This window comes from Kluyvera huaxiensis, assembly GCF_040149365.1.
GTDB lineage: Bacteria > Pseudomonadota > Gammaproteobacteria > Enterobacterales > Enterobacteriaceae > Kluyvera > Kluyvera intermedia_A.
Map to the genome: position 1 here is coordinate 1 of NZ_JBEFLV010000028.1, position 50,308 is coordinate 50,308.

Here is a 50,308-nt window from a genome sequence, read left to right on the forward strand (position 1 = left end):
TCGATGTGTTTGCGGGAAAAAAATCGGCCCAGATCCGCGAAATTTTAATCAGCGAGTCAGCTTGGGAAGAAATGACCTGCTTATTCGCACCTTCCTTAGCACCAGACCGATTTGAAGCGATAAAATATCTATCCCGTCAATGCTCCTGGACCAAGGGCAGGAAAGGAATTACAACCGACCTTAACGGTGTTTTCTTCGTACCTATCCTGAAGGTGAATGAAAATCATGTTCAAATTCGAAGCCGACCAGAGGCTGGTAAAAAAGATATAGGCCCAGTTAAGCAGGCTTGGGTAGAGGCTACAGATCTTTACCCCCTCATTAAGGGGGCAGGCGATTTTGATGAGTGCTATCTCAAAATCAATGCGCCTGATTTTGACAATAAAGACCGTCTTTTCACATTTGTTCCCAATACTGGGATATCAACTGCCGATTATGCAGAAGCAGAAGAACGCCTAAATAAGCATGAGCTTAGAAAGACTGCAGCTTGGTTTGATTCATTTGAACCAGTTCTGCAAGCACGTTCAACTTATCGCAGACAAATGAAAGGTGCACCTTTCCATGCCGTATATAACGTTGGTGATTACACATTTAAGCCATGGAAGGTCATCTGGCCTGAAATGTCTTCGTCATTCTATGCTGCTGTAGCCGGAAGTGCCAATGTACCTCTAGTAGGAACACGCCCTTACGTACCTGATCATAAGGTCTATTTTTCAGCCTTTGATGACAAAGAAACAGCCTATTATCTGTGTGGACTATTGAATTCTCAAACTGTTCAGGAGTGGATTGATGCACATAATGTTTCAATACAGGTTGCTGATGTGTTTAAGCATTTAGATTTACCTAAATTCCAAAGTGATAACAATCTACATGTTCGTCTCGCTGAACAAGTCATGTCCGCTCACCAAGAGCACAACAAAGACACACGTAAATCTATCATCAGCGAAATCAAAATGTTGGCGGAAGATATACTGACAAAATGGAGTAAACAACTTCCGGGATAATCTATAAATCAGTATCTACAGGACAGGAACTATTTAACGCAACTATGATAAGACGCATCGCGGAAGCGTCTTATCATTTTGCCCTCTTCCAACTACTCGTACGCCCTCGCATTACAGAGGCCTTCGATTATGTTTAAAAATTTGTAGACTTTCACACAAGGATGCTTTTGTTGCTAATTTAGCTAAAACAGCAGCTTTTTTTGTAGTGCCCCCAGCTCGGGTTAGCATGCAACAAAACCAGCTAACTCGAAAAAAATGGCAGAGCATCACTGTAGATAAACGTTGACGAAAATTACTTACACATGCAGTTACACGCGAAAAACCATGATGTAAGCAAAGGGAGTTTTTTAACATAACTTATTGATTTTGATGGTGCGATAATAGGAACAACACATATAGGTTATAACCTTTGTTTTTGTTGGTTTTTTATTGTTCAGTTTTTATAGATACCCCCAAAAGTACCCCCATATCTTTTTCCGCCCCTGAAATTTGATTGTTATTCATACAGCATATCAGGCGGTAACGCTCTCCCTTTAACCCACTTATTGTATGATAGTGCTATCCCACAATAAGGAATCAGCCAGCCATGAGAATGACCAGCCGTAAAAAAGAGATACTCAGTTATTTTGAGCCGGATAACCTAGAATGGGTGACAGGTGAGATTGGTGCGCCGCCGTTCGATGTGTCGGGCGTGGCCTACCTGCTTCATGGCATGGTGTCGTTCGATAAGCGCCACCAGCTCGAATCAACCCGGCGCACACTGGAAAGCATGGTTGCTGGTGGACTGCTTGAGCGGGTGACAGTGTATGAATCGCGTCAGGTACGGCGCGGCGGTGAGACTAACGCAACGGTCGTGCGCTACGGTTTACCCGGTCACTGCGCTGTTATGCGCGATACTGGCGGCGCTGATAACGCAATATCAGGCGAATACATGCGGGTCAGTTAAGAGCCTGCAATCTGTCGTTAATGTTGTTCAGGTCGTAAACCCGGCGTTCAATATCCAGCATCAGGAAATCGTGGATCTCGGCCTGTTCAGGATTATCAGACTCTCTGGCCTGTAAGAGCAATTCATTGTAACCATGCAAACCACCCGAATTTTCCGCCGGGGTAGTGCCCTTCCCGCGCAAACAGCTAACAGGCTGGATACTGGTATCATGTGTTTGCTTCTCCAGCACAACAAGGCAATCCCACCAGTCGCCAAAGTCATACGTGTAAACCAGCCTGTCCCCCTCATTCTGGAGCGCCGCCCATAGTGGCGTGATTGCCGCGTTACCCATGCTTTCATCCTCACCCCATACGCGATACTCGCTACCGGGATCACCTTTACGACCTTTCTCGAACATATACAGATGTTCGTCATTCCAGCCAAAAGCCAACTGGATCACCGCGTGAAGTTCACTAAAGGGGATTTGCTCTGGAACCAGCACACGCCGCCATATTGGTGGTTTGCTGTCTCGGATGGTTATCTTTAGCTGGTACATGCAAATCCTGAATAAATGCGAATCGGAAGGATAACGATACTGACGCACTCACAATTCTGTAAAGGTGAATAAAGGTAATTTGCTTAATACGCATAAGTTACATGCGGAATAATCCCGTATCTACCTGCGCGGCGCTGGCTTCCTCCACTGGTAGGCGGGTGATCGCATCATTTCGCGGAATTTGTCACGCCGGGCTATATCGGCATTAACTGAGCGTTCTATCTCCCGTTGATCTGCCGGGGTTAGCTGGTGGCCTTCGTGCTCCAGTTTGGCGGTGGTCAATAAAGCTATTTCGCGTGGTGTCATACGTCATACCCATCTGGAAGGATGAAACACGCCCGGATTAAATTTTATTTTTCGCGGGTATAAACATTCGATGAGGCGGGCAGTCCTTAAGGCTCAGGGTTGCAGAGATTTGGCCTCCCCCTCCCGGTGATAGTTTATTGCTTGATGTGGACGGCTTGCTATATTGGCGGCGAATGCAAATTGTCGCAGAAGTCTATCCCGTTCCTTGACGCCCCGTGCGGGCGTTTTGCTTTTACAAAGTCAGGCCAATGCCTCTGGCTGCTTTCCCCGTCTTACGCTCAATCACGCCCGTGATTCTATCTACTACCGGACTGAATGCCTGCCAGTAAGCCATCTCCATTGCTGACAACTCTGCCCGCTTCCTGTCAAACGTAGCCCAGCGCATCCCCTTTGGTTTCGGGAACATGCGAATGTCATTAAACAGATTATTGGTAAGGTCATTGTTGCCCCAAATCGCGTATCGCTGCTGGCGTATCTTCATGCGCATCCTGTCCAGTCTATCGGCGCTCTGGCTTTTGTAGTGGAGCTTCCAGCATTCCCGGCAGCCAATATCTTTTTTACCGATATACAGCTTTGCAGCCCGTTTCATACAGTGGGGACAAACGTACCATTCCCGCACGCCATATCCGGCTTGTGTGGTCGTGGTTCTGATTACCCGTGTAACGCCGTTGATTGTCATGGCGTAGCTGTCGGCTTGCCGGAAGGTATACAACGTTCCGCTTTCGGTCTGGGTATAAAGCTGCGTACCCGGTTCAGCATCCGCCAGCCTGCTACGCATGTTCGCAAGGAATGGCAACCCTATACGGGGCAGGTCGGTGGTATAGCTGCGCGTTCTGTCTCTCACTGGCTGGCCTCCTGCGAATTACTGCGCATTAGCTGCGAATTGTGCGCAAATTGAATACGAAATAATATGTGTATTTTAGTGTAAATTGCGCACCAGTTTTGCAATTTCACATCAATAAAACCAGTAACTGCGCGGGTTTCAGGATGGTTTGCGCATTGGTATCCGTTTCGTTTTGCGCAGATATTTTGTTAACTGCGCAATTCGCAATTTACTGCGCAATGCGCGGGTTTCGTATTCGGAGGATTTTCCACTTTGCGTACTGAGCACAACTGTAGAAAACTAGATATGATGCGCCTTACAGGCTGATAGGCAACTGCGAATTGGTTTCATATTGCGCAATTTTGCGCACCTGTGAATACTGGCGAGAACTCAACTTTTCTCAACCAATTCCTGCGCAATTTACTGCGCCCAAAACCTTAGCAAAACTTAGCATATCCGTGGTGCTACCAACTGCGAATGGACTAATCTGCGCCTGTAATATCAGTCCTCTCCGCTATTTTGCGAATTCGCATTTCGTTCTGCGCAATTTACGACGCATTCGCAATGCCGCCGTTAGAATTCGTCAGATGGTACGCACGCTGAATGCGCAGTTTTGCTGCGTACCTGACTGCGTACTGCGAACCAATGGCGCGAACCAGAATATTTTTGACAACCTAAATCACGTTCTGGCTTCCAGCCCACGACTGGCGCGGGTTTAGCGCTACTAGGGTTTAAAATCTGTCAAGAACAGTCCAGAATTTACAGCCGTTCTGGTGCGAACCTTACTGCGAACTGTCGCTCCCGCTGGTGGTCTGTCGTTGCTTCTTACCGCCATTTAACCGGAAGGCGTTACCGTTCGGTTGCGCTATCCCCATGCGGTGTTGTGTCTCAGTGACTGCTTTATGCAGATCGCCGTAATCATCGGTTTTCACTGGCGGGCGCTTCACGTTCGTCAGACACGTATCACGTCGCTGCTTTACCCATTCCCGATCATCGTCCTCAGCACAAAGCATCATGACTTCCTGCCAGCGCGTCGCAGCCCTGCGATACAGCCCCTTTGCTTCCAGAGCCTCTGCTTTACTATCGTTGACCATGCTTATCTCCCTCAGAATGGCGTTTCATCGTCGAATGGTGGGCGCTGGTCGTATTCATCACGGGATGGCTGCTGCGCACGTCTCAGCGCGTCCGTTGCCTGTCCCTGCTGTCCTGCCTTCCCGCCGGGGCGTACCGTTCTGGCGCTGATCACACTGTCGGCTACTACCTGATACCCCTGCTGTGTACCGCCGTCCTGCCCTGTCCACTGGTTGAGTTGCATATTGCCTGCCACGCTCACAAGGTCGCCTTTCTGGTGTTTAGCCAGCGCATCGGCCTGCTTTCCAAAAGCAATAACGCCCAGCCAGAAGGTTGACTCTCCCGCCTCTGCCGCATTGCACGGAAGCGCCACCGCCAGCCGCGCCATTGTCATACTTGTTCCGCTGTTGGTCGTTCTGGTCTGTGGGTCGGCCACCAGCCGCCCGTAGGCTGAAATTTGTGCTGTCATTCTTTAGCCTCTCTCATTTCGTTTCGATTTTTTTATATAGTAAGCGCAAATAGTGTTGGTTCAGTTGGTTCAGTTGGTTCACGGGCTTGCAAGCCGCGCCATTACTGGGTTTTGCTGAACCAACATTTGTGATTTCGTGTTGGTTCAGTCGCCTGCTTTGTTGGTTCAGTGCCAGCCAGTGAGTAATCTCGTCTTTTGTGGTGTTGGTTCAAAATGAGTATTTGTTGGTTCAGTGTTGGTTCAGATATCTGATAAAAAACCTTAAAAAACAATGATACTTACAAATTGAACCAACTGAACTAACTGAACCAACACCAAAACTACGTATGTGAATAAAATTACTCTTCTGGCTGGCAACTCTCCGGCATGTAGTGGATCACGTAGACATTGAATTGCCGCCCATTGATACGAGGGGATTTACGCTGGTAGCCTCTGCCACTGGCTGGAGGCGTCAGCATTCCGGCATTCTTTATCGTCTCGGCAAACTGTTTTGCATTAAACCCCCTGGCTATCTCACCCTCAAACGCAGCCGGGAAAGTGTAGAAAATCATTGGATCAGCATCATGATTTCCCTTTGCCCGGTATCCGGCAAGGTCTCGAATAGGCAAATCTGACTGGTCGTAAGGGAAAGGCGCGTATCTGCTCAGGCCATGCGCATTCAGAAACGCCTCGCACTGTTCAACGATCTGCTGGTGCTCTTTGTTTCCCGTGCCGAACTCGCGTACCCATGCGTTGTAGCTGTGCTGTATCGCATCACGGCAGGCCTGCACGTCCCATCCGGTCACAACGCTGCCCAATATCAATGCGGCTTCCAGAATGGCAAACCGCGCCCCTACACGGTGAACCTGTTCGCCATAGTCGGCAGGTATCAGGCTGCGCCAGCGGGCTTCACACTCCCGCACGGTATCAATGGCCTGTTGCTGGTGGTTAGCCAGCCACTTGATCCACTCCCGCCCCGCTGCGCCGTGGTGGTGCTGATATGCGTCTTTCAGTGCGTCGGCATGTTGTTTGCCGTTTTGGTGATCGTGAAAGCGCACCGCCTTACTCAGCGGGATATTCAGCAGGCGCACCAGTTGCCCGGCTTTGGTCTTGCGTCCGGCTGTGGCTATGAAGGTTTCTAAGTCCATTTCCCCGGTACTGATCGCCACGGTGCGCCAGCGCTTTAAATCACGGTTGCCGCCTTCCTTCGCCCCCTGCAATTTCCCCACGCCGTTAAACAGCGCGTAAGCAGACTGTGACACGCTTACCGGGTCTGCCCCTTGTCCGACCTCATCCAGTGGCATCAGCCCGTCATTGTGTGCTGCGGCTTCGTTCGCCAGCCCCAGCGCCGTGCCGTACCACGTCAGGCGTAGTAAGTCCGGATTGCCGTATAAGCTGCTCGCCACGTTCGCCGTGGTGGTTTTACCCGCGCTCGATTGCTCATAGAAGTGAATGCCGAATCCGTCAGCGCCAGCCAGCCCGATTAACGGTGCTGCCAGTGCGGCGGCAATGCCCGTCATCATCGCGTAGTTACCGTATGCCAGACGCGCAACACTGTTACGCCAGCTCTCTGAGGTTCCCGCCACGGTGTACCCGGCAGCGGCAGAACTGCGGCCACTGAATAAAACGGGTTGCGCAGGTGCGCCGATTATCTCCCCATCCGGCATGATGTATGCCCCGCACTGCCAGCCAGTAGCGTGAGCAACACGCCACAATTCACGGGAGCCGCTACGCTGTAGCCAGTCGGCCAGAATCGCCCGTAAGCTGCTTTTCGTGGTGACATTAACCCCGCCCGCTTTCAGGGTGCGCCAGCCTTCGCGCTCCCCGATATCAGCCAGGGGGATAGCCGCTGTTGTCGGTATGCCTGCGCCAAAGGCCAGCCAGCGCAGTATCAGATACTGATCCTTATCGTCCCGCCCGGTGCCAATAACGTCCATCGGTGAGGCCAGCCAGCTTTCATTGTTGATAATCTCGCCGCTTTCCTTGTCCACTTTAGGCGTGATCCAGTAAACGCCATCTTTGCGGCTCTCAATGCGCGGTTTTAGCGGGTCTTTCTCTGGCTGGTCAGTTTTACCGCCCTCAATGGCCTGTAGTTGTGGTTTCACGCATTCCCCCTGCGGCTGGTACATCGAATCATTAAACGCAGCCGTAGCGACTTCCAGCCCGTGTTGCTGGTGGTAGTCGTTCCAGTCAGCTTTGCTGTCAGTCGGTGGCAGCGATACCCAGCCAGCCACGGATAAAGCCGCTTTCTCTGCGGCCTCCTTCCCGATGTTGGTGGCTCCGGTTTCGGAGGCTGCTGTAGGGTGGTCGTTATCTGCGGCGATAATAATTTGCGACTGCGGGTGTTTCCGGCGCATTACTCCGGCAACGTGGATCAGGTTCCCGGCGTCAATTGCCGCCACTGTGAGCGCGTCAGGCCGCATCTGGTGAACGGACAGGGCGGTAGCCAGCCCCTCGGCAATTAAAACGCTCTGCGGCGCTTCTGGCGCGTTTACGGCGTGATATGCCCCGCGTTTCGCCGAACCTTTCAGAAGTTGCTTCTCTCCCTGTGGGGTGATGGTCTGCGCCGCCGCCACTGCGCCGGATTCGTCCACCAGATCCAGCAATAACGAACCATCCGGCATAACCGGATAGTTAAACCCGGTCAGCCCTTTTGATTGCAGGTACTCAGATTCGCCCTGCATGACGCTCTGGCGCATTCCGGCATACAGACGGGCAAACGTAGCCCTTCGCTGCTCTGCGTCCTCTGCTGCCTGTTGCTGGCGCTCCTGTTCACGCTGCTGGAGGTCAGCTTCCAGTTGTTCCCTTCTCTGGCTCGCTATTGCCGGGTCGGTTTGCGCTGCCCGGTAATCAATACCCAGCACATCAGCGGCAAGCTGTGCCGCCTCCGTAGTGTCGCAGTTGTTCACTTTCTTAATCAGGTCTAAGCCGTCGCCAGTGCCACACTGGTTGCAGATAAAGCTGCCGCGCCCGTTATCATCGAACCGGAAGCGATCCGTACCACCACATGCAGGGCAGGGGGCATGGCGGCGTGATGAATCAGGCACGTTGATAGACAGGCCAGCCAGCACATAAGGCCAGTTACCAGCGGCGGCGGTAGTCACTTCGCGGATAAGGTCGATATTACGCATTCGTGCTCCTCCCTCAGTGCGCCAGCGGCATTTCAGGCCAGCCATTTTCATCCAGATCAGCAATGAAGTGATCGTGTAGCTCTGCCAGCGTTTCACGTCCGAACGGGGTCAGCTCGCCGCGCTCCGTATCCAGCATGGCCTGATAAAACACAATGGCTTTTTCCGTACCCTGTTCGACGCCGTATCGCTCAATCATTGCGCCCTCGATGTTGCTCGCCATCGCAAGACGTTCCGCGAACGGATAAACCGGAAGTGCCGCTTTGCCATTGGAGTAAATCGCTACCTGCGATGATGTGCCGTCAGACTCAGTAACGGAGGTTGTGCCGTTCTCGCGCTTCATTTCAGCAACGAAACAGGCCGCAATCAGCCAGCGCCACATAGTGACGTTATGCTGCGCGGTAAAGTCGAACCAGCCACGCGCCCCGCCATCAGCAACGGCAAAATGGATGGCGTATCCGATATTTGGCGTATCGTCGTACTCTCCGGCATCAAGGCGGTTTACCGCGCTCTCGTAGCTGATAAGAGCAACCTGCTCAAATCCCCCGGCATCATTGCGGGTCATGATATTGACGCCGTGCGGTGTGGCTTCTGCGTGGAACAGGTCGGGATTTCCCGGTTTAATGGTCAGTATATTGCTCATGCTTTGCCCTCCCGATATTCACGCATTACATGGTCAGCCAGCTTGCTTTCAGCCTCGCTCATTGCTTCGGGTACACCGTGTAACAGCGTCAGAATGGAACCAATCAGGCGCGGTAAATCGGGATCTGTTTTATTGGTGGTGCTCTCCAGCCACATGGATAAAACAGCCTGTGCCTGTTCAATCTGGCAGGCAGCATCAATCAGTTGTAACTGGCTCATGCGCTGGCCTCCGCATCAATTCTGGCTATATCGATAATCGTCAGGACTTTACTCAACCAGCAATACACGATAGCGGCTTGTTCATCGTCGAGTTGAGTGACTAAATCGGTCATAACGTGAGCCAGTCCATCGCGGGCGCGGGTCATCCGTTCTGCTGTACGGTCTGCAAGCGTAAAATCATCCGGGTAAGCCTGCTCGCGGGATAACATCGCTTCGGCTTCAAGCTCGGACGGATGGCGGTATAAAGCGTTAATGTTCATGCGGCCACCTCCAGACGGATACGGCCTGCAAAGAAACAGACGTGATCCTGCGCCAGAGTGCGGCGGGCTTCGCGCTCAGTTTCAGCAGCAATGTGATGGATTTTGGCGGTAATTGTCGGCATATCGCGGCGAACGGCTGCGATTAACCAGATAAATTGTGGATTTTGGGTAGGGGTAGTAGCCATGATGGCAGCCTCCTTTGTGTATAAGGAGTCACCACCTGAGTTTCCACGCTCTAAAGGGGTGGTGACGTTAACGGGGGTGGAAATACCGGACACAAAGGAAACCGGCCTGCCTTTCGGCAGCCCCGCCAACGCCACCATAGATACATTGCAGGCATTGCCGCTGAATTGGTGTGCGCTATGGCACGACACAAAAAAAGACGCTATTGGCGTCTGTGTCGCCTTTATGTTCAACGGGTTTCCACGCCCGGCACCAGATTTTGCTGGTGCGCTATAACCATAAACCGGGTTGGCGATAGTCGGCAAGCCCTTTTTTATGGACTCCAGAAACTCACTTCCGTGCTTGCGCGTACTGGTGCATAAATTCCCCGCATCTCGTGGTGATGTCAGAAAAATCTTCCCGCCTCGTGTAGTGATGATGGAAAAATCTTCCTCGCGTAGTGACCCCCAATAAATCTTCGTGCGCGTACTGGTCTCGAAACTCTCCTCGTCACCACGACGAGAAAATGAGGAGCTGGCATTAGCTGGCACTGTTATGCCAGCTTTACCCTCATGCGTGTGCGCGATCCCGCGCAAGGTACACATCAGGCCAGCCAGGGGAAAGGCTTTATTCTGGACGGCGGCATTAAGCATGATTAGCCCCCAGATGTTTAGCTAACCAGCGCTGAGAGAGGCGGATTAGCTCGGCTTTACGCAGGTCATATCCCATACCCATATCAATCAGCGTAATGTTGGTACTCTCCAGGTAGGTGAGGTGTTCCAGTTGCCCGGCGTTCATGCTGTCGCGTGGTTCGCCAGTAATGCTATTCGCCTGCGCCCACTGCTTCGCCGTCATGCCACCCAAAACAATGCGGGCGATCATGTTGCTCTCGTTGCTGTAGTGGCGAGCCTGCGTCTGTTTACCCTGTTCTGCGCGGGCGCTTTCCAGTGCTACGCACATCGGTTTAAACAGGTTGGCGGCACCGATACGGGCTTTGAGCTGGCGGCGATACTGAGCGGCAATCTCTGGCACGCTGCGCTGTAGGGCTTCTTCACACTGAATAAAGTAACGGCGAACGGCGCGACCTTGTTCGTTTCGCTCAACCATTGCCAGTTCTTTAGCCATTCCCAGAGAAAGGCCATAATCTTTACTGCGACGGTCGCCGCCACGCTTTGTCACCCATCCGGGGCTACCCTGTTCAAAATTTGAACTTTGATTCCTGAAATCTGAGGAATCAAAAACCACGTAATCAGCACTCAGGCTAAAGCCATATTCATCAATGCGTAGTTTGATCCAGGTTGAAAAGTCGTTACCTACTCCAAGCGCTTTATGCAGTGCCTTAGCGCTAACAATACTGGCCTCACGCCCGCCAATTTGACCGGAAATAACGGGGACAATCGCGGCAAAGTCATTATTGCTATGTTCGCCTTGGCAAGTGTTGTATTGTGGGGCGGCCTCCGAATTGAATCGGCTTTTTTCGATAGTCATGTTTTCGGCTCCGTTATGCGGCGTTAAACGCGTTCGGGTAGAGGTTCAGAATGTCAGTAATATCCTGCTGAGATAACCCGTGATGTTCATTAATGGCGGCATTATGGTTCACAAGTTGGATCACCTTGAGAACGTCGCCACGGCAAGAAAAGCGGTAGCGCAGGTGTGCGCCGATACCATCCGGGTTTTTCTCGTCGATACGCTCTAGTTGAATATCAAGCTGGCGCTCCAACTCAGACGCATAATTACGCCCGGATGAAAGACGGCAATAGCGCAGGATGTCATTCTCTGTCCATCCCTCTACACCAGTGCGCAGCATATAGACGCGGGCGCGGTGCTTCTTTGGGATACGCTTAGGTACTTGTACAGGGCTGGTGGTCGGCGTAATATCAGACGTGCGAATATCTGAGTTAGCCGCCTGCTGTACGGGGCGGTTTTTCTTTTCCATTACGCCACCTCGCCACGTGACTCAGTGATGCGCTGATTAATCCATTCGTCAATTTCACTTTCAATAAAAGCGATAGAGCGGGAACCAATTTTAATTGCTGCGGGGAAACGTTTCTCGCTCATAAGGCGATATAACCACGCCTTACTATAGCCAGTACGCTTTTGTACTTCATGAAAACGAATTAGAGACGGTTGTGACATGTAACCCCCAGTTTAACTAATGCGCCCTTGTTAGACGCTGATAGACAACGGGTGAAGGTTACCTTTGTAGATATCACGACTTCGGAATATTCCAACACACTCCTGGAATATTCCACTTTTCATTTCTTATCGAGATCGACGCCTCGTAGCCATTTGTCGATGGTTTTTCCTGATGGAAGTTTAAGCCCGAGCGTATCAAAATCCTTATTGATTTCACTTTGACTGTTATCAAAGTGCTTTCGGGGGTTGTTTATAACATCTTCATCTTTATAACAAAGATAAAGCAATGATTTAATCAGTTTAGCCATCGACGTTAATGTTTTATTTCCAACACTTTCCGTTACGACATTTTTAATCCGGGCAGATTCATCAGCTAGGCCAAAGAGATCAATCTTCATCCCACCATTGATTAGAATATCCAACTCATCCGCCATTATAACAAAATCGTCTGATGAGAATGTCTTCGCCTCATAAAAACAAGGACCACTCACATCAAATCCTTCCGTTGAAAACCCCCACCCCTCGGTATTTTTATTCAAGTTATTTCGCGGATGTATAAGTTGAAAAATCTCAGCTTTTTTGGAGTTCTCGAACGCAGGTAATGTTAGTTCGGTATGTGGGATAGCAAACCATCCCTTAACATTATCGGCCCAGCATGGCTGATCATCCTCGGCAGTGAAGAAATAAGCATTAGAGTCCATAGATATAAGATTATATTTAGAGGAATAATGCATAGTAAAACCTTCTGGATTGTCATTTAACTCATCTAATAAATCATCAGATAGAGAGGCATAAAAATAACAAGCGCTATCTGATTTTTTGCTCTCCTCATAATGTACGCAGAGTTGTAATACGCCAATTGCTGCATAGTGCAGAAGGTCTTCAACTTCACAACCTGATTTTTTAGCGGCTTGTTGAAGGGTATAATATTCCCTCTTTGGTAATGCCATATCGCCACCTCGCGCCCCCTGATTTTGGCGGCTATGCCAGCCCGCAGAGGTGTACGGGTTTTCGGGGATCAGCCTAGACATAGCCTATTCTTTGTTCGTCTACAGAAGTCTACCCGCATTAACTATCACTGTCTATTCATCCAGTCATAAGGATTTACCAAAACGCCCGTGAACCACGTTTTCATGGTGTTCCAGCGCATCCATATAGTCGGCATACCATTGAAGCATTTCCCGGCGGCCATCGAGATATTGAGCGTGGTTGTATGTGCCTCGAATAGAGTTTTTATCGACGTGGGCGAGCTGCGTTTCAATCCATGCGGTGTTATAGCCCTGTTCGTGGAGAATGGTACTCATGGTGTGGCGGAAACCGTGGCCTGTCACTCTCCCGGCATACCCGATGCGTTTAAAAACCTGGTTAATGCTGGCTTCACTCATGGTTTTACGCGGATCATTACGCCCAGGGAATATATAGGGATAGCGGCCTGTCATTTCCCGGATACGCATGATTATGGCTTGGGCCTGTAATGACAATGGCACGATGTGTGGGCGGCGCATCTTCATTCGCTCTGCTGGGATTTCCCACACCGCAGCATCAGCATCGATTTCCTGCCACATAGCCCCACGCAGTTCGCCAGTTCTTAAACCGGTAATGATTAGCAAACGTGCTGCCAATACCACCAGCATACTGCCGGAATACCCAGAAAGAGCCTCAAAGAACGTCGGTAGCTCAGACGTATTCAGGAAAGGATAGTGCTTGGATTCATGCCCCTGCATAGCGCTAGTGAGATCTGGCGCTGGGTTGTATTCTGCCCGGCCGGTAACAATGGCATAGCGGAAGACTTCACCGCAGCGCTGCCTAACCTTCTTAGCCTTCTCCGTTGCCCCTCGCCCCTCCATTCGGCGAAGCACATTAAGCAATTCGAGCGGCTTGATTTCCGCGATTGGTTTTTTACCAATATACGGAAAAACATCTTTATTGAATGCCTCCATAATGTCTGAGGCGTACCCCTCAGACCATTTGTATAGTTTGCTGGAGTGCCATTCACAGGCAATTTCCTGAAACGTATTCCTGACATTTGCCTCTCGAGCTATCTTTTCTTCCCGTTTCGCTTCGTTGGGATCGATACCCCCAGCGATACCCCTTTTTGCCTCATCACGTTTAGCTCGCGCATCAGCAAGGGTAACGTCTGGATATACTCCCAGAGCCAGCAGCTTTTCTTTGCCTGCTACACGATACTTAAGCCGCCAGTATCGTGCGCCATTTGGGTTAACCAGAAGATAAAGCCCACCACCATCAGCAAGTTTATAGGGTTTATCTTTTGGTTTAGCGGTATCAACCTGGCGGGCGTTGAGCTTCATTGGGGGTATCTCCACAAGACCTAACAGCACATACCCCCGAATGTACCCCCAGAAGCATGTAGATTTTGGGGTATGTCAGTAGACGTAAAAATACTATCAGGAGCGACACAATACAGAGTATAAGGGGTTTGAGTGAACTTTAGTAGACGTTAGAAGATGTTTGAATGGTGCCGATAATAGGAGTCGAACCTACGACCTTCGCATTACGAATGCGCTGCTCTACCAACTGAGCTATATCGGCCCTGCAAGATGTGACCACGGACGTGAATCACGAGGCAAAAGGTTAAGACTTACCGGGCGATGCGTCAATAGTCAGGTTAATCAACTGCCTATTTTTGCATCGCCCGCTATCAATTACGCACGAATGGTATCGTCGCCGAAGCCAATCCACTTGTAGGTGGTCAGTGCTTCCAGCCCCATCGGGCCGCGCGCGTGCAATTTCTGCGTGCTGACCGCGACTTCCGCACCGAGGCCAAACTGGCCGCCGTCGGTGAAACGGGTCGACGCGTTGACGTACACCGCCGAGGAATCCACCTCGTTGATGAAACGATTGGCGTTGCTCAGGGTGCGGGTCAGGATGGCATCGGAGTGCTGAGTGCCGTGGGCGCGGATATGGTCGATAGCCGCGTCCATGTCAGCAACGATAACCACGTTAAGATCCAGCGACAGGAACTCGTTATCCAGCTCTTCAGGCTTCAGGGCCACCAGCTTCGCCGGGCCTTTCAGCTCGCGCATTACCGTTTCATCGCCGTGCAGCGTCACGCCGCTTGTCGCCATCTGCTGGCTTAATGCCGGCAGGAAACGTTCAGCAATAGCCTGATTCACCAACAGCGTTTCCACGGTATTGCAGGTGCTTGGACGCTGAGTTTTAGCATTCACGAGAATCTTCAGCGCCGGCTCAATCTCGGCCGTATCATCCACATAGATATGACAAACACCAATACCGCCGGTGATCACCGGGATCGTCGACTGTTCGCGGCACAGCTTGTGCAGACCCGCGCCGCCGCGAGGGATCAGCATGTCGATGTATTTATCCATGCGCAGCATTTCGCTGACCAGCGCACGATCCGGATTGTCGATCGCCTGCACCGCCGCTTCCGGCAGGCCGCACTCTTTTAACGCCCGTTGGATAACGCCAACCGTGGCGGCGTTGGTACGATAAGTCTCTTTACCACCGCGCAGGATCGCGGCGTTGCCAGTTTTCAGGCACAGCGCGGCTACATCAACGGTGACGTTCGGGCGCGCTTCGTAAATCACGCCAATAACGCCCAACGGCACGCGGCGACGTTCAACGCGCAGCCCGCTGTCCAGCAAACCACCGTCAATCACCTGCCCTACTGGATCGGCCAGCGTGCAGACCTGGCGTACGTCATTGGCAATCGCCGTCAGACGCGCCGGAGTCAGCGCCAGGCGGTCAAGCATCGCTTCACTCAGGCCACCTTCACGTGCCTGAGTCAGATCGTCTGCGTTAGCCCGCAGAATCTCATCGCTGTGTGATTCCAGATAATCAGCAATAGTTTCCAGAACCCGGTTTTTTTCACGGCTGGATAACAGCGCCAATTTGTAAGAGGCTTGCTTCGCTGCAATGCCCATTTGTTCCAGCATGTTGAACTCCTTAACGGGTGATCATGTCGTCACGATGAACGGCAACCGGGCCGTACTCATAGCCGAGGATGGCATCAATCTCTTGCGAATGGTGCCCGGCAATCAACCGCAGCGCGTCGCTGTTATAGCGGCTGACGCCATGCGCGATGTCCCGACCTTCAAGGTTACGAATACGGATCACTTCACCACGGGAGAAGTTACCTGTCACGTTTTTAATGCCTTTTGGAAGTAATGAACTACCACGTTCCAGAATCGCGCCCGTCGCACCGGCATCGACAATCAGTTCACCTGCTGGAGGTGCGCCGAAGATCCAGCGTTTGCGGTTCTCCAGCGGCGTGTCCTGGGCATGGAAACGGGTACCGACGGAGATATTCGCCATCACGTCACCAATCACGCCAGGCAGACTGCCCGCGGCAATAATGGTGTCGATACCAGCACGACAGGCAACGTCGGCGGCCTGTAGTTTGGTGCCCATGCCGCCGGTACCCAGACCGGAGACGCTGTCGCCGGCGACGGCGCGCAGTTTGTCATCGATACCGTAGACATCTTTAATCAGTTCCGCATCCGGATTGCTGCGCGGATCGGCCGTAAACAGACCCTGCTGATCGGTGAGCAGCAGCAGCTTATCCGCGCCTGCCAGAATGGCTGCCAGCGCAGAGAGGTTGTCGTTGTCGCCCACTTTGATTTCAGCGGTCGCCACCGCATCGTTCTCATTAATCACCGGAACAATGTTGTTATCGAGCAGCGCACGCATGGTGTCACGCGCGTTGAGGAAACGCTCGCGGTCTTCCATATCAGCGCGCGTCAGCAGCATTTGGCCGACGTGAATACCGTAAATGGAGAAGAGCTGTTCCCAGAGCTGAATTAAGCGGCTTTGGCCAACGGCAGCCAACAGCTGTTTAGAAGCGATAGTCGCGGGCAGTTCAGGGTAGCCCAGATGCTCTCGCCCGGCGGCGATGGCGCCTGAGGTAACGATAACAATACGATGCCCAGCCGCATGGAGCTGAGCACACTGGCGAACCAGTTCCACAATGTGCGCGCGGTTCAGGCGGCGCGATCCGCCCGTTAAAACACTGGTGCCCAGTTTGACGACCAGCGTCTGACTATCACTCATGATTCTCTGCCGTTAAATAGGAAAAAATGATACCAAACTCACGTTGTAGCAGGAGTCTGGCCGCTTGCCAACTGCCAGCATTGAAAGCGAGGGTTTTGTTGCGCGGGATCAGGCAGCCTAGAGGCGATTGTTGACATTTTTATGACAGAAAAAATTAATCATACTTTTTTATATTTAATCGGACATTGTCATAAATTTTTAACACGCGGGGGATAAAAACGTTCCTGTTTTTTCACAGTGGTCTTTCACAGCAATTTTAGAACATAAAAAACCGGGATTAAGAAATGCAAAAAACTACGCTGGCATTAACGATGATGGGTATTATTGCGTCCTCTTCAGCGATGGCTGCTGAAGTATATAACAAAGACGGTAATAAACTGGACGTTTACGGCAAAGTCAAAGCCATGCATTACATGAGCGACGATTCAAGCTCCGATGGCGATAAAACATACGTTCGTTTTGGTTTCAAAGGTGAAACCCAAATTAACGATCAGCTGACCGGTTATGGTCGCTGGGAATCTGAATTCTCCGGTAATAACGACGAAAGCACCTCTACGCAAAAAACGCGTCTGGCTTTCGCCGGTCTGAAAGTTAAACAGTTCGGTTCTTTTGATTACGGTCGTAACCTCGGCGCGCTGTACGATGTTGAAGCCTGGACCGATATGTTCCCGGAATTCGGCGGTGACTCCACCGGTAAAACCGATAACTTCATGACCAAGCGCTCAAGCGGCCTGGCAACCTACCGTAACTCTGACTTCTTCGGCGTTGTCGATGGTCTGGATTTAACCCTGCAATATCAGGGTAAAAACGACCGTAGCACTTACGCTACCGCTAACGGCGACGGCTTCGGTTCTGCGCTGTCCTATGATTTCGGTGGCAGCGATTTCGCGATTAGCGCGGCGTACACCAACTCTGACCGTACCAACGTTCAGCAGGCTAAATCCCTGGCTAAAGGCGGGAAAAATGCCGAGTCCTGGGGTACTGGTGTGAAATATGACGCCAACAATGTTTACCTGGCGATGATTTATACCGAAACCCGCAATATGACCCCAATTAAAGGTCTGGTCTCTGCGGATCAAGGTTTTGCTAATAAAGCACAGAACTTCGAAGCCGTTGCCCAATATCAGTTTGATTTCGGCCTGCGTCCATCCCTGGGTTACGTGCAGATGAAAGGCAAAGATCTGGATAACGGAATTGGCGATCAGGATCTGATGAAATATGTGGATGTCGGTGCGACCTACTATTTCAACAAAAATATGTCAGCGTTTGTTGATTATAAGATCAACCTGATTGATGAAGATGCCGTGACCAAACGTCTGGCTATTATGACCGATGACGTTGTTGCGGTTGGTATGACCTACCAGTTCTAAGTGATTTATAAAAAAGCCTTCCAGATGGAAGGTTTTTTTTATGGCCAAATAAAAAGACCAGCGCACAGGCTGGTCTCTTTATTTAGTTTATGCCGTACGCTTAACCGCTTCGTTGGCAAAACCTTCTGCCGGCTCCAGCGTCAGATCCAGCGTCTTGAGCAACTCTTTTGCCCGGTCATGGAAACCACGCAACGTTAACTGCAGACGTTCAACCACCTCGGGATCTTTGATCGCCACCGCCTGCCATACCCCATCTTTATCAAACAGGCCGAACTGGTAGCTGTAAGTGAAGCGATTTTCTTGCGCTTCCATTTCCATCCACCAGCCCCAGAACTCACGCTTCTCAGGCGCAGGCTTTACGTTAACGCAAACGGCCAGACAGTCGAAAAAAAAGCGGTTGTCTTCGCACTGTTCTTCGCGAATATAGGGGCCAAGCGCAGCGAATTTCTTAATCAATCTACTCTTCGGGTGTCCACTCGGTAACGTCATTGCGATCTCCTTTAGTGATGCACCTGTTTTACCAAATCAATAGAATTTATCAATCTATTAACAAAATCTATTGTTGATCCACCCGGCAATTTCTTTCAGCGCCTTGTCAAAGTTGCGATACACCGGGTTAAACGGGATCGACATCAGTTTCCCCTGCGCAGATGACGAAACAATTAAACGCGACTCTTCTTCCGGGCTAAATGGATCATTATTCCAGAATCCTGAAAGCATTGGCGTTGGGCAGCGGCGTCCCAGCAGCCCCTGAGTTTTCAGGGAGTAGCGATTAAGTTCAACGCGCAGCGCTTCGTCAGACGCATCGTGCATGCCCAGTCGCGAGGCCAGCACATCGAGATACATCTCCGGCACGCGCCCCTGTTGCAGTGGATCATTCAAAAGACAATGCACCACCGGCCCCAGACAGGCGACAGCTTTTAGATTCTGCGCTTCCAGATACGCCAGGCGCACAGCGATGTTGGCCCCGAAGCGGAAACCAAAAGCGGCAACGCGGGTATGGTCAACCCACGGGATATTCGGCAGCGCACGGATCACATGCTGATGCAGCATGCTGGAGTCCTGAGTCAGCTTCCATTTTGAGGAGAAGCCGATAGAGGGCATATCCACCGTCAGCATCGCAATCCCCAGCGGCGCAAAATAGTGTTCGTATAGGCTGTAATAATCGGTTTGCAGACCATCAAGGCCGCCGCACATCAGCACCGTCGGGAACGGGCCCTCGCCTTTCGGCATATGCAGGAAACCGGTAATCGGCGCCCCACCAGGAATGGCAAACTCTAGCTCGCGCATCTCGCCTGGCAAACGCTTCGCCGCTTCTTCATAAGCACGGTTAGCCAGCGCCTGCGCCTGCTCGGCGAGGTCGTCCCCCTTCAGATGGGGGTAGGCGGCAATGCTATAGAGGTTAGAGGCGTGCAGCCAGTGGCGTCCGCTGAGGGTTTCATCAGGCTCCTGAGTGGCTTTCTGCTGCCAAAGCATGGCCTGTGATGACCACTCATAAATCCAGTTACCGCCCCGGTAGCCGACAACGGTGTCAAACAGCTCATCGTCGGTACGCTCGGCCTTGCTCATCACGATGCGTGACTGGACGTCGAGAATTTCCTGCGGCGTTACGCCACGCCAAATCCACATCAGACGGTTAATCATGCGGTACCAGTGCGGGATATTACTTCCGCTCAGCGCCGACTGCATACTGTCGGTCTTACCGTTGGAGAAGCGGCGCACCAGCGTTGATGTTTCTGGGTGTTTAAAGCGCGGTTTGAATAGCGTTTCGCTGAGATTGGCTTCTGGCATCACAAAACCTCCATAGGTACGATCCTGAGCTTATTGTAACGCGTGGAACGTTAAAAAAAACAACGCCCGGCATAACCGGGCGTTGGAAGCGCATTTATTGATGAATTAACGGCCAGAAATAGGCGGTACGAATACCACGCCCATGTCCCAAGGCTGTTCAATCCAGGTATCCTGCGGGATATCAACAACATAATCGTTAACCAGTGGGCGACCCGCTGGTTTAGCGAAGATGGTGACGAAATGCGCTTTCGGGTACATTTCACGAATAGCTACCGCGGTGCCGCCGGTATCTACCAGATCGTCAATAACGATAAAGCCTTCGCCATCGCCTTCAGCGCGTTTGAGAACTTTCAGTTCACGCTGGTTGTCGTGGTCATAGCTGGAGATGCATACGGTGTCGACATGACGAATGCCCAGTTCACGTGCCAGCAGTGCGGCTGGTACCAGACCGCCACGGCTAACGGCAATAATGCCTTTCCATTGTTCTGAAGGCATCAGGCGTGCAGCCAGTTTGCGCGCATGAATCTGCAACATGTCCCAGGTGACGACGTATTTTTCGCTCATGTGAAGTGTCCCAGCCTGTGTTATACGGCTTAAAAAGTGTTCAAGGGGGAAATGGGTTGCGCGAGATTATAGAGATCTGACGCACTAAAAACCAGTGTTTAGCGGAATTGCAGGCTCTTTTTACGTGGTTTCTTCTACCGGGAGGGAGAGAAAGTGGTATTCTCAACCGCATCGCGCAAGCCAGTCTTGTGGTATATGTATGTGCTAACCCTTTACCTGCAAGCGACTTTTGCAGAACGCCGTAAGGAGACTCATCGTGTCTGAACTGTCTCAATTATCCCCGCAGCCGCTGTGGGATATTTTTGCCAAAATCTGTTCTATTCCGCACCCTTCTCATCATGAAGAGCAGCTCGCTGCCCATATCGTGGGCTGGGCGAAAGAAAAAGGTCTGCACGCAGAACGCGACCAGGTCGGCAACATTCTGATTCGTAAAGCCGCGACGCCGGGCATGGAAAACCGCAAAGCGGTTGTTCTGCAGGCTCACCTTGATATGGTGCCGCAGAAAAACAATGACACCGTGCACGACTTCGCCAAAGACCCAATTCAGCCGTACATCGACGGCGAGTGGGTAAAAGCACGTGGTACAACGCTGGGGGCTGATAACGGTATTGGCATGGCGTCCGCGCTGGCAGTACTTTCCGACGATTCCGTTGAGCATGGCCCGCTGGAAGTGCTGCTGACCATGACCGAAGAGACCGGGATGGACGGCGCATTTGGTCTGCAGCCTAACTGGCTGCAGGGCGAAATCCTGATCAACACCGACTCTGAAGAAGAGGGTGAAATCTACATGGGCTGTGCGGGTGGTATCGACTTTACCAGCAACCTGCCGCTGACCCGTGAAGCAATTCCGGCTGGCTTCCAGACCTTCAAGCTGACGCTGAAAGGGCTGAAAGGCGGCCACTCCGGCGGTGATATTCACCTCGGTCTGGGTAATGCCAACAAGCTGCTGGCCCGTTTCCTGGTCGCTCACGCAGCGGAACTGGATCTGCGTCTGGTTGACTTCACCGGCGGTACTCTACGTAACGCAATCCCACGTGAAGCGTTTGCCACTCTGGCGATTCCAGCAGATAAAGTTAGCGGCCTGAAAGATCTGGTAGAAACCTATCTGCACATCCTGCAAAACGAACTGTCGGCAAAAGAGAAAAACCTGAACCTGGTGCTGGAAGCTCAGACCGTTGAAGGTAAAGCGCTGACCAACGCTTCCCGCGATGCCTTTATTCAGTTGCTGAACGCGACGCCAAACGGCGTTATCCGCAACTCTGATGTTGCCAAAGGCGTGGTAGAAACCTCTCTGAACGTGGGCGTCGTCTCCTTTACTGAAGACACCGCAACCATTCACTGCCTGATTCGTTCCCTGCTCGATAGCGGCAAAGATTACGTTGTTAGCATGCTGGAATCACTGGGCGCGCTGGCTGGGGCAAAAACCCAGCCGAAAGGCGGCTACCCAGGCTGGCAGCCGGATGCAAGCTCTCCGGTAATGCAGCTGGTTCGTGAAACCTATCAGCGCCTGTTCAACAAGGTGCCAAACATTCAGATTATCCACGCGGGTCTGGAATGTGGTCTGTTCAAAAAACCGTATCCAAACATGGACATGGTCTCTATTGGGCCAACCATTACCGGTCCTCACTCTCCGGATGAGCAGGTTCATATCGAAAGCGTTGGCCAGTACTGGCAGCTGCTGACGGAACTGCTGAAAGCGATTCCGGCGAAGTAAGTTATGCCCTTCCCGGCGGGGTAACACTCGCCGGGAATCTCTGCCCACTACCTGGCTTTTTCCATCCGATAATTCATAAACCGCTCCCCGCGCGCTTCAACTTCTTGTTCCGCTATTACCCGAAAACCCAGCCGCTCAAAACACACTTTCGCCGTCAAGCTTGCTTCTACCGTGATCGTCCCCGCTGGAGTCTGGGTAAACAGTTCCTGCAACAAAGCGCTGGCAATGCCCTGCCGCGAATGTCCAGGATCCACAAAAAGCAGATCGATATACGTGCCTATCGCGGTAACGAAACCGACTGGGCACTGGTCTACAGTAGCCACCAGCACACGTGAGCTAGCCAGTTTTTGCCGCCAGCGCGCTTCATCAACCTGAGCCCAGGCCTCAATCTGCGATGCCGAGTAATGCTGACTCGCGGTTTCCCGTACTGCACACAGGAAAATCTGGCACAACGCAGAGAGATCACTTTCACGATACGGACGAATAACCATGGTTAAATCCCTAACAGAAGCTGCCGTTCCAGCTGTGGATCCAGCAGCGTAACATGCAGGCCAACAAGCCGTACTCCGCGCCCTGCGCGCCGCTCATGCCAGGATTTTTGCGCCGTGGCGATGAGATCGTCTTTGTTTAGCTTCGGCCAGACATGTTCCTGGGTGGTGAGCTGAAAGTCATTAAATTTCAGTTTCACGCCCTGACGCGCGATCAGCAGGTCCGGTTTGACCTTCGCCAGCCGACGTTCCAGTTCAGGGTAGAGCCGTTCGATAATGGCCTCGCAATCGGACCACTCATGAATGTCTTCTTCCAGCGTCCGTTCTACGCCTATCGATTTACGCTGCCTGTCGTTGTGGATCTCCCGCTCATCGATCCCCTGACTGCGCTCCCAGAGGATCCGGCCAAACTTGCCAAAACGCTTTAACAGCATCGCTAAATCGCTATTCTGCACATCTTCACAGGTACGCAGCCCCATGCTTTCGAGCTTCGCCGCCGACACCTTGCCCACGCCGGGGATTTTGCTCAGCGGCAGGTTTTTGAGAAATGCCGGGACTTCAGCCGGAGTCAGGACAAACTGGCCGTCGGGTTTGTTGAGATCGGAGGCAATTTTGGCGAGAAACTTCACCGGCGCCACGCCCGCCGAAGCGGTGAGGGCCAGCTCTTTAAATATGGTCTGACGGATTTCCTGGGCCATTAACGTCGCCGAACCGTGGCAGTGCGGGCTGTCGCTCACGTCAAGATAGGCTTCATCCAGCGACAGCGGTTCAATCAGCGAAGTGTAGCGGGAGAAAATTTCACGGATGTGATGAGAGGCTTCGCGATAGGCTTCAAAGCGTCCCGGCAGTAACGTGAGGTGCGGACAGAGCTTCAGCGCCATTCCGGTAGGCATGGCGCTACGCACGCCAAATTTGCGCGCCGGATAGTTCGCCGTGCTGATAACCCCGCGCTGTACCCGACTGCCGCCGATGGCGATAGGAATATCGCGCAGCGCCGGATTGTCACGCATTTCAACCGCCGCGAAGAAGCAGTCCATATCAATATGGATTATTTTGCGCATCGTTAGCCCTCACTTACCACTGGATAAGTATACAGCATGACTTTAGCAAATGAGAAGAGTGCAGAATCGCCCGGCGGCACCGGGCGATAGAGAAAACTACAGGATGCGGTTTTGTTGCCGCTGTGCCTCACGCGCCATACGTTTCTTACGCGCATCGCAGGGTTCAGGGCAGTCGCAGACTTTTTCCAGCCCCAGCGACGAGATGCCACCGCAGCTACCCTGCAGCGTTTTTCGCTTCACCAGATAGCCCAGCGACATTCCAAACACCACCAGGATAAAAATGGCGAATGTCGCCAGAAACACCGTTAGCATCATCAGCCTCCAAAGTCGTCGAGCATGATGTTTTCATCCTCGACGCCCAGGTCTTTGAGCATTTTAATCACCGCGGCGTTCATCATCGGCGGCCCACACATGTAGAACTCGCAGTCTTCCGGTGCCGGGTGGTCACGCAGATAGTTCTCGTACAGAACGTTATGAATAAAGCCCGTGTAGCCCGTCCAGTTATCTTCCGGCAGCGCATCGGAGAGCGCAATATTGAAGCTAAAGTTCGGATTTTCCCGCGCGAGTTGCTCAAATTCTTCAGCATAGAACATTTCACGCAGCGAGCGCGCACCGTACCAGAAGCTGATTTTACGCGTGCTGTGCAGACGCTTAAGCTGGTCGAAAATATGCGAACGCATCGGCGCCATCCCGGCCCCACCGCCGATAAAGACCATTTCCGCCTCGGTTTCTTTGGCAAAGAACTCCCCAAATGGCCCCGAGATCGTCACCTTATCACCCGCTTTCAGCGACCAGATGTAGGAAGACATAATCCCCGGAGGTGCCTCAGGTGCGGACGGCGGCGGCGTGGCGATACGCACGTTGAGCATAATAATACCCTTCTCTTCTGGGTAGTTCGCCATCGAGTAAGCGCGAAGCGTAGGCTCTTTGACGTCGGAGACGTAGCGGAAGAGATTAAATTTATCCCAGTCACCACGATACTCATCCGGCACGTCGAAGTCGGCGTAGGCCACTTTATGCGGCGGGCATTCAATCTGAATATAGCCACCGGCGCGGAACGGCACATTTTCACCGGCAGGGATCGCCAGCTTAAGCTCTTTAATGAAGGTGGCTTTGTTATCGTTAGAGATAACTTCGCATTCCCATTTTTTAACGCCAAACACTTCGTCCGGCAGTTCGATTTTCATGTCCTGGCGCACGGCAACCTGACAGGCCAGGCGACAGCCCTCTTTCGCCTCGCGTTTGGTGATATGTGAAAGCTCGGTCGGCAGAATATCGCCGCCGCCCTCTTTCACCGTCACCCGGCACTGACCGCAGGAACCACCGCCACCGCAGGCAGAGGAGATAAAAATGCCGTTGCTGGACAGCGTATTCAGCAGCTTGTCACCCGCCGGGGTTTTGATCTGCTTGTCCGCTTCATTGTTGATTTCAATAACCACGTCACCGGCATTGACCAGCTTTGATTTGGCGAACAAAATCAGCAGCGACAGCACCAGTACGATCAGCGTAAACATCACTACGCCCAGTAAAATTTCCATCATTAGCGGCCCTTATAGCTGCACACCGGAGAATGACATAAAGCCTAATGCCATTAATCCCGTGGTGATAAAGGTGATCCCTAAGCCACGCAGTCCCGCGGGCACATTTGAGTACTTCATTTTTTCGCGGATCCCGGCCATGGCGACAATCGCCAGCATCCAGCCGATCCCGGAACCAAAGCCGTAAACGATAGATTCACTGAAGTTGTAGTCGCGCTGCACCATGAACGAAACGCCGCCGAAGATGGCACAGTTCACGGCAATCAACGGCAGGAAGATACCCAGCGCGGTATACAGCGACGGGAAGTACTTATCGAGGATCATTTCGAGGATTTGCACCAGCGCCGCAATCACCCCAATAAAGGTGATGAAGTTGAGGAAGCTGAGGTCAACGCCTTCCGCCAGTGCGCCATCGCGCAGCACCAGGTTATAGACCAGGTTGTTAATGGGTACAGCCAGCCCCAGCACGACGGTTACCGCCACGCCAAGGCCAAAAGCGGTCGAGACTTTCTTCGATACCGCGAGGAAAGTACACATCCCCAGGAAGAACGCCAGCGCCATATTTTCAACAAACACCGCGCGAACAAACAGGCTAATGTAATGAGCCATAATCGGTTACTCCTTTTCCTGCTGTTCCGGCTTCCAGCTACGCAGCGCCCAGATCAGCAAACCGATAATGAAAAATGCGCTTGGCGCGAGCAGGAACAGGCCGTTTGGCTGATACCAGCCGCCGTTCTTGACGGTCTCCAGCACTGTAATACCAAACAGTTTTCCGCTGCCGATAAGTTCACGCAGGAAGCCGACAATCAGCAGAATGGCGCCATAGCCCAGGCCGTTGCCGATACCGTCCATAAAGCTCGCCAGCGGCGGTGACTTCATGGCATACGCTTCCGCGCGCCCCATCACGATACAGTTGGTGATGATAAGCCCAACGAACACCGACAGCTGTTTAGAGGTTTCATAGGCGAACGCCCGCAGCAGCTGATCCACCACGATAACCAGCGAGGCGATGATTGCCATTTGCACGATAATACGCACGCTGTTCGGAATGTGGTGGCGTATCATCGAGATAAACATGCTGGAAAACGCTGTCACCAGCGTAACCGCGATAGTCATCACGAAGGCCGTTTCAAGCTTGGTGGTGACCGCCAGCGCCGAACAGACGCCGAGCACCTGTAGCGCAATCGGGTTGTTGGCGATTAGCGGGCCAACCAGCACGCGCTTCATCTCTTTCATATCGCCTTGCTCAGCCATGATTCAGCCCTTCTTCACGCACCTGCTTCAGGAACGGGCCAAAGCCCATTTCACCCATCCAGAAATTGAAACTGTGCTGCACGCCGTTGGCGGTCAGCGTCGCGCCGGATAAACCATCCACTGCGTACAGATCGCCCTGCGGTGCCGCGCCTTTCATCACTCTCAGCGCCGGTTGACCATTGTCATCCACCACCCGTTTACCGATAAACTGCGCGCGCCAGTTCGGATTTTCGATTTCGCCGCCCAGCCCTGGGGTTTCCCCCTGGTCGTAATAAGTAATGCCTTTGATGGTACGGCCGTCAGTATCCAGCGCCACAAAGGCGTACATCATCGACCACAGGCCGTTGCCGTATACCGGCAGAACGATTTCCTGAGTTTTCTGCTGCTCGTCTTTGATCAGGTAGATTTCCACCACGTTGCTGCGGCGTTTGATACCCGCAGGATCCTGATTGGCTTCAAGCGCCACGCTCTGTTGAGGATCTTTTAACGCCAGGCTCTGATTAAATTTCGCCGGGTCGCTGTCCAGCATCGCGCCGCTTTTTAAATCCACCAGACGTGGCGTCACGCGTGCGGCATAAATTTCCGCAACCTCTTCGGCAGACATGTTGTCTTGCATCAAACCGGCAACGGCGAGAATGTTGCGCTGTTTATCCAGCGCGCGCTGTTCCTGCTGGAGGGGTTTGAGCCCAACGGCGGAGCCCGCCACCACGATGGAGCAGACCAGGCAAAGCACCAGCACCACCAGCAGCGTTTTGCCGATGCTATCGTTACTTTTGATTTCAGCCACGCGACTTCCTCCGCTTAATATTGGCCTGCACCACCAGGTAATCAAACAGCGGCGCAAACAGGTTGGCGAACAGAATCGCCAACATCATCCCTTCTGGATAGGCTGGGTTTACCACGCGAATCAGCACGCACATCACGCCAATCAACGCGCCGTAGCACCACTTCCCTTTATCCGTAAACGAGGCGGAAACCGGGTCGGTGGCCATAAACATCATGCCGAAAGCAAAACCACCCAGCACCAGATGCCAGTACCACGGCATAGCGAACATCGGGTTGGTATCAGAGCCAATCAGATTGAAGAGCGTCGCGCAGACCATCATGCCTGCCATCACTCCCGCCACAATGCGCCAGGAAGCGACGCGGCCAAAGATAATCAACGCCCCGCCAAGCAGAATCATCAAGGTAGAGACTTCGCCAATTGAACCGGGAATATTGCCGATAAAAGCGTCCATCCAGCTTATTGGCTGGCCAGAGACCACGTTCACCAGCGACTCGCCGCCATGACTTGACCATTGAGAAAGCGGCGTCGCGCCGGAGAATCCGTCGGCTGCCGTCCAGACCAGATCGCCGGAGATTTGCGCCGGGTAGGCGAAGAACAGGAACGCACGCCCCGCCAGTGCTGGGTTAAGGAAGTTGCGCCCGGTTCCGCCGAAGATCTCTTTTGCAATCACCACGCCGAAGGAGATGCCCAACGCCGCCTGCCACAGCGGCATCGTCGGAGGGACAATCAGCGCGAAAAGAATCGAAGTGACAAAGAAGCCTTCGTTTATCTCGTGTTTGCGTACGATGGAAAACAGGACTTCCCAGAAGCCACCGACCAGGAATACGGTCGCGTAGATAGGGACGAAGAACACCGCGCCCAGCATCATCATGCTGATCCAACCGGCGTCAGGAGCAAAACTCACGCCCAGCGCCTGCGCCAAACTATAGTGCCAGTTGCCTGTAATCACCTGCTGGAGCTGTTCCGCGCCGTACAGTTTGTGCAGCGCAGGAATGGTTTGCAGCCCTACGTTATACATGCCCCAGAACATCGCCGGGAACACGGCGAACCAGACGAGGATCATCATGCGTTTAAGGTCGATAGCGTCACGGACGTGCGCCGCACCTTTCGTCACATGGCCCGGCGTGTAGAGCAACGTCGCCGTCGCTTCAAACAGCGGGTAGTATTTTTCCAGCTTGCCGCCCTGCGTAAAGTGCGGCTCAACTTTTTCCAGTAGCTGTTTTAAGCCCATCACTTAGCCTTCCTGCTCAATTTGCGTTAATACGCGGCGTAACACCGGACCGTATTCGTATTTTCCTGGACAGACGTAGGTGCACAGCGCCAAATCTTCTTCGTCCAGCTCCAGGCAGCCCAACGCCTGAGCGCTGTCGGTGTCGCCTGCCAGCAGGTCGCGCAGCAGTACGGTAGGCAGAATATCCAGCGGCATCACCCGCTCGTAGCTGCCAATCGGCACCATCGCACGTTCGCCACCGTGGGTATCCGTCGAGAAGTTGAAAAGTTTGTTCTTCAGGAAATGGCCCAGCGTGGTGCGCGTAATAGAGAACTTATCCCGGCCCGGTGCAACCCAGCCGAGCAGCTCTTTTTCGCGCCCTTCTTTAAGCACGCTGACCTGCAGATGGAAGCGCCCCAGGAACGCATGCGGTCCAATGGCGTGAGTGCCGTTCAGAACGGAGCCGGAGAGTACGCGATTTTCACCCTCATGCAGTTCGTCCACCAGCAGCGCGTTAAGATCTGCGCCCAGACAGATTCGCACCAGGCGCGGGTGTTTCACCTGTGGGCCACCGAGCGCAATCACCCGTTCAGTCCATAACACACCGTCGAGGAACAGTTTGCCGATGGCGATAACATCCTGGTAGTTGAGGTGCCAGACCTGTTTATTCAGACTGACCGGTTCCAGAAAGTGAATATGCGTGCCGACTAATCCAGCCGGGTGCGGGCCGGTGAATTGGTTAAACGTCACCTGCCCCTGCGGATGACCGCCCAGCTTGCCACCGCTGCTCTGGCAGACGTGGACTTTACCGTCGGTCAGGCGCGTCAACAGGGTTAAACCGGCATTAAAGGCTTCACGCTGAGCAAGGATAATCGGCTGCGGATCGGCTGCCAGCGGATTGGTGTCCATTGCGGTGACGAAAATCGCCGCAGGCTCCGTACCCGGTGTCGGTGTTTTGCTGAAAGGACGCGTACGCATCGCCGTCCACAGGCCAGACTCAATCAGCTGCGAGGCCACCACATCACGCGGCAGGGTCGCCAGCGCATCGGCAGCATAGTGTGCAAACGCCACGGATTCATCGCCGTCGATATCAATCACTACCGATTGCAGCACCCGCCGCTCACCGCGATGTATTGCACTCACCGTGCCACAGGCCGGGGAGGTAAAGCGCACGCCGGGAATTTTTTTATCTTCAAAAAGCAGTTGCCCTTTAATGACCCGGTCGCCCTCTTTTACCGCCATGGAAGGGCGTAGCCCCACATATTCTTCACCCATGACCGCCACTCGGCTCACCATGACATCATCAATACGTTGTTGATCGGGCAGGCCGGCAATAGGCAAATCAAGGCCTTTCGTTATTTTAATCATACTGTTCGCAGGTATCCGTTAACGACGACGTCAACAAAGCGTTGAGGCCAGCGTTTTGGTTAACGAGACAAAAGAAAGGAATTACACCGGAAACCCAATGGCATCCCAGGATTGGGTAAAACGAGGGATTGAAGCATCCTTTCTTACACTGTATTGAGAGTTACTCCGTGAATCATCCGAACATTCCATTATCTGGCCGAATGATTACGTAACTAAAGTTTACCATTTTCTCCTCCCGCGATGCAGTAGTTCTGCTTTTCAGCCCATTAAATTGCGAGCTAATACGCAAAGTTCCGTTGATTCAGACCTGGATAGCTGGTGAATCATCAACTTATCCTACACACTTTGTGACGAGAGCAAATGCACTCGCTCGCAGCACAACGCACCGGGTTCTCGCGGGAATGCAATAGGAAATTGTAAACGCCAACCGCTCCTCTTGCGAAAAAATGCGGTGGTGCTAAGGTGAGCGCACAAAAAACAGATTTATCTGCTTTTTCTCTCTATGGCCTCTCCTGGCGTGTTGTTATTTTTTATCAAGGAACATGTAGTATGCGCAAAATCGCATTATTTATTGCGATGCTTTTAATGCCGTGCGTTTCGTTTGCTGGGTTAATGAGCAGCAATAGTCCGACGACGCCCGTTAGCAAAGAATATAAGCAGCAAATGATGGGCTCTCCGGTTTATATCCAGATCTTCAAAGAAGAGCGCACGCTCGATCTTTTCGTCAAAATGGGCGAAACCTACCAGCTCCTTGATAGCTATAAAATCTGCAACTACTCCGGTGGTCTGGGGCCAAAACAGCGCCAGGGCGACTTCAAAAGCCCGGAAGGCTTTTACTCGGTACAGCGTAGCCAGCTGAAACCCGATAGCCGCTTCTATAAAGCGATTAATATCGGTTTCCCGAACGCCTACGACCGCGCTCACGGCTATGAAGGGAAGTATCTGATGATTCACGGTGCCTGCGTATCGATTGGCTGTTATGCCATGACCGACACCGGCATTGATGAGATTTTCCAGTTTGTGACCGCCGCACTGGTCTTCGGGCAGTCTGGCGTGCAGGTCAGCATCTATCCATTCCGCATGACAGATGCCAACATGCAGCGTCACAAATACTCTTACTACCATGATTTCTGGCAGCAATTAAAGCCGGGCTACGACTACTTCCAGCAGACCCACCGACCGCCGATGGTTTCGGTTGTCGATGGTCGTTATGTGGTGAGCAAACCGCTCAGCCACGAAGTGGTTCAGCCGCAGCTGGCGTCAAACTATACGCTCACCGAGGCAAAATAAACGCCATTCGCCTGGCATAATCTTGTGCCAGGTTTCATTCCCCGTCAGCGGTTGGGTGGCAATAACCGTCACCACATCGTTGGCGGTCGTTTCCTTCTGAAAATCGATTTCGACATCCTGATCCAGAAGCGTTGCCACACCAAACGGCGCGCGGCGGGTTATCCAATACAGGTTTGTAGAACAGAACGCCATCACGTAGCGACCGTCTGACAACAGCATATTGAATACGCCCTTCTCACGTAACTCATCGGCCAGTGACGCAATATATTTGAATACCGCCTGCATATTGCCCGGCGTGCGCGGGTAGCGCTGCGTCAGTTTATGCAGCAGCCAGCAGAAGGCTTTCTCGCTGTCCGTTTCACCGACAGGACGAAACTGCCCCGTCTCCAGCGATTTGTAGCCGGTGAGCTGGCCGTTATGCGCATAGGTCCAGTTGCGTCCCCACAGCTCGCGGGTAAACGGATGGGTATTCTCCAGCGCCACCATGCCTCGGTTGGCCTGACGGATATGGGCGATCACCGAGCAGGATTTTATCGGATAGTCCTGCACCAGCTTGGCGATGGGTGATTGATAGCTAGGCTGCGGATCTTTAAAGGTGCGACAGCCTTTACCTTCGTAGAAGGTAATTCCCCAGCCGTCTTTATGCGGCCCAGTGCCCCCACCGCGCTGAACCAACCCGGTAAAACTGAAGCAAATATCGGTTGGCACATTGGCGCTCATCCCGAGCAATTCGCACATATCACACCCCCACAGCAATCGGGGCCGAAGCCCCGTGAAACTTATGCCTTAACCATCTCTTTTTCGATAAGCATGATCAGGATATGGATAACTTTAATGTGAATTTCCTGCACGCGGTCAGCATAGCCAAAGTGCGGTACACGGATTTCGATATCCGCAGAACCCGCCATTTTGCCGCCGTCTTTACCGGTCAGGGTAATCACTTTCATGCCCTGCGCACGCGCCGCTTCAATCGCTTTAATGACGTTTGCAGAGTTACCGGAAGTGGAGATACCCAGCAGAACGTCGCCCGCACGACCCACGGATTCAACGTAGCGAGAGAAAACATATTCATAACCGAAATCATTACTCACGCAGGAGAGATGGCTGACATCGGAGATCGCAATCGCCGGGTAGCCCGGGCGGTTTTCACGATAGCGACCCGTCAGTTCTTCCGCGAAGTGCATCGCGTCACAGTGTGAACCACCGTTACCGCAGGAGAGTACTTTACCGCCCGCTTTGAAGCTGTCCGCCAGCAGGACTGCTGCGCGCTGAATGGCGTGGATATTGGCTTCGTCTTTAAGGAAGTTTGCCAGCGTATCAGCCGCTTCATTCAGTTCGTTACGAATAAGATCCTGGTACATGAGGATAATCCTTCAGCATTAATAAAATTGTCCTCGCTAGTGTAACGGATAGCGCTAGCGCAGAGAAGCGAGCGCCGTTCTATTCAGCGGATGTTTGGATTTTTGGTGCGCTAAAAAGCGGCAACAATGTGAGCGAGGTTGTAATTATTTTGTAAACACATTGCTAATTAAAATCACATCAACTACAACCATATCATCACAAGTGGTCAGACCTCCTACAAGACGGGGCATTTCTCTATGATGATTTTGAGTGTTGTATTAACCATTGCTTTACTCGGTGTACTCTTCTATCACCGCGTCAGTTTAACGCTCAGCAGCGTGATTCTGCTGGCCTGGACCGCCGCGCTTGGCGCATCCGGCCTTTGGAATCTGTGGCTACTGGTGCCGCTGGCCATCATTCTGGTGCCGTTCAACTTTACGCCAATGCGTAAGTCGCTGATCTCCGCGCCGGTGTTCCGCATGTTCAGTAAAGTGATGCCGCCGATGTCACGTACTGAAAAAGAAGCAATTGATGCCGGTACTACCTGGTGGGAAGTCGATCTGTTCCGCGGCAACCCGGACTGGAAAAAACTGCACAACTACCCGCGTCCTCAGCTGACGGCGGAAGAGCAGGCCTTTATTGACGGCCCGGTTGAAGAAGCCTGCCGCATGGCCAATGACTTTGCGATCACCCACGAAATGGCCGATCTGCCGCCAGAACTGTGGGCCTATCTGAAAGAACACCGCTTCTTTGCGATGATCATTAAGAAAGAGTACGGCGGCCTGGAGTTCTCGGCTTATGCCCAGGCTCGCGTTCTGCAAAAACTCTCCGGCGTGTCTGGCATTCTGGCTATCACCGTCGGCGTACCAAACTCTTTAGGCCCGGGCGAACTGCTGCAGCACTACGGTACTGAAGAACAAAAAGATCATTATCTGCCGCGTCTGGCACGTGGTCTGGAAATTCCATGCTTCGCCCTGACCAGCCCGGAAGCGGGTTCTGATGCTGGCGCGATTCCAGATACCGGCGTTGTCTGCATGGGCGAATGGCAGGGTGAGCAGGTTCTGGGTATGCGTCTGACCTGGAACAAGCGTTACATTACCCTTGCGCCTATCGCCACCGTACTCGGTCTGGCCTTTAAACTGTCCGACCCGGACAAACTGCTGGGCGGCGCAGAAGAGCTAGGTATCACCTGTGCGCTGATCCCAACTAACACCCCGGGCGTGGAAATTGGCCGTCGCCACTTCCCACTGAACGTTCCGTTCCAGAACGGGCCGACCCGTGGTCAGGATATTTTCGTGCCAATTGATTACATCATTGGCGGACCAAAAATGGCCGGTCAGGGCTGGCGTATGCTGGTTGAATGTCTGTCCGTCGGTCGCGGTATTACCCTGCCATCCAACTCCACCGGCGGCGTGAAATCCGTGGCGCTGGCGACCGGTGCCTACGCACACATTCGCCGTCAGTTCAAAGTGTCCATCGGTAAGATGGAAGGTATTGAAGAGCCATTGGCGCGCATCGCCGGTAACGCCTATGTGATGGACGCAGCGGCAACGCTGATTACCTACGGCATTATGCTGGGTGAAAAACCTGCCGTGCTGTCGGCTATCGTGAAGTACCACTGTACCCACCGCGGCCAGCAGTCCATCGTTGATGCCATGGATATCGCTGGCGGCAAAGGCATTATGCTCGGTGAAGGTAACTTCCTGGCTCGTGCTTATCAGGGCGCGCCGATTGCTATCACCGTGGAAGGGGCCAACATCCTGACCCGTAGCATGATGATCTTTGGTCAGGGGGCGATTCGTTGCCATCCATACGTGCTGGAAGAGATGGCGGCAGCGCAGAATAAAGATGTGAATGCCTTCGATAAGCTGCTGTTTAAACACATCGGCCACGTTGGTAGCAACAAAGTACGCAGCTTCTGGTTGGGGATCACCCGTGGCTTAACCAGCCCAACGCCAACTCGTGATGCCACTAAGCGTTACTATCAGCACCTGAACCGTCTGAGCGCCAACCTGGCTCTGCTGTCAGACGTATCGATGGCGGTGCTGGGCGGTAGCCTGAAACGCCGTGAACGTATCTCCGCGCGTCTGGGCGATGTGTTGAGCCAGCTGTATCTTGCGTCTTCAGTGTTGAAACGCTATGACGACGAAGGTCGTAATGAAGCAGATTTACCGCTGGTTCACTGGGGCGTGCAGGATGCGCTGTATCAGGCAGAACAGGCGATTGACGATCTGCTGCAAAACTTCCCGAACCGCTTCGTAGCAGGGGTTATGCGCGTGGTTATCTTCCCGACCGGTCGCCATTACTCTGCGCCGTCCGATAAACTGGATCACGCCGTAGCGAAAATTCTGCAAACGCCAAGCGAGACTCGTTCCCGTATTGGCCGCGGCCAGTACCTGACACCGAGCCAGTACAACCCGGTGGGGCTGCTGGAAGAAGCGCTGGTTGACGTAATGGCCGCTGACCCAATCCACCAGCGTATCTGTAAAGAGATTGGCAAAAACCTGCCATTCACTCGCCTGGATGAACTGGCGCATAACGCGCTGGCAAAAGGGTTGATTGACCAGGCAGAGGCCGCCATTCTCATCAAAGCTGAAGAGAGCCGTCTGCGCAGCATTAACGTTGACGACTTTGCTCCTGACGAACTGGCGACCAAGCCGGTAAAGCTGCCGGACAACGTACGCAAGGTTGAAGCCGCGTAACGTTATCTTCTCGTTATCCTCAAAGCGGAGCCTGGCTCCGCTTTTTTTTATCCAAACAGTCCTCAGCACTATCACCTCCTGATAAGGTGTTACAGTTAGATTAATGCCCTGCCATAAGGAGCGAATCACTGTGCCTGGTTTGAAAATTACCCTTTTGCAGCAACCGCTGGTGTGGATGGATGGCCCTGCCAACCTGCGCCATTTTGGCCGCCTGATGGAAGAGATTGTCGGGCGTGATGTGATTGTCCTGCCGGAAATGTTTACCACCGGTTTTGCGATGGAAGCCGCCGAGCAGTCGATGGCGGAAGAGGACGTGATTGCCTGGATGCGCACGCAGGCGCTGCGGACTAATGCCCTCATTGCCGGCAGCGCGGCGCTACACACCGGACGCGGGGCGGTAAACCGTTTCCTGCTGGTCGAACCGGAAGGCCACGTGCATGTCTATGATAAGCGCCATCTGTTCCGCATGGCTGACGAACACCACCATTATCTGGCCGGCGACAAGCGCATTGTGCTGACCTGGCGCGGCTGGCGTATCCTGCCGCTGGTGTGCTATGACCTGCGCTTCCCGGTATGGTCGCGTAATCGCAACGACTACGATCTGGCGCTGTACGTCGCCAACTGGCCTGCTCCGCGCTCGCTGCACTGGCAGGCGCTGTTGACTGCACGTGCCATTGAAAACCAGGCCTACGTTGTCGGATGCAACCGCGTTGGCACTGACGGTAATGGTCATCACTATCGTGGCGACAGCCGGATTATTTCTCCGCAAGGCGAGATCCTGGCGACCGCCGAAGCGCACCAGGCGACGCGTATTGACGGTGAACTGTCATTGTCCGCACTACAAGAATATCGGGAGAAATTCCCCGCATGGCAGGATGCCGATCCTTTCGCACTTGGTTAATCTCCGCGTGTTCTGGCCTGATGTTCAATCAGGCCAGAAACCCCATCGTTATTACTCATTATATTTCAATGAGATTCGATATTTATTTCCAGGCTAATCATTTTGCTTATTAAACGAGTGTTGCCGCCTTTTAATATTTACTTATTACGCCTGCTTTCTGTTCTACACTCATAAAGTGGATAAAATTCAACACCAATAAGCGGTTGCAGTTAATAAGATCCAACGATGACTTTTTTCTATTGGCTTGCTTTTAACATCAGGTCGGGATGGTTGTGTTTGCAATATCAACTGGAACAACGCTCATGGAAAATAATAATCTCATTATTGTTGAAAAAAGGCTGGTTGCCCGATTTATGGATATGTTCATCAAGTTTGGACTTATTCTGGCATTAGCCTCTTTTTGTTTTACCGTTTTCTCTCCCTTTCTGAACATGATGCTGTGGGCGATAATTCTGGCGGTTACGCTCTATCCTCTCCATCAACGCTTCGCTGCTCGTTTTGGCGACAAGCAGGGCTGGGCGTCTACTCTGTTGGTATTGCTGGGAATTCTGCTTATCGTCACCCCGACGGTCATGATGGTGAGCTCACTGGGTGACAGCATCAGCGGCCTGCTCAGCAAATTTGGTCATGATAATCTGGTCATCCCCCCTCCTCCCGATAATATCGCCACCCTCCCGCTCGTCGGGGAGAAACTGTACGCGCTATGGCTCAAAATCTCGGTAGATCTCCCCGGATTTATCAGCACTTATCGCACCCAGTTGGGTGATATTGCCAAACAAATACTCGGTTTTCTCGCCAGCATGGGCGGCGGGTTATTGGGTTTTGTTTTCTCATTCATCGTGGCCGGCATCATCATGGCCTGGGGCGTGGCTGGTGCAAACAGCGCCAGGCGTATTGCGATGCGCATTACCGATGAGCGCAAAGGCATTGCCCTGGCAAAACTCTGCACCAGTACGATTCGCGCCGTGGCGTTAGGCGTAATTGGTGTCGCGCTGATCCAGGCGCTGCTGGCTGGGGTGATCATGGTAGTGGCCGGTATCCCGGCGGTAGGCGTCTTCTTTATTCTGGCGCTGATTCTGGGGATCGCGCAGATCCCGGTGATTTTGGTTACTGCACCGGCGATCGCTCTTATGTGGGGTATGGACTTACACGGAATGGGGCTGAATATTCTCTTTACCGTGCTGTTGCTGATTGCCGGGATGGCCGATAACGTCCTTAAACCGCTAATGCTGGGTCGTGGCGTGGATGCCCCTATGCCGGTGGTTTTATTGGGTGCACTGGGCGGAATGGCGGCCAACGGTATTCTGGGCATGTTTATCGGCGCGACGCTGCTCTCCATCGGCTATCGCATCTTTATGGCCTGGGTGAATGATGGCCTGGCTAATGCGCCGAGCGATAGCGATGTTCAATGACGGCAGTCTGTGGCGTCTCCTGCTCGCGGGAGGCGCTAGCCTGGTACTGACTGCTTGTACAAAGCTGGGTCCGGATTATATTCCGCCAAAAACGCCCGAACTTGCGCAATGGCAACCGGCTACGCAGAAGGCCGTATCTCGCTCGGCCCAGCCATCCTACGCGCAATGGTGGACTCAGCTTCACGACCCCACTCTGACAATGCTGGTTAATGAGGCGCTGCGGAAAAATCCGGATGTAAAAATAGCCGGGCTACGCCTGCTGGAATCCCGCGCCCAGCTTGGGATTGCGGAGAGTCTGCTTGGACCGCAGGCGACTATTGGCAGCGGTGAAGTCGTACGTTCAGGCCAGGTTAATGACGGCCGTAGCAGTTCGGCAACCCGCTACAGCGCGGGTTTTAATCTTGGCTGGGAAATTGATTTCTGGGGTAAATTTCAGCGCGGCGTCGAATCAGCGGACGCCAGTTATTTCGCCGTGCTGGCGCAGTATGACGACATCCAGGTGTTGATGGCCGCCCAGGTCGCGCTGCTGTACGTCAATATCCGCACGCTAGAAGCCCGGTTGACAATCACCCGCAATAACGCCGCCATTCAGAAACGCAGTCTGCAGATTACCGAGCGCTTATTCCAGAGCGGAAACAGCGCTGAGCTTGATGTACAACAGGCGAAAACCCAATACCTTTCAACACTCTCTACGTTGCCGCAGTTAGAAACCAGCCTGCGTCAGAGTCAGAACGCCTTAAGCGTTTTGCTCGCCAGAAAACCGGGGGCATTGCCAGAAATGTCCGGAGACACCGGGGTGATCCCTCGCGGAGATTTATCATTAGTGACTGAACTACCGGCAGACCTGCTTCGCCGTCGTCCTGACGTCAGAACCGCCGAACGACAGCTAGCCGCGCAGTCAGCGCTGATTGGCGTTGCGGAAAGCGAGCTTTACCCGTCCATTTCGCTGATAGGTAGCGTCGGGATCGGCGCTCAGACCGGAAACAGTGGTAGTACGCTGTCGTGGGTAGCAGGGCCGACATTTAGCTGGAACCTATTGGATCAGGGACGGCTTGGCAACCAGGTCCTGGTTCAGGACGCACGTTTTCTCCAGCTGCATGAACGCTATCGCGACACCGTATTCCAGGCCGCACGCGAAGTTGATGATTCCGCCATCGCTTATGCCAATGACAAAGAAGAAATTACCCTACTTATCGACACCGGCAAAGCGGCGAGCCGCTCGCTGGAGATAGCCAATACGCAATATCGCGAAGGCATGGCTGATTTTCAACGCGTTCTGGATTCGCAGCGTGCGCTGTTTAACCAGCAGGAAAGACTGGTTAACACTCAAGGAGCGATGATGCGCGACCTCATTACCCTGTACAAAGCACTGGGCGGCGGCTGGGAGCCCGGTCGTCAGCGTCCGCTGGTTGACCGCGAAACCGATGCACATCTGCGCCAACGCGACGATTGGGTTCCACTGCTGGATACCCCTCTCCCTTCCGCCACCGAAATCCAGAAAGGTTACGCGCCATGACGACCCCCTCACCTTCGCCCGGACAAGCCAGCCGTCGTGGAACTGCGGTTATGGCAGTACTGATCCTGATTCTGCTCGTCGGGTATTTATTCGCCGACCGTTTTACCCCTTATACCTCGCAGGCCAGGGTACAGGCGTTTATTGTGCCCATCGCCGCCGAGATCAGCGGGCAGATCCAGCAGGTTCATGTTCGGGATAATCAGCGCGTGGCTATTGGCGATCCGCTTTTCGATCTCGATCCTGAACCTTACGATCTGGCGCTGGCGCGGGCTCGCGCTGATTACCAGACGGTATTAAGTTCAGTCAAAGCCAACGGTGAAACTATCGCCGCCGCCAAAGCGGGTTATCAGGCCTCGGTGGCCGCTTATGAAAATGCGGCGAAAGACGCCGAACGCCAGGAGAGACTGTATCGGGAAGATCCCGGCACTATCTCCGTTCGTCGTCTTGAAATTGCCCAGGCCGGTCGCGAAACAGCGCGTAGCCAAATGGCGGCGGCAGCCGCTGATGTTCGACGGGCAACCGAAGCGGCCGGAGAGATCGGCGATAACAACTCGCAGCTGCTCAGCGCCCGCGCCGCTATCAACAAAGCCGAACTGGACAGAAAGAATGCCCGTATTGTCGCCAGCAACCGTGGTCTGATTACCGATCTGCGGGCCGAAATTGGAAAATTTGTTGCAGCGAGTTCTCCCGTAATGACGCTGGTTGCGATAAACGATGTCTGGATCAGCGCCGATATGACGGAAAACAACCTCGGTCACGTGCAGCCCGGCGATGAAGTGGCCATTTTACTCGACAGCATGCCAGGACATATCTTCAAAGGCGAGGTTCGCAGTATCGGCTACGGTATCAATGCAGCCCCGGCACAACCTGCAGGCGCACTGCCCAGCGTCGACAACAACCGCGATTGGCTGCGTCAGGCGCAGCGCTTTCCGGTCAAGATTGCTTTCAGCAAAGACAGCCCGCCACCGCCGAATAGCCTGCGGGTTGGTGGCCAGGCCGATGTGCTGGTTTACGCCAGCGGCAGTAGCCTGCTGAATGTCTTAGGCAGCCTGTATATCCGCCTGATGAGCCTCTTCTCGTATCTTTATTGAGGTTCATGATGCATAACGCCGACCGTGCCGTGCTGAGGATAGGGTTTGGGATCGTGCTAGCCTCGCTGGTCTGCTACGGCATTGCGCTACCCATGCCGCATCTCGGCTGCATTATGGCGTGGATAGTGTTGTGTCAGGGTAAACCGCTGCCTATCCAAAAAGGGGCTATCGTTGGCTTGATACTGACGGTGATGATGACAGGCGGGGTACTGATGGTGCCGCTGCTGACGCATTATCCGTTAGCGGCGATGCTGCTCACCGCGCTGCTGCTGTACCGGTTAATGCTGATAGGGCTTGCGGGGAAAGGCCCTCAGGCTACTCTTCTGATTGCCTCCCTCACGATTATCCCCGTCGCCGGTCTGATTGAGCAGTCGCTGGCTATCGGCATTGCGCAAATGATGGGGCTAGGCATTATTCTCGGCACGCTGGTGAATCACCTGATGCTGGCGCTTTTTCCCGCCTCTCCGACGTCGCTCAGCACGACACTACCGTCTCATACATCCCATACGCTGGCGCTGCGGGCCGTTGCAATTGTGCTGCCGGTGTGGCTGCTGGCACTAAGCCACCCAGCGTTTTATATCCCTGCGGTGATGAAAACCGTCATGCTGGCGCAGCAGGCCAATACCCTGACGGCGAAAGCGTCCGGGCGCGAACTGGTTTTCTCAACGTTAATAGGTGCTCTGCTGGCTGCGGGAATGTGGTTTGGCTTAAGCGTCTGGCCTTCACTACTCATGCTGGTGCTCTGGCTGGGGCTACTAAGTCTATGGGTAGCCAGACGGATGATCCGACTCGCCACCAGCCGCTTTACGCCCTCATTCTGGAGCAACGCCTGGATAACTTGCCTGATCCTCTTCGGCCCGGCCATTCAGGATAGCGCGTCAGGTAAGGATGTATGGATGGCATCCGCCATGCGCTGCGCGTTATACATCGCTATTGCCCTTTACGCCTGGGCCTGCGTGGCGCTGCTTGAGCGCTGGCGCACGGGCAGCCAGCCAACTCTTTTCGGAGAATAAAACAATGCTACTGCCTTTACTCATGGGAATGCCGGTGATTCTGTGCAATATGTTGCTGCAATCGCTGGTTTCCGTCTGGTGTATTCGCTTTTATATCAAACGCTTTCATGACAAAGAAGGAGCCTTAGCCGGCGTCATGGCGCTGTTTGGCATCATTACCATCGTTCTGCTCGGCAATCTGCTGCAAATTTTATTGTGGGGCGCGTTGTTTTTGTGGCTGGGCGAGTTCACCACGCTACTGGAGGCGGTCTATCACTCGGGGGTGAACTTTGCCACGCTTGGTTATGGCGATATTGTGATGAGCCCGCAATGGAAGCTACTCGGCCCGCTGGAGGCGGTAAACGGTGCGCTGATGATTGGTCTGTCCGGCGCCTGCATGCTGGCAGTATTGCAGCATCACATTCGGAAGCAGTTAAGGCCGTAGATGAGATAAGCCGTAAAACGACGAAAGCCTGAATCATTTCTGATTCAGGCTTTCTGAATGTGGCGGAACGGACGGGACTCGAACCCGCGACCCCCTGCGTGACAGGCAGGTATTCTAACCGACTGAACTACCGCTCCACAACGTTCCCTTCGGAACGAGGCGAATATTACGGTTTCCCTGGAAAACCGTCAACGCTTTTTCTCTACTTTTGAATTGTTTGCTGCAAAAATCGCCCATACGCTCATTTTCACGGCGAAAATAGACGATTTATCCCCGCCAGAGGCAGCTACCGCCCTTTTTCTGCACCAGGTCGAGGCGCGATTCATGGCTCACCAGTTCCTCATCGGTGGCGTAAACCACACGTAACTTACCCTCAGCCCGCGCAATACGCTGAATACCGGTATTCCCTGCCAGCTGCTGCCCCTCACCTTCCATCGCAAATTTAATCGACGTTTGCCCACCGGTCATCGTCAGGTAGACGTCTGCCAGTATCTGGGCATCGAGCAGTGCGCCGTGCAGCGTACGCTTAGTGTTGTCTATTTCATAACGCGAGCATAACGCATCGAGGCTATTACGCTTGCCGGGGAACATCCGCCGCGCCAGCGCCAGGCTATCGGTAACCTTACAGAAGGTATCGGTTTTTGGAATACCGCGGTTGAGCTTACTAAACTCATAGTCCATGAAGCCGATATCGAACGATGCGTTATGGATGACCAGCTCCGCGCCGCGGATGTAGTCCATAAACTCGTCGGCTACGTCGGCAAAGGTCGGTTTATCCAGCAAAAACTCATCGGCAATACCGTGAACGCCGAAGGCTTCAGGGTCCACCAGCCTGTCTGGTTTGAGGTAAACGTGGAAGTTATTACCGGTCAAACGACGGTTTATCACCTCGACGGCACCGATCTCGATGATCTTGTGGCCTTCATAGTGGGCACCGATCTGGTTCATACCGGTGGTTTCGGTATCCAGAACGATCTGTCGTGTAATTGCAGTGCTCATATCAGTCATTTATGTCAGACTTGCCGTTTTACTTTCAATTGCAGATACAGGAAGTCTACCAGAGATGCTTAAACAGGTAGAAATTTTCACCGATGGCTCTTGCCTCGGCAATCCCGGTCCGGGTGGTTATGGTGCTATTTTACGCTATCAGCAGCGGGAAAAAACCTTCAGCGAAGGCTATCGTCTGACCACCAACAACCGGATGGAAATGATGGCGGCAATCGTCGCGCTCGAAGCACTTAAAGAACCCTGTACCGTGGTGTTGAGTACCGACAGCCAGTATGTTCGCCAGGGGATCACCCAATGGATCCATAATTGGAAAAAGCGCGGCTGGAAAACGGCGGATAAAAAACCGGTCAAAAACGTCGATCTGTGGAAGCGACTGGATGCAGCCCTCGGCAAACATGAGATTCGCTGGGAGTGGGTCAAAGGCCACGCCGGGCATCCGGAAAACGAACGCTGCGACGAACTGGCGCGGACCGCTGCCAATTCACCGACCCATGACGATACCGGATACCAACCGGACGCTTAAGCGTCCGGCTTGCGGTACTGTCGCGTCGCCCCAACGGCCTGCTGAATACGGCTTTTGGCTTTATTCTGCCGCATCGGATTAAGCGTAAGTGGAATAGTCCGCTTACGCGCGACAATCAGCTGTAAGCAGCCCAACGCGGGCAAATGCGTGCCCAGCAGCGCCCCGCCCTGTTTCGCCCACGGCAACACCTGGAATCGACTTTGGTGCAGCACTTCGAAATTCAACAGCGCCAGCCAGTCGAGCTGGCGCGTCAGAGTAAACATCCGACTGTTGTATGGGACCGATTTACGCAGCACCGGCACCAGCTTGCGTAATCCCATCAAGCTCACCGGGTTGAAGCTGCTGATAATCAACCAGCCGTCATCGATTAAGACACGATCCGCCTCACGCAATAGACGGTGAGGATCGCTACACCAGGGAAGCGTATGGGAGAGTAGACAGGCATCAACCGACTTTTCGGCAAACGGCAGATGCAGCGGGTCGGCCATCACCTGAATGGGGCTGCCCTCCAGAGAAATGTTCACCTGATGGGAGATAGCGCAAGCTTCAGTGTTGATCTCTGCGCTCAGATTCCCCACCTTGAGCAGGTGGAAACCGTACAGTTTCCCCAGCCAGGGTTTCAGTTGACGATCGATAGCCTCACGATAATATTCACCCCAGGGCATTTGCGCCCACGAGACAGGCGCCGAGACTGTTTGAGGTATCCTTGCCGGTTTCATCACAACCTTCCCTACGCGTAAGAGGTAACGAATGAATCTTAACAGTATTCCAGCATTTCAGGACAACTACATCTGGGTTCTTAATGATGAATCCTGTCGTTGTCTGATCGTCGATCCCGGCGAAGCCGCGCCAGTGCTAAAAGCTATCGAAGAAAAGTGCTGGCAACCCGAAGCGATTCTTTTAACCCATCATCATAACGATCATGTCGGTGGTGTAGCGGATCTATGTAAGCAATTTCCGAATCTTGTGGTTTACGGCCCGGAAGAAACAATTAACAAAGGCGCAACAAAAAAAGTTGTCGATGGCGATCGAATTCACATTCTCGATCATGAGTTTCATGTTTTCGCCACGCCGGGACACACTTCAGGACATGTCTGTTTCTATAGCGCACCGTATCTTTTCTGTGGCGACACCTTGTTTTCCGGGGGCTGCGGACGGTTATTCGAAGGCACTGCGGCGCAGATGTATCACTCGTTGCAGAAAATTAACACTCTCCCGGAAGAGACACTTATTTGTTGTGCCCATGAATACACGCTCTCCAATATGAAATTTGCACTGAGCGTTTTACCGCATGATTTGTTCATTAACGAATATTACCGAGAAGTTAAGGAGTTACGAGCAAAAAACCAAATAACACTCCCCACAACTCTGAAAAATGAGCGTCGGATTAATCTCTTTTTAAGAACGGATGACATTGATTTAATTAATGAAATTGAGAAAGAAACAAAGATGCTACAATCTGAGCAGCGTTTTGCATGGTTACGGTCAAAGAAAGATAACTTCTGACACTTCCGGGTTGCGTTTTCGAAAGTTCGCCGTTATGATCGCTCGTCTTTTAAGCAACTATTGACACACACATGAAGGCAAAAGCGATATTACTCGCCTCTGTCCTGCTCGTGGGGTGCCAGGCATCACAGCATGGCAACGTCCAACAGCACGCACAGAGCCTTTCTGCGGCTAGTCAAGGGGAAGCAAGTAAGTTCGCAAGTCAGGTGAGTTGGATGGACAATGGGACATTCGACACGCAGAATCAGGACTTGTGGGCTTATATTGGCGACGAGCTAAAGATGGGAATCCCGGATAATGACCGGGTTCGCGAACAAAAACAGAAGTATTTGAAAAATAAGAGCTATCTCCACGATGTAACTTTACGGGCAGAGCCGTATATGTACTGGATAGCCGGGCAAGTTAAGAAACGTAACATGCCGATGGAACTGGTATTACTACCCATAGTGGAGAGCGCTTTTGACCCGCATGCAACGTCTGGAGCCAATGCCGCAGGCATTTGGCAGATCATTCCGAGCACCGGGCGAAATTACGGTCTGAAACAGACCCGCAGTTATGATGCACGCCGTGACCTTGTTGCTTCCACAACGGCGGCACTGGATATGATGCAGCGCCTGAACAAAATGTTCGATGGCGACTGGTTGTTGACGGTAGCAGCGTATAACAGCGGCGAAGGCCGTGTAATGAAAGCGATGAAAGTGAACAAAGCCCGTGGCAAGCCCACCGACTTCTGGTCACTGCCGTTGCCTCAGGAAACCAAGCTGTACGTGCCTAAAATGCTGGCATTGAGTGATATTCTCAAAAACAGCAAACGCTATGGTGTTCGTCTGCCAAGTGCGGATGAAAGCCGAGCTCTGGCGCGCGTTCGTCTCGACAGCCCGGTGGAGATCTCTCAGTTGGCAGATATGGCAGGAATGCCGGTCAACAAGCTGAAGACCTTCAATGCTGGCGTCAAAGGCTCAACGCTCGGTGCCACAGGCCCGAAGTACGTGATGGTGCCAAAGAAGCATGCAGATCAGCTGCGTGAGTCCCTGGCCTCCGGAGAGATTGCCGACCTCCAGCCAACGCTGGTTGCCGACAACACGCCGTTGACCAGCCGCAGCTATACGGTCCGTTCGGGTGATACGCTGTCCGGTATCGCATCACGTTTAGGCGTGAAGGCGAAAGACCTGCAGCAGTGGAATAGCCTGCGCGGTAACAATCTGAAAGTGGGTCAGAGCTTAACGGTTGGTGCGGGCAGCAGCGCTGCGCGTCTTGCCGATAACAGCAGCATTACGTACCGGGTACGTAAGGGCGACTCACTGTCGAGCATTGCTAAGCGCCACGGCGTTAACATCAAAGATGTGATGCGCTGGAATGGCGGTACCGGCAACCTGCAGCCGGGCGATCAGCTCACGCTGTTTGTGAAAAACAGCGATCGTCCTGACTCCTGACAGGCAATCCATAAAAAAAGGCACCGATTCCCCCGGTGCCTTTTTTATTGCGCTCATTTCGGTTTATTTCCCCGGACTAAACTCCACAATCAACGGATTATGATCCGACGCGCGAGTCACCAGCACCGATGCCTGGCTGACATTAAGTCCACGATAGAAAACAAAATCGAGCGGTCGGCCAAATGCGCGACGGCGCTGATCGTCGTCAAAACAAACCGGCCGCAGCGACATCTCACGCGCGAAACGATAAAGCGCATTCATTCGCGGTCGGCTCCAGGCGTTGAAATCGCCGGCCATAATGACCGGGCCGTTATGCAGTGCCATCTGCTCACCGATCGGAATAAGCTGTTTGCTGTAAACGTCGACGCCCAGGCTAAAATTAACCGCATGGATGTTCACCACCATCAGCAGCCGCGCGTCTGGAAGTGGGTAAACGGTCACTAACGCGGATTTCGCGAGTCTGAGAATAGGTTCACGTTCACGCAGTGGGCAGCAGTATACAGGCTGCGCGGCGGACAAGGTCATGACGCCGGATGGATGGTGTGGTAAGGCAAAGGCCGGCACCTGATCTGCGGCCAGATAGTTAGTGGTCGCAAACTTAACTAATTCGGGTGTGGTTTGCGCTTCCTGAAGCAGCACCAGGTGAGCATCTTTACCAAACTTATTCAGCACTGAAAGCCATTCAGCGCGCTTCTGCTTAAAGATATTCCACACCAGGATTCGAATATTCTCTTCCGTGCTTAACGGCCTACCCATCGATAGCGCCTGGCTAATGCTGGTATATGCGCCTGGTGGCGGCAGAATCCGCTCCGCAGGTTGTCCGGCAATGTAGCGCATAGCGTAGGTATTTTTTCGCACTTTCTTTTATAACCTCAATAACGAAAGAACCCTCCTGCTTCCAGGAAGGTCCTTCAGTTATAGGGGCTTTTGCCCACGGTTTCAACGCTATTTGCGATAAAGCCGGCCGAACTTTTGTAAGTCCGAGCTTACCTTTCTCGCCTTAGCTTAACGCGACGCGGGCTGTCTTATCCAGACGTCCACTCAGACCAGTCAGCAACAGAGCGCCAACAACAATCAGCGCACCAATCCACGGGGTTTGTGCTAACCCATAGTGTTCAACCGTTTGACCACCGATGACCGAACCTAGCGCGATACCAACGTTAAAAGCAGCGATATTCAGCCCCGAAGCAACATCTACGGCCGCTGGCGTATATTGTTCGGCCTTCTGCACAACGTAAACCTGCAAACCTGGCACATTACCAAAGGCGAAGACACCCATCACCAGAATGGTAGCCAGTGCGGCATACTGAATCGATGCGGTGAACTGGAATACCAGTAACAAGGCGGCCAGTGCGGCGAAGATAAACTTCAGCGCAGGCACTGCGCCGTGTTTGTCAGCCAGTTTTCCCCCCCAGATATTACCGATGGCCACCGCGACACCATATCCCAACAGGATCCAGCTGACCGCATTTGGCGTAAAACCGGCTAAATTTTGCATCATGGGTGCCAGGAAAGTGAAAGCAGTGAACACACCGCCGTAGCCAAGGGCAGTGATCGCGTAGATCATCAGCAGGCGCGGGTGAGTCAGTACTTTTAGCTGGTCCGATAAACTCGCTGGCGCACGGCCGGGGATATTACGTGGTATCAGTATCGCACTGGCAATCAGTGCAATCACACCCAGCATCGAGACCGCAAGGAAGGTTTCACGCCAGCCGAAGTGTTGACCGATAAACGTCCCCAGCGGTACGCCAGTAACCAATGCCACGGTCAGGCCGCCAAACATGATGGCAATTGCCGAAGCGGCTTTTTCTTTCGGTACCAGACTGGTCGCAATCGTCGATCCAATAGAGAAGAAAACCCCGTGGGCCAGACCAGTCAGTAAGCGAGCAATCACTAAGGTGATGTAACCCGGCGCCTGCCAGGCCAGCAAATTGCCGATGGTAAATAGCACCATCAGCGCCAGTAGCAGTTGTTTACGCGGTAGCTTCCCCGTCAGCGCGGTTAAGACCGGCGCACCGATAGCCACGCCAAGCGCGTAGATAGAGACTAACAGCCCCGCAGAGGGCAAAGAGATAGATAACTGTTCAGCAATTGTCGGTACCAGGCCAACAATAACAAACTCGGTTGTGCCAATGGCAAAGGCACTGATCGTTAAGGCAAGTAGCGCCAGCGGCATAATTTACTCCACATCATCAGTATTAAGATGACACGTAGTATGCCCGGGTGTTTAAATAACAAAAATATTCAAAATCTCAATATAATTTTGCTTCAGGTGCAATAATGAGAGCTACTTCAGAAGAAATCGCCATTTTTGTCGCGGTCGTTGAAAGCGGCAGTTTTAGCCGAGCAGCGGAACAGCTTGAACTCGCCAACTCGGCGGTGAGCCGGGCGGTAAAGAAGCTAGAGTCGAAGCTGGGCGTCAGCTTGCTTAACCGTACGACCCGTCAGCTGAGCCTCACCGAAGAAGGAGAGCGCTATTTCCGTCGCATGCAGGTGGTATTGCAAGAGATGGCCGCTGCGGAAAATGAGCTCCTGGACACCCGTAATACGCCGCGCGGCCTGCTGCGGGTGGATGCGGCAACGCCCGTTATGCTGCATTTTCTGATGCCGCTGGTTAAGCCATTTCGCGAACGTTACCCTGAAATGACGCTTTCTTTGGTATCGTCAGAGACGTTTATCAATCTGATCGAGCGTAAAGTTGATGTCGCAATACGTGCAGGGACACTGACGGATTCAAGCCTGCGGGCGCGCCCGCTGTTCACCAGCTATCGCAAGATCATTGCCTCACCGGACTATGTCGCCCGCTACGGAATGCCGGAAAATGCGATCGATCTTAAAGATCATCAGTGCCTTGGATTTACCGAGCCATCGTCACTGAATACCTGGCCCGTATACTGCTGCGATGGGCAGTTCATGGAAATCAGCAGTAGTATCTCCTCAAACAGCGGTGAAACGCTTAAACAGCTGTGTCTAAGCGGCAACGGAATCGCCTGTCTGTCGGATTATATGGTGGATAAGGAGATTGCCAGAGGGGAGTTTGTTGAGCTGTTGGCGGATAAACGGATGCCCGTAGAAATGCCGTTTAGCGCGGTCTATTACAGCGATCGGGCGGTGAGTACGCGAATCAGGGCGTTTATCGATTTTCTGAGCGAATACGTGAAGGAAACTCACTAGCGGAGAATGCATGAAGGAGGCGCCATGCCTCCTTCAGTCTGGTTTGTACAATCAGGACCAGGGATCGATTAATCCCACTCTGGTGCCAGACTTTCCGGGCTCACCAGCCGGTCGTTGCAATCCAGCGCGGCGATGGCTTTTTTATCTTCCGCATCCAGATGCAGATCCAGCGCCAGCAGATTGCTTGCCAGGTTTTCGCGCTTGGTAGATGACGGGATCACGGCATAACCTTCCCCTATCGCCCAGGACAGAATCACCTGTGCTGCCGTCGCATTATGCTTCGCGGCAATACGGCCAATCACTTCATCTTTCAATGCCTTGCCATAAGCTAAAGTCATATACGATGTGATGTGAATACCGTGCTCTGTTGCCCAATCAACAACCTTGCGATTCTGCAGGTAAGGTGACAGCTCAATTTGGTTGGTTGCAATATTCTCTGCGCCAACCGCGGCTATAGCACGTTCCATCAGCGGGATCGTAAAGTTCGAAATCCCAATCTGGCGGGTCAGCCCCTGTTTTTTCGCTTCCAGCAACGCAGACATAAACTCTTCTACCGCAATCGCATCATTTGGCGATGGCCAGTGAACCAGCGTCAGGTCAACGTAGTCGGTACGCAACTTCTGCAGACTTTCTTTTAGGCTTGGGATCAGCTTGTCTTTGCTCAAGTTTTCAATCCAGATTTTCGTCGTGATAAACAATTCATCACGTGCGATGCCGCTTTCAGCAACGGCTTGACCAACAGCCGCTTCATTATCATAAATTTGTGCGGTATCGATGGTGCGATAGCCCAGTTCCAGCGCCGTTTTGACAGAAGCGATAACAACATCATCTTTCAGGCGAAAAGTACCAAGGCCAAATGCAGGGATTGTCATGATTTTCCTCTTTATTTATCAGTATAGGTTAACTAAAAACCATTATGACGAAGGCGAGGATTGGGAAAAAGATCGTTAAATGCAGAGGATTTTTGCTAAATCAGCAACAATTAAATAACACATACAAAAAAGCCCTGAGCAGATGCTCAGGGCTCTTAATAAGTGGCGGAACGGACGGGACTCGAACCCGCGACCCCCTGCGTGACAGGCAGGTATTCTAACCGACTGAACTACCGCTCCACCGAATTTCTT

51 protein-coding genes, 3 tRNA genes and 1 pseudogene are annotated in these 50,308 nt (G+C 52.9%); 16 read left to right on the top strand and 39 right to left on the bottom strand.

Features of this window, described 5'->3' with window-relative positions; translation table 11 throughout:
- Both ABOC97_RS21395 and ABOC97_RS21400 read left to right on the top strand, forming a co-directional pair.
- Window positions 1-1,001: pseudogene (locus ABOC97_RS21395) on the top strand (Eco57I restriction-modification methylase domain-containing protein); the annotation flags it as partial.
- A 586-nt stretch (window positions 1,002-1,587) separates the two neighbouring features.
- A complete protein-coding gene (locus tag ABOC97_RS21400; RefSeq protein ID WP_001371750.1) occupies window positions 1,588-1,947 on the top strand; it encodes a hypothetical protein in 360 nt (119 codons plus the stop codon).
- Here ABOC97_RS21400 and ABOC97_RS21405 read toward each other — a convergent pair.
- The 18 genes from ABOC97_RS21405 to proB form a co-directional block, all read right to left on the bottom strand.
- Entirely contained in the window at window positions 1,940-2,482 is a 543-nt protein-coding gene (locus ABOC97_RS21405) for a plasmid pRiA4b ORF-3 family protein (protein WP_174332560.1), read from the bottom strand. The two genes, ABOC97_RS21400 and ABOC97_RS21405, sit on opposite strands and share 8 nt — an antisense overlap.
- Before the next feature lie 120 nt (window positions 2,483-2,602).
- A complete protein-coding gene (locus ABOC97_RS21410; RefSeq protein WP_071786473.1) occupies window positions 2,603-2,788 on the bottom strand; it encodes a hypothetical protein in 186 nt (61 codons plus the stop codon).
- Window positions 2,789-3,020: 232 nt separating this feature from the next.
- A complete protein-coding gene (locus ABOC97_RS21415) occupies window positions 3,021-3,632 on the bottom strand; it encodes a hypothetical protein (RefSeq protein ID WP_251996795.1) in 612 nt (203 codons plus the stop codon).
- 761 nt (window positions 3,633-4,393) lie between these two features.
- A complete protein-coding gene (locus ABOC97_RS21420) occupies window positions 4,394-4,705 on the bottom strand; it encodes a PerC family transcriptional regulator (RefSeq protein WP_047721951.1) in 312 nt (103 codons plus the stop codon).
- A gap of 11 nt (window positions 4,706-4,716) precedes the next feature.
- Window positions 4,717-5,151, bottom strand: coding sequence for a single-stranded DNA-binding protein (locus ABOC97_RS21425; RefSeq protein WP_033144719.1), 435 nt, complete (start codon window positions 5,149-5,151; stop codon window positions 4,717-4,719).
- Window positions 5,152-5,489: 338 nt separating this feature from the next.
- Window positions 5,490-8,261: a DUF927 domain-containing protein gene (locus ABOC97_RS21430; RefSeq protein ID WP_349601609.1), complete on the bottom strand. Its 2,772-nt coding sequence runs from the start codon at window positions 8,259-8,261 to the stop codon at window positions 5,490-5,492.
- A gap of 13 nt (window positions 8,262-8,274) precedes the next feature.
- Window positions 8,275-8,901 carry a hypothetical protein gene (locus tag ABOC97_RS21435; protein WP_349601611.1) on the bottom strand — a complete coding sequence of 209 codons (627 nt, stop codon included), beginning with the start codon at window positions 8,899-8,901 and terminating at the stop codon, window positions 8,275-8,277.
- Entirely contained in the window at window positions 8,898-9,119 is a 222-nt protein-coding gene (locus ABOC97_RS21440; RefSeq protein WP_001651014.1) for a hypothetical protein, read from the bottom strand. Before ABOC97_RS21440 ends, ABOC97_RS21435 begins: the two co-directional genes overlap by 4 nt.
- The gene (locus ABOC97_RS21445; protein WP_103786846.1) at window positions 9,116-9,379 is read right to left on the bottom strand and encodes a nicotinic acetylcholine receptor subunit beta; all 264 of its coding nucleotides are present in this window, start codon (window positions 9,377-9,379) and stop codon (window positions 9,116-9,118) included. Before ABOC97_RS21445 ends, ABOC97_RS21440 begins: the two co-directional genes overlap by 4 nt.
- Window positions 9,376-10,194, bottom strand: a complete 819-nt coding sequence (locus tag ABOC97_RS21450) for a host cell division inhibitor Icd-like protein (protein ID WP_349601613.1) — start codon at window positions 10,192-10,194, stop codon at window positions 9,376-9,378. The genes ABOC97_RS21445 and ABOC97_RS21450 overlap by 4 nt, the downstream gene beginning before the upstream one ends.
- Complete coding sequence (locus ABOC97_RS21455) at window positions 10,187-11,029, bottom strand: antA/AntB antirepressor family protein (RefSeq protein ID WP_349601615.1); 843 nt, start codon at window positions 11,027-11,029, stop codon at window positions 10,187-10,189. The genes ABOC97_RS21450 and ABOC97_RS21455 overlap by 8 nt, the downstream gene beginning before the upstream one ends.
- A 13-nt stretch (window positions 11,030-11,042) precedes the next feature.
- Complete coding sequence (locus tag ABOC97_RS21460; RefSeq protein WP_033144712.1) at window positions 11,043-11,477, bottom strand: hypothetical protein; 435 nt, start codon at window positions 11,475-11,477, stop codon at window positions 11,043-11,045.
- Window positions 11,477-11,677 (bottom strand): helix-turn-helix transcriptional regulator, encoded by a 201-nt coding sequence (locus ABOC97_RS21465; protein ID WP_033144711.1) that lies wholly within the window; start codon window positions 11,675-11,677, stop codon window positions 11,477-11,479. Before ABOC97_RS21465 ends, ABOC97_RS21460 begins: the two co-directional genes overlap by 1 nt.
- 119 nt (window positions 11,678-11,796) lie before the next feature.
- On the bottom strand, window positions 11,797-12,708 hold the full coding sequence (locus ABOC97_RS21470; RefSeq protein WP_071993571.1) for a hypothetical protein: 912 nt from the start codon (window positions 12,706-12,708) through the stop codon (window positions 11,797-11,799).
- A gap of 63 nt (window positions 12,709-12,771) precedes the next feature.
- On the bottom strand, window positions 12,772-13,986 hold the full coding sequence (locus ABOC97_RS21475) for a tyrosine-type recombinase/integrase (protein WP_033144708.1): 1,215 nt from the start codon (window positions 13,984-13,986) through the stop codon (window positions 12,772-12,774).
- A 165-nt stretch (window positions 13,987-14,151) separates the two neighbouring features.
- Window positions 14,152-14,227: transfer RNA gene (locus tag ABOC97_RS21480), tRNA-Thr, on the bottom strand.
- A 113-nt stretch (window positions 14,228-14,340) separates the two neighbouring features.
- A complete protein-coding gene (proA, locus tag ABOC97_RS21485) occupies window positions 14,341-15,591 on the bottom strand; it encodes a glutamate-5-semialdehyde dehydrogenase (RefSeq protein ID WP_349601617.1) in 1,251 nt (416 codons plus the stop codon).
- A gap of 10 nt (window positions 15,592-15,601) precedes the next feature.
- Window positions 15,602-16,705, bottom strand: a complete 1,104-nt coding sequence (gene proB, locus ABOC97_RS21490; protein WP_234504553.1) for a glutamate 5-kinase — start codon at window positions 16,703-16,705, stop codon at window positions 15,602-15,604.
- Between the two features lie 284 nt (window positions 16,706-16,989).
- Here proB and phoE point away from each other — a divergent pair, with 284 nt between their 5' ends.
- Window positions 16,990-18,075, top strand: a complete 1,086-nt coding sequence (phoE, locus tag ABOC97_RS21495) for a phosphoporin PhoE (RefSeq protein ID WP_349601619.1) — start codon at window positions 16,990-16,992, stop codon at window positions 18,073-18,075.
- Window positions 18,076-18,162: 87 nt separating this feature from the next.
- Here the strand turns inward: phoE and crl are convergent, their stop codons facing one another.
- From crl to gpt, 3 genes are all read right to left on the bottom strand, one after another.
- Window positions 18,163-18,564, bottom strand: coding sequence for a sigma factor-binding protein Crl (gene crl / locus ABOC97_RS21500; RefSeq protein WP_234504546.1), 402 nt, complete (start codon window positions 18,562-18,564; stop codon window positions 18,163-18,165).
- A gap of 57 nt (window positions 18,565-18,621) precedes the next feature.
- On the bottom strand, window positions 18,622-19,866 hold the full coding sequence (gene frsA, locus ABOC97_RS21505; protein WP_349601621.1) for an esterase FrsA: 1,245 nt from the start codon (window positions 19,864-19,866) through the stop codon (window positions 18,622-18,624).
- 105 nt (window positions 19,867-19,971) lie between these two features.
- A complete protein-coding gene (gene gpt / locus ABOC97_RS21510) occupies window positions 19,972-20,430 on the bottom strand; it encodes a xanthine phosphoribosyltransferase (protein WP_062777267.1) in 459 nt (152 codons plus the stop codon).
- A 256-nt stretch (window positions 20,431-20,686) separates the two neighbouring features.
- On the opposite strand from gpt, the gene pepD reads away from it, so the two are divergent.
- On the top strand, window positions 20,687-22,144 hold the full coding sequence (gene pepD, locus ABOC97_RS21515; protein WP_234504540.1) for a beta-Ala-His dipeptidase: 1,458 nt from the start codon (window positions 20,687-20,689) through the stop codon (window positions 22,142-22,144).
- A gap of 47 nt (window positions 22,145-22,191) precedes the next feature.
- Here the strand turns inward: pepD and ABOC97_RS21520 are convergent, their stop codons facing one another.
- The 9 genes from ABOC97_RS21520 to ABOC97_RS21560 all read right to left on the bottom strand — a co-directional run bounded on the left by ABOC97_RS21520 (window position 22,192) and on the right by ABOC97_RS21560 (window position 29,850).
- On the bottom strand, window positions 22,192-22,635 hold the full coding sequence (locus tag ABOC97_RS21520) for a GNAT family N-acetyltransferase (protein WP_349601624.1): 444 nt from the start codon (window positions 22,633-22,635) through the stop codon (window positions 22,192-22,194).
- A 2-nt stretch (window positions 22,636-22,637) separates the two neighbouring features.
- A complete protein-coding gene (gene dinB / locus ABOC97_RS21525) occupies window positions 22,638-23,693 on the bottom strand; it encodes a DNA polymerase IV (protein ID WP_349601626.1) in 1,056 nt (351 codons plus the stop codon).
- Between the two features lie 96 nt (window positions 23,694-23,789).
- Entirely contained in the window at window positions 23,790-24,005 is a 216-nt protein-coding gene (nqrM, locus tag ABOC97_RS21530) for a (Na+)-NQR maturation NqrM (protein WP_349601664.1), read from the bottom strand.
- A 2-nt stretch (window positions 24,006-24,007) separates the two neighbouring features.
- The gene (gene nqrF, locus ABOC97_RS21535; RefSeq protein WP_234504581.1) at window positions 24,008-25,231 is read right to left on the bottom strand and encodes an NADH:ubiquinone reductase (Na(+)-transporting) subunit F; all 1,224 of its coding nucleotides are present in this window, start codon (window positions 25,229-25,231) and stop codon (window positions 24,008-24,010) included.
- 12 nt (window positions 25,232-25,243) lie between these two features.
- Window positions 25,244-25,840: an NADH:ubiquinone reductase (Na(+)-transporting) subunit E gene (nqrE, locus tag ABOC97_RS21540; protein WP_052284364.1), complete on the bottom strand. Its 597-nt coding sequence runs from the start codon at window positions 25,838-25,840 to the stop codon at window positions 25,244-25,246.
- Window positions 25,841-25,846: 6 nt separating this feature from the next.
- A complete protein-coding gene (locus tag ABOC97_RS21545) occupies window positions 25,847-26,485 on the bottom strand; it encodes an NADH:ubiquinone reductase (Na(+)-transporting) subunit D (RefSeq protein WP_349601628.1) in 639 nt (212 codons plus the stop codon).
- A complete protein-coding gene (locus tag ABOC97_RS21550) occupies window positions 26,478-27,272 on the bottom strand; it encodes a Na(+)-translocating NADH-quinone reductase subunit C (protein ID WP_349601630.1) in 795 nt (264 codons plus the stop codon). The genes ABOC97_RS21545 and ABOC97_RS21550 overlap by 8 nt, the downstream gene beginning before the upstream one ends.
- Entirely contained in the window at window positions 27,265-28,503 is a 1,239-nt protein-coding gene (locus ABOC97_RS21555) for an NADH:ubiquinone reductase (Na(+)-transporting) subunit B (RefSeq protein WP_349601666.1), read from the bottom strand. Before ABOC97_RS21555 ends, ABOC97_RS21550 begins: the two co-directional genes overlap by 8 nt.
- A 3-nt stretch (window positions 28,504-28,506) precedes the next feature.
- Window positions 28,507-29,850: a Na(+)-translocating NADH-quinone reductase subunit A gene (locus tag ABOC97_RS21560; RefSeq protein WP_349601632.1), complete on the bottom strand. Its 1,344-nt coding sequence runs from the start codon at window positions 29,848-29,850 to the stop codon at window positions 28,507-28,509.
- 549 nt (window positions 29,851-30,399) lie between these two features.
- On the opposite strand from ABOC97_RS21560, the gene dpaA reads away from it, so the two are divergent.
- Entirely contained in the window at window positions 30,400-31,140 is a 741-nt protein-coding gene (dpaA, locus tag ABOC97_RS21565; RefSeq protein WP_349601634.1) for a peptidoglycan meso-diaminopimelic acid protein amidase, read from the top strand.
- Here dpaA and ABOC97_RS21570 read toward each other — a convergent pair.
- Together ABOC97_RS21570 and lpcA are read right to left on the bottom strand one after the other, a co-directional pair.
- Entirely contained in the window at window positions 31,111-31,878 is a 768-nt protein-coding gene (locus tag ABOC97_RS21570) for a class II glutamine amidotransferase (protein ID WP_234504521.1), read from the bottom strand. The genes dpaA and ABOC97_RS21570 overlap by 30 nt on opposite strands.
- A 41-nt stretch (window positions 31,879-31,919) precedes the next feature.
- On the bottom strand, window positions 31,920-32,501 hold the full coding sequence (lpcA, locus tag ABOC97_RS21575) for a D-sedoheptulose 7-phosphate isomerase (protein ID WP_035894459.1): 582 nt from the start codon (window positions 32,499-32,501) through the stop codon (window positions 31,920-31,922).
- A gap of 237 nt (window positions 32,502-32,738) precedes the next feature.
- Between lpcA and fadE the strand changes: the two genes are divergently transcribed.
- The 7 genes from fadE to ABOC97_RS21610 all read left to right on the top strand — a co-directional run bounded on the left by fadE (window position 32,739) and on the right by ABOC97_RS21610 (window position 41,540).
- Window positions 32,739-35,183: an acyl-CoA dehydrogenase FadE gene (gene fadE, locus ABOC97_RS21580; protein WP_349601637.1), complete on the top strand. Its 2,445-nt coding sequence runs from the start codon at window positions 32,739-32,741 to the stop codon at window positions 35,181-35,183.
- Between the two features lie 130 nt (window positions 35,184-35,313).
- Window positions 35,314-36,084 (top strand): amidohydrolase, encoded by a 771-nt coding sequence (locus ABOC97_RS21585; RefSeq protein WP_349601639.1) that lies wholly within the window; start codon window positions 35,314-35,316, stop codon window positions 36,082-36,084.
- A gap of 302 nt (window positions 36,085-36,386) precedes the next feature.
- The gene (locus ABOC97_RS21590; protein WP_349601641.1) at window positions 36,387-37,496 is read left to right on the top strand and encodes an AI-2E family transporter; all 1,110 of its coding nucleotides are present in this window, start codon (window positions 36,387-36,389) and stop codon (window positions 37,494-37,496) included.
- Window positions 37,453-39,012, top strand: a complete 1,560-nt coding sequence (locus tag ABOC97_RS21595; protein WP_349601643.1) for a TolC family protein — start codon at window positions 37,453-37,455, stop codon at window positions 39,010-39,012. The genes ABOC97_RS21590 and ABOC97_RS21595 overlap by 44 nt, the downstream gene beginning before the upstream one ends.
- A 50-nt stretch (window positions 39,013-39,062) precedes the next feature.
- Window positions 39,063-40,103, top strand: coding sequence for an HlyD family secretion protein (locus ABOC97_RS21600; RefSeq protein ID WP_349601644.1), 1,041 nt, complete (start codon window positions 39,063-39,065; stop codon window positions 40,101-40,103).
- Window positions 40,104-40,108: 5 nt separating this feature from the next.
- Entirely contained in the window at window positions 40,109-41,116 is a 1,008-nt protein-coding gene (locus tag ABOC97_RS21605; protein WP_349601646.1) for a DUF2955 domain-containing protein, read from the top strand.
- Between the two features lie 4 nt (window positions 41,117-41,120).
- Complete coding sequence (locus tag ABOC97_RS21610) at window positions 41,121-41,540, top strand: ion channel (protein ID WP_234504503.1); 420 nt, start codon at window positions 41,121-41,123, stop codon at window positions 41,538-41,540.
- Window positions 41,541-41,600: 60 nt separating this feature from the next.
- On the opposite strand, the gene ABOC97_RS21615 is transcribed toward ABOC97_RS21610, so the two are convergent.
- Window positions 41,601-41,677 (bottom strand) — tRNA-Asp (locus ABOC97_RS21615).
- Window positions 41,678-41,807: 130 nt separating this feature from the next.
- Window positions 41,808-42,539 (bottom strand): DNA polymerase III subunit epsilon, encoded by a 732-nt coding sequence (gene dnaQ, locus ABOC97_RS21620; protein WP_349601648.1) that lies wholly within the window; start codon window positions 42,537-42,539, stop codon window positions 41,808-41,810.
- Between dnaQ and rnhA the strand changes: the two genes are divergently transcribed.
- Window positions 42,493-43,071 carry a ribonuclease HI gene (gene rnhA, locus ABOC97_RS21625; protein WP_234504495.1) on the top strand — a complete coding sequence of 193 codons (579 nt, stop codon included), beginning with the start codon at window positions 42,493-42,495 and terminating at the stop codon, window positions 43,069-43,071. The genes dnaQ and rnhA overlap by 47 nt on opposite strands.
- On the opposite strand, the gene ABOC97_RS21630 is transcribed toward rnhA, so the two are convergent.
- Window positions 43,068-43,790: a class I SAM-dependent methyltransferase gene (locus tag ABOC97_RS21630; RefSeq protein ID WP_349601651.1), complete on the bottom strand. Its 723-nt coding sequence runs from the start codon at window positions 43,788-43,790 to the stop codon at window positions 43,068-43,070. The two genes, rnhA and ABOC97_RS21630, sit on opposite strands and share 4 nt — an antisense overlap.
- 31 nt (window positions 43,791-43,821) lie before the next feature.
- On the opposite strand from ABOC97_RS21630, the gene gloB reads away from it, so the two are divergent.
- A complete protein-coding gene (gene gloB / locus ABOC97_RS21635; RefSeq protein ID WP_349601653.1) occupies window positions 43,822-44,577 on the top strand; it encodes a hydroxyacylglutathione hydrolase in 756 nt (251 codons plus the stop codon).
- A gap of 71 nt (window positions 44,578-44,648) precedes the next feature.
- Entirely contained in the window at window positions 44,649-46,010 is a 1,362-nt protein-coding gene (mltD, locus tag ABOC97_RS21640) for a murein transglycosylase D (protein WP_349601655.1), read from the top strand.
- Window positions 46,011-46,073: 63 nt separating this feature from the next.
- Here mltD and ABOC97_RS21645 read toward each other — a convergent pair whose 3' ends face one another.
- Window positions 46,074-46,868, bottom strand: a complete 795-nt coding sequence (locus ABOC97_RS21645; protein ID WP_349601656.1) for an endonuclease/exonuclease/phosphatase family protein — start codon at window positions 46,866-46,868, stop codon at window positions 46,074-46,076.
- 142 nt (window positions 46,869-47,010) lie between these two features.
- Window positions 47,011-48,186, bottom strand: a complete 1,176-nt coding sequence (locus tag ABOC97_RS21650) for an MFS transporter (protein WP_349601658.1) — start codon at window positions 48,184-48,186, stop codon at window positions 47,011-47,013.
- 104 nt (window positions 48,187-48,290) lie between these two features.
- Here ABOC97_RS21650 and yafC point away from each other — a divergent pair, with 104 nt between their 5' ends.
- Window positions 48,291-49,184 (top strand): DNA-binding transcriptional regulator YafC, encoded by an 894-nt coding sequence (gene yafC / locus ABOC97_RS21655; protein WP_349601660.1) that lies wholly within the window; start codon window positions 48,291-48,293, stop codon window positions 49,182-49,184.
- A gap of 68 nt (window positions 49,185-49,252) precedes the next feature.
- On the opposite strand, the gene dkgB is transcribed toward yafC, so the two are convergent.
- Both dkgB and ABOC97_RS21665 read right to left on the bottom strand, forming a co-directional pair.
- Entirely contained in the window at window positions 49,253-50,056 is an 804-nt protein-coding gene (gene dkgB, locus ABOC97_RS21660; RefSeq protein ID WP_349601662.1) for a 2,5-didehydrogluconate reductase DkgB, read from the bottom strand.
- Between the two features lie 163 nt (window positions 50,057-50,219).
- Window positions 50,220-50,296: transfer RNA gene (locus ABOC97_RS21665), tRNA-Asp, on the bottom strand.
- Window positions 50,297-50,308 lie beyond the last annotated feature (12 nt).

Coding starts and splice junctions, on each gene's coding strand:
- ABOC97_RS21400 (WP_001371750.1), top strand. CDS start 1,588: ATGAGAATGACCAGCCGTAAAAAAGAGATACTCAGTTATTTTGAGCCG.
- ABOC97_RS21405 (WP_174332560.1), bottom strand. CDS start 2,482: ATGTACCAGCTAAAGATAACCATCCGAGACAGCAAACCACCAATATGG.
- ABOC97_RS21410 (WP_071786473.1), bottom strand. CDS start 2,788: ATGACACCACGCGAAATAGCTTTATTGACCACCGCCAAACTGGAGCAC.
- ABOC97_RS21420 (WP_047721951.1), bottom strand. CDS start 4,705: ATGGTCAACGATAGTAAAGCAGAGGCTCTGGAAGCAAAGGGGCTGTAT.
- ABOC97_RS21425 (WP_033144719.1), bottom strand. CDS start 5,151: ATGACAGCACAAATTTCAGCCTACGGGCGGCTGGTGGCCGACCCACAG.
- ABOC97_RS21430 (WP_349601609.1), bottom strand. CDS start 8,261: ATGCGTAATATCGACCTTATCCGCGAAGTGACTACCGCCGCCGCTGGT.
- ABOC97_RS21435 (WP_349601611.1), bottom strand. CDS start 8,901: ATGAGCAATATACTGACCATTAAACCGGGAAATCCCGACCTGTTCCAC.
- ABOC97_RS21440 (WP_001651014.1), bottom strand. CDS start 9,119: ATGAGCCAGTTACAACTGATTGATGCTGCCTGCCAGATTGAACAGGCA.
- ABOC97_RS21445 (WP_103786846.1), bottom strand. CDS start 9,379: ATGAACATTAACGCTTTATACCGCCATCCGTCCGAGCTTGAAGCCGAA.
- ABOC97_RS21450 (WP_349601613.1), bottom strand. CDS start 10,194: ATGCTTAATGCCGCCGTCCAGAATAAAGCCTTTCCCCTGGCTGGCCTG.
- ABOC97_RS21455 (WP_349601615.1), bottom strand. CDS start 11,029: ATGACTATCGAAAAAAGCCGATTCAATTCGGAGGCCGCCCCACAATAC.
- ABOC97_RS21460 (WP_033144712.1), bottom strand. CDS start 11,477: ATGGAAAAGAAAAACCGCCCCGTACAGCAGGCGGCTAACTCAGATATT.
- ABOC97_RS21465 (WP_033144711.1), bottom strand. CDS start 11,677: ATGTCACAACCGTCTCTAATTCGTTTTCATGAAGTACAAAAGCGTACT.
- ABOC97_RS21470 (WP_071993571.1), bottom strand. CDS start 12,708: ATGTCTAGGCTGATCCCCGAAAACCCGTACACCTCTGCGGGCTGGCAT.
- ABOC97_RS21475 (WP_033144708.1), bottom strand. CDS start 13,986: ATGAAGCTCAACGCCCGCCAGGTTGATACCGCTAAACCAAAAGATAAA.
- proA (WP_349601617.1), bottom strand. CDS start 15,591: ATGCTGGAACAAATGGGCATTGCAGCGAAGCAAGCCTCTTACAAATTG.
- proB (WP_234504553.1), bottom strand. CDS start 16,705: ATGAGTGATAGTCAGACGCTGGTCGTCAAACTGGGCACCAGTGTTTTA.
- phoE (WP_349601619.1), top strand. CDS start 16,990: ATGCAAAAAACTACGCTGGCATTAACGATGATGGGTATTATTGCGTCC.
- crl (WP_234504546.1), bottom strand. CDS start 18,564: ATGACGTTACCGAGTGGACACCCGAAGAGTAGATTGATTAAGAAATTC.
- frsA (WP_349601621.1), bottom strand. CDS start 19,866: ATGCCAGAAGCCAATCTCAGCGAAACGCTATTCAAACCGCGCTTTAAA.
- gpt (WP_062777267.1), bottom strand. CDS start 20,430: ATGAGCGAAAAATACGTCGTCACCTGGGACATGTTGCAGATTCATGCG.
- ABOC97_RS21520 (WP_349601624.1), bottom strand. CDS start 22,635: ATGGTTATTCGTCCGTATCGTGAAAGTGATCTCTCTGCGTTGTGCCAG.
- dinB (WP_349601626.1), bottom strand. CDS start 23,693: ATGCGCAAAATAATCCATATTGATATGGACTGCTTCTTCGCGGCGGTT.
- nqrM (WP_349601664.1), bottom strand. CDS start 24,005: ATGCTAACGGTGTTTCTGGCGACATTCGCCATTTTTATCCTGGTGGTG.
- nqrF (WP_234504581.1), bottom strand. CDS start 25,231: ATGGAAATTTTACTGGGCGTAGTGATGTTTACGCTGATCGTACTGGTG.
- nqrE (WP_052284364.1), bottom strand. CDS start 25,840: ATGGCTCATTACATTAGCCTGTTTGTTCGCGCGGTGTTTGTTGAAAAT.
- ABOC97_RS21545 (WP_349601628.1), bottom strand. CDS start 26,485: ATGGCTGAGCAAGGCGATATGAAAGAGATGAAGCGCGTGCTGGTTGGC.
- ABOC97_RS21555 (WP_349601666.1), bottom strand. CDS start 28,503: ATGGGCTTAAAACAGCTACTGGAAAAAGTTGAGCCGCACTTTACGCAG.
- ABOC97_RS21560 (WP_349601632.1), bottom strand. CDS start 29,850: ATGATTAAAATAACGAAAGGCCTTGATTTGCCTATTGCCGGCCTGCCC.
- dpaA (WP_349601634.1), top strand. CDS start 30,400: ATGCGCAAAATCGCATTATTTATTGCGATGCTTTTAATGCCGTGCGTT.
- ABOC97_RS21570 (WP_234504521.1), bottom strand. CDS start 31,878: ATGTGCGAATTGCTCGGGATGAGCGCCAATGTGCCAACCGATATTTGC.
- lpcA (WP_035894459.1), bottom strand. CDS start 32,501: ATGTACCAGGATCTTATTCGTAACGAACTGAATGAAGCGGCTGATACG.
- fadE (WP_349601637.1), top strand. CDS start 32,739: ATGATGATTTTGAGTGTTGTATTAACCATTGCTTTACTCGGTGTACTC.
- ABOC97_RS21590 (WP_349601641.1), top strand. CDS start 36,387: ATGGAAAATAATAATCTCATTATTGTTGAAAAAAGGCTGGTTGCCCGA.
- ABOC97_RS21595 (WP_349601643.1), top strand. CDS start 37,453: ATGATGGCCTGGCTAATGCGCCGAGCGATAGCGATGTTCAATGACGGC.
- ABOC97_RS21600 (WP_349601644.1), top strand. CDS start 39,063: ATGGCAGTACTGATCCTGATTCTGCTCGTCGGGTATTTATTCGCCGAC.
- ABOC97_RS21605 (WP_349601646.1), top strand. CDS start 40,109: ATGATGCATAACGCCGACCGTGCCGTGCTGAGGATAGGGTTTGGGATC.
- ABOC97_RS21610 (WP_234504503.1), top strand. CDS start 41,121: ATGCTACTGCCTTTACTCATGGGAATGCCGGTGATTCTGTGCAATATG.
- dnaQ (WP_349601648.1), bottom strand. CDS start 42,539: ATGAGCACTGCAATTACACGACAGATCGTTCTGGATACCGAAACCACC.
- ABOC97_RS21630 (WP_349601651.1), bottom strand. CDS start 43,790: ATGAAACCGGCAAGGATACCTCAAACAGTCTCGGCGCCTGTCTCGTGG.
- gloB (WP_349601653.1), top strand. CDS start 43,822: ATGAATCTTAACAGTATTCCAGCATTTCAGGACAACTACATCTGGGTT.
- mltD (WP_349601655.1), top strand. CDS start 44,649: ATGAAGGCAAAAGCGATATTACTCGCCTCTGTCCTGCTCGTGGGGTGC.
- ABOC97_RS21650 (WP_349601658.1), bottom strand. CDS start 48,186: ATGCCGCTGGCGCTACTTGCCTTAACGATCAGTGCCTTTGCCATTGGC.
- yafC (WP_349601660.1), top strand. CDS start 48,291: ATGAGAGCTACTTCAGAAGAAATCGCCATTTTTGTCGCGGTCGTTGAA.
- dkgB (WP_349601662.1), bottom strand. CDS start 50,056: ATGACAATCCCTGCATTTGGCCTTGGTACTTTTCGCCTGAAAGATGAT.